The following is a 55,590-nucleotide window of genomic DNA, read 5'->3' on the forward strand; positions in this document are numbered from 1 at the left end:
CGCCAAGGCAAAAGTGGGAGCGATTTCAATCGCGATGGGGCTGCGTCAAGGCAAATTATCTATCGCCTATACACGATTTGGAGATGACTCATGACCCAGACACCGGCTACCGAGCACGTGGCCTCCTACTATGCCGCCACGGCCACTGCCGGCGACGCTCGGCCGAGCCTCAGCGGTGAAGTGAACTGCGATGTGTGCGTGGTTGGCGCCGGGTTTACCGGCATCTCGTCGGCGCTGCATCTCGCCGAGCGAGGCTACAAGGTGGTGGTGCTGGAGGCGGCGCGGGTCGGGTTCGGTGCCTCGGGGCGTAACGGCGGCCAGATCGTCAATAGCTACAGCCGTGACATGGACGTGATCGAGGACAAGTACGGCCTCGACACCGCCCGTGCCCTGGGCGATATGGCTTTCGAGGGCAACCGCATCATCCGCTCGCGGATCAAGCAGTACGCCATCGACTGCGACCTCAAGGATGGCAACCTGTTCGCCGCCTGCAATGCCAAGCAGCTCGAGGGGCTGCGCGAGCATCAGGCGCTGTGGCAGCGCTACGGCAATCGCGAACTGGAGATGCTCGAAGGCGAGGCGCTCAAACGCGAAGTGACCAGCGAGCGCTACGTCGGGGCGCTGGTCGATCATTCCGGCGGCCACCTGCACCCGCTCAACCTGGTGCTCGGCCAAGCGGCGGCCTTCGAGGCGTTGGGCGGGATCATTTATGAACAGTCGCCGCTGCTCGAGCTCACCCACGGCGAGCCGGCGCGGCTGCGAACGCCCGGCGGCACGCTGGTGGCCGAGCGCGTGGTGCTGGCCGGCAACGCCTACCTGCAAGGGGTGATACCGGAGCTCGAGGGCAAGTCGATGCCCTGTGGTACCCAGATCGTTACCACCGAGCCGCTCGGTGAGCGCGGTCGTGCGCTGCTGCCCAACGACATGGCGGTGGAGGACTGCAACTACCTGCTCGACTACTACCGCCTGACGGGGGATGGCCGGCTGCTGTATGGGGGCGGGGTCAGCTACGGTGGCCAGGATCCCACCAGCATCGAGGCGGTGATCCGTCCCAAGCTACTCAAGACCTTTCCCGCCCTTGCCGACGTCAAGATCGATTACGCCTGGAGCGGCAATTTCCTGATGACGCTGAACCGCCTGCCGCAGTTTGGCCGGCTCAACGCCAATGTGTATTACGCCCAGGGCTACTCCGGTCACGGCGTGACCTGCAGCCACCTGGCCGGGCGGCTGATCGCCGAGGTCATCGAGGGCGAGAGCGAGCGCTTCGACGCCTTCGCCGGTTTGCCGCACCTGCCGTTCCCTGGCGGTCGGCTGCTGCGGGTGCCGCTGTCGGCGCTGGGGGCGTGGTATTACGCCACCCGTGACCGACTCGGCGTTTAGTGGCAGGTAGAGGCACTCAGAACAGCCCGCTGATCTCGCCGTGTTCATCGATGTCGATATGCGCGGCGGCGGGGTCAGCGCCGAGCCCCGGCAGGGTGCGAATATCGCCGCACAGCGCATAGACGAAGCCCGCGCCGGCCGAGAGGCGCACCTCGCGCACCGGCAGCGTCCAGCCCTCGGGGGCGCCTAGCCGTGTTGGATCGGCGGAGAGCGACAGATGGCTCTTGGCGATGCACACAGGGAAGTGGCCGTATCCCTGCTGCTGGTAGTGCTCCAATTGACGGCGCGCGGTGGTCGAGAAGGCGACATCGTCGGCGCCATAGAGGCGGGTGGCGATGCGTGCGATCTTGGCCTCGAGCGGCAGTTCGTCGGGATAGAGGTACTGGAAGTCGGCGCCGGCCGCGGCGCTCTCGGCCACCGCTTCGGCCAGCGCCAGGGCACCATCGCCGCCATCGCGCACGTGGCTGGAGACCACCGCCTTGACGCCCACCGCCGCGGCCAGGTCGATTATCGCACTGTGCTCGCTGGGGTGGTCCGACGGGAAGGCGTTGATCGCCACGACCGGGGTGATGCCGTGGGCGCGGATATTGTCGATCTGCTTGAGCAGGTTGGTGCCGCCTTCTTGCACTTGCTGCGGGTTCTCGGCCAGCAGCGAGTCGGGCAGTGGCTTGCCTGGCACGACCCGGTGCCGGCCGCTGTGATACTTCAGGGCACGCACCGTGGCCACCAGCACCGCGGCATCCGGCGTCAGCCCCGAGACGCGGCACTTGATGTTGAAGAAGCGCTCGGCGCCCATGTCGGCACCGAACCCCGCCTCGGTGATCAGGAAGTCACTGCCGTGCAGGCCGATGCGATCGGCGACGATCGACGAGTTGCCGTGGGCGATATTGCCGAAGGGGCCGGCATGGATCAGTGCCGGAGCGTGCTCCAAGGTCTGCAGCAGATTGGGCTTGAGGGCTTCCTTGAGCAGCGCGGCCATGGCCCCGGCGGCGTGTATCTGTTCGGCCGTGACCGCCTGGCCGTCGCGATCGTAGCCGATCACGATGCGGCCCAGGCGCTGGCGCAGGTCGGCCAGTGAATCGGCCAGGGCGAGGATTGCCATGACCTCGGAGGCCGCGGTGATCTCGAAGCTACCTTGACGCGGTACCCCGTCGACCGGCTCGCCGAGGCCCAGCACGATGTGGCGCAGCGCGCGGTCGTTGATGTCGATGGCACGCTGCCAGCGAATCTGCTGTGGATCGAGCTGGGGTTCGAGCCGATGGTGAAGGTGATTGTCGACCATCGCCGCGAGCAGGTTGTGGGCGGCAGCGACCGCGTGCAGGTCGCCGGTGAGGTGCAGGTTGATACGCTCCATGGGCACTACCTGGCTGTGCCCGCCGCCGGCGGCTCCTCCCTTGATGCCCAGGGTCGGTCCCATGGAGGGCTGGCGAAGCGCGACGCTGGCGCGATGGCCGAGTCGCTGGAGCCCCTGGGTCAGGCCGATGGCGGTGGTGGTCTTGCCTTCGCCTAGCGGCGTGGGGGTGATCGCCGACACCACCACATAGCGACCTCGGGGCTGGCCAACCTGTGCACCGATGGCGCTGAGGTCGAGTTTGGCGATGCCGCGACCATAGGGTTCCACGGCCTCACCGGGAACCCCCAGGCGGTGGGCGATCTCCTCGATGGGCCATAGCCTGGCCGTGCGTGCGATACGCAGATTGTCGTTGACTGCCGAAGCGTGCCGCTCGGCTGCGGGAGATTGGCCGCTCATCGCCTTGCCTCCTGACTCGCCGTTGATGGGGAGTGCTGCCCACAGTATTCATGCCATGGCGGCGATGAATTGTCTCGCCGACGTCAGCGGTGTTGGTCGCAGCGACAGTTGCTTGCATCCGTTGTCAATACATTACACTGGGATCATGATAATGGCGTGCGACCGAGCATTCGGCTGAGCGCTTGAGGAGGTGGCATGCAAGGTCATGGAAAACCGCCCAACGGCCGCTACGATGTCGGCTTCCTGATGGTGCCAGGATTCTCCCAACTGGCCTTCTCCTCTACGCTCGAGCCGTTGCGCATGGCCAATCATCTCGCCGATCGGGAGCTCTATCGCTGGCACCTGATCAGTCGCGATGGTGCACCGGTGACGGCCAGCAGCGGCCTGACCAGTAACGTCGATCACGGCCTTGAGCGCGCGCCGACGCCGGACCTGCTGCTGGTGTGCGCCGGCGTCGATGTGCAGCGGCACTGCGATCGCGCCACCCTGACCTGGCTCAAGCGGCTGGCGGCGCGGCGCATCCCGCTGGGGGCGGTATGTACCGGCGGCTACATGCTGGCCCAGGCCGGTCTGCTGGATGGCTATCGCTGCACCCTGCACTGGGAGCATATCTCGAGCATCCATGAGGCCCGGATGTTTCCCGCCGTGACCTTCTCCTCGCAGCTGTTCGTCATGGACCGCGACCGCTATACCTGCTCTGGTGGCATTGCGCCGCTGGATATGATGCTCAACCTGATCGGGCGTCAGCAGGGGTTGGAGCTGGCCGAGGCGATCGCCGAGGAGTTCATTCACGAGCGCATCCGTGGTGTCGGCGATCGGCAGCGCACCCCGCTGCGGGTGCGCCTGGGGCATAGCCACCCCAAGCTGGAGGAGGTCGCCACGCTGATGGAGGCCAACCTCCAGGAGCCACTGTCGCTGGATGAGTTGGCCAGTTATGCCGATCTGTCGCGTCGCCAGCTGGAGCGCCTGTTCCAGCGCTACGTCGACTGCCCGCCGTTGAAATATTATCTGGAGCTGCGGCTGGTGCGAGCCAGGCTGCTGCTGCGCCAGACCCATATGCCGATCACTGACGTTGCCCACGCCTGCGGTTTCATCTCGCCACCGCATTTCACCAAGTGCTACCACGACCGTTTCGGCCACTCGCCGAGCCGCGAGCGCAAGCGGCGCAGTGACCGCCAGGCCGAGGCCGAAGCCCTGCAGGTGGCCTCGCTGGCGGTACGCTCGGCCCCCGACGAGGTCTGATCAACTCCGCGGCCGCTGATTGTCCGGGTCGTATAGCGCCCGATAGCCCACCGCGGCGACGCGCATCGGATAGTGGGCGCCGAAGTACTCCAGCAATAGCGTCTGCCCCTCGGTGGCGTAAGCGTTGGGCAGGTAGCCGAGTGCGATATTGCATCCCAGCGAGGGGCCGTAGGCGATGCTGGTGACATAGGCGCGGCGACCCAGCTCGTCCACCGGCACCTCGCCGCTGCGGGGATCGAGCAGCGGCGCCTGACCCACCGGGAAGCGAGGTGTGCCGCTGGCGTCGAGAGGGTCCTCCATCACCAGGGTGCAGAGATAGGAGGGCTGGCGCTGACGTTGGCGCTGCTCGAGGTGAGCGGCCTTGCCGTAAAAGTCGGCGGCCTTGACCTTGGGGCGTGCCAGACCCGCTTCGACGAGGTTGTAGTCGGTCAGCAGATCGACGTTCTGCAGCCGCAGGCTCTTCTCCAGGCGGCGGCTGTTGGCGTAGGTCTCGATGCCCACCGGCATCACCCCGGCGTCGAACAGCCGATCCCAGAGGGCCAGGGCGTAGCTGAAGGGCACATAGAGTTCCCAGCCCTGTTCGCCCACATAGGAGATGCGGAAAGCCCACACCGGGATGCCCTGAAGGCGCAGTTCACGAGCGCTGGCAAATGGGAAGTTCGCGTCATCGAGAGCGTCGGGGGTGTCGGCCAGGGTCTGCAGGGTGCGCCGGGCATTGGGGCCCCACAGGCCCAGGGTGGCCAGACCGTCGCTGCGATCCTCGAGGTGCCAGTGGGTCAGGCTCAGGTCCTCGGCGCGGCGGGTGATCCACACCAGGTCACGATGGCCGGTGTCACCGCCACATACTACCCGCCAGGCGTCCGTGGCCAGGCGCACGATGGTCAGGTCCGAGTGAACGCCGCCGGCGGTATCCAAGAAGTGGGTATAGACGCCCTTGCCGAGCGGGGTGTCGCCGCCGATCTTGGCCACCGAGAGCGTCTCCAGCAGTGCCTCGGCATCGCGTCCCGAGATATCGTAGATGGCGAAGTGGGAGAGATTGATCATCCCCACGTCGTCGCTGAGCGCCAGGTGCTCGGCATTGGAGACACGCCAGAAGTGTCGCTGGTCCCACTCCGCCGGGCGCGCCGGGACGCGTTCCAGATAGTCGGCGAGGCGCGTCTCGTTGGCGGCATAGCCGTGGGCGCGCTCCCAGCCCGCGGCCTCCATGAAATAGCCGCCTAGCTCCTGTTCGCGATGCCAGAAGGGGCTGCGGCGCAGGTTGCGGCCGTTGTCGAAGGGCTCGCGGGGGTGCACCGGCGGATCGTAGATCTTGCGCGCGATCTCCAGGCAGCGGCCATGCACGTGGTGCGGGGTCTTCTGCACCGGATAGAAACGCGCGATGTCGATGCTGCAGGGATCCAGCGTCGGGCGACCGTGGGTTAGCCACTCGGCGGTCAGCTTGCCCATGCCCGGTCCATCCTTGACCCACACCGCTTCGCAGAACCACAGGCCGCGGGTCTCCGGCGACTCGCCGACCAGCGAGCCGCCGTCCACGGTGACCGAGAGAAGGCCATTGAACGAGTGTTTGTCATCCCAGCCCAGCTCGCCTAGCAGCGGGGTGAGGTCCACGGCGCGCTCGAAGGCGTCGGCGATCTGGTCGGCCTCGAGATCGCGCATCGAGGGCGATAGGCGGGCCTGATCGCGTTCGAGGATATCGCGGGGGTGCACCAGGCGCGGCTCGCGGGCCTCGTAGTAGCCCCACTCGAGTTGGCCACCCTCGGTGGATTTGGGATCGCCGGTATCGCGCAGATAGGCGGAATTGCCTTGGTCGCGTAGCAGCGGGTAGCCGATCTCCTGGCCGGTGCCGGCAAAGGCGTCGAAGGGACCGAAGAACATCAGCGGGTGCTCTACCGGCATCAGCGGTAGCGTGGCGCCACCCATGGCGGCGGGAATCGGCCCCCAGATGCCGGCACATACCAGCACCAGCGGCGTTTCGATATAGCCTTTGGCGGTCTCCACGCCGCATACCCGGCCGGCCTGCACGTCGATATTCAGCGCCGGCGTATCGGCGAAGACGCTGAGATGGCCGCTTTCGACCCCGCGTTCGATCAGTTCGCCGGCAACGCGCTGGGAACGCGGCACCACCAGGCCGGCATCGGGATCCCACATGGCCCCCAGCACCCGGTCGCGCTCGAGCAGCGGGAAGCGCTCGACCGCTTCGTCGGCATCGATCATGCGCACGCGGGTACCGAATGCCTTGCCCGAGGCGACCTTGCGCTGTAACTCCGCCAGGCGTGCCTCGTCGCCGACCCGGGCGATCTCCAGGCCGCCGATGCGTTGATAGCGTCCCATCGACTCATAGAAGCGCTGGCTGTAGGTCGTGGTGTAGCACGACAGCTTGTCATGGGCGGTCATGAAGCAGAAATCGGAGGCGTGGGAGGTCGACCCGATGTCCGAGGGGATGGCGGACTTGTCGAGGCCAACCAGCCGGGTCCAGCCCAGTTCGATCAGGTGGTGGGCCAGCGAGGCACCGACGATGCCGCCCTGACCGATGATCACCGCGTCCGCGTGCTGAGGGAGTGTCGCCATGGCAGCCTCCTGTAAGCCGGTGACGGGATGCCTGGGATCAGGATAATCCAGTCCGCACCGCTGCGCTGTCCTGCGGCGACGCTGTCTTTGGTAGCGACGACAGCGACGCAGAGCGATGTCGCCGCCACCAAAATAGCCGGCGTCGTGGGTGACGTGCGCTACCGCGTGGCGCGCTAGCTTCGCTAGTCAGAAGCGGCGCTGACGGCCGTTACGCCGCGCTGGCACGAGAGGAGGCAGGTCATGTCCCACGTCATCGAAAGCGTCGAGCATACTCAGGCTGCACCCGAGATTCTGCTCTATCCGCGGATCCGCAAGTCGCCATTCTTCTACGCGTCACGGCGCCATGGGGTGCGCAAGTACAGCGTCTACAACCACCACTATCACCCGCGCCTCTACACCGATCCGGTGGATGAGTACTGGGCGCTGGTGCAGGGCGTCACCCTGTGGGACGTCGGTGTCGAGCGCCAGATCGAGATCAGCGGTCCGGACGCCTTCGCCTTCGTGCAGCGGCTGGTGCCCCGCGACATGCGCCAGTGCCAGGCGGGGCAGTGCAAGTATGTCTTCGTCACTGCGCCGGACGGCGGCATCATCAACGACCCGGTGCTGCTGCGCGTCGAGGAGGACCGTTTCTGGCTGTCGCTGGCCGATAGCGACGTGCTGCTCTGGTGTCAGGGACTGGCCTACGGCGCCGCCCTGGATGTCACCATCCGCGAAGTGGATGTGGCGCCGGTGCAGGTACAGGGGCCTAAGGCCAAGGCGGTCATGGTCGACCTGTTCGGCGAGGCGGTGTTGGCGATGCCCTATTACCACCTGATGGAGGCCACGCTCGACGGGATGTCGGTGGTGATCTCGCGCACCGGCTACTCCGGGGAGATCGGCTACGAGATTTACCTGCGCGAGGCCAGCCGCCATGGTGAGGCGCTTTGGCAGCGGGTCTTCGAGGCCGGTCGGCCGCATGGCATGCAGGTCATCGGTCCCTGTCACATTCGTCGCATCGAGGGCGGCATCCTCGCCTTTGGCTGTGACATCTGGTATGACACCAATCCCTTCGAAGTGGGCATGGGCTACGACTGGATGGTCGACCTGCGCGGCGACGATGACTTCATCGGTCGCGCCGCGCTGGAGCGGATCAAGGCCGAGGGCGTATCACGCCAGCTGGTGGGGGTGGAGATCGACGGCCCCAGTGTCGGCCACTTCACCGATGGTGCCATGATCGATATGTTCCCGGTGCTCGACGATCGCGGCACGCGTATCGGCCAGGTCACCTCGGCCACCCGCTCGCCGCGTCAGCAGCGCAATATCGGCTATGCCATGGTACCGATCGAGTACGCCGAGCTGGGCACGCCGCTGCGCATCGACGCCAATACCGGGATGCAGGCGGCGCGGGTGGTACCCAAGCCCTTCCATGATCCGAGCAAGGCTATTCCCAAGGGCTGATTCATGAACGATCTGTTGCGCCTGACCCCGCTGCCGAGCGATGAACGCGCCTGTGAGGCGCTGGCGTCGCCGCGCTATGAGCTGCTGCCCCTGGCCGATCTGCAGCAGGCCGCCGATGCGCTACCCGCCGGTGCCGTGGTGACGGTGACCTGCTCGCCGCGCCACGGTCTGGCGCGTACCCTGACGGCCAGCGAGACGCTGGCAGCAGCGGGGTTCCGGGTGGTGCCGCATCTCGCTGCCCGCTTGGTGCGTGATCGTGGCCACCTCGCCGAGGCGGTGGCGCGGATGACGGCCCTGGGCATCGACGAGTGTTTCGTGGTGGGAGGAGATGCCGAAGCGGCGGAGGGTGACTTCGCGACCGGCCTGGCACTACTCGAGGCGCTCGCCGAGCTGCCGACGCGACCGTCCCGCATTGGGATTCCCGCCTACCCGGAGGGGCATCCCCATATCTCCGTGGGAGACTTGCAACGGGACCTCGAGGCCAAGGCGCGGTTCGCCGATTACGCCGTCACCCAGCTCTGCTTCGAGGCCGCCCCCCTGCTGGCCTGGCGTGAGCAGCAGCGGCAACGTGGCATGTCGTTGCCGGTCCACGCCGGCCTGCCCGGGGTATTGCCACGCAAGCGGCTATTGGGGCTGGCGACGCGGCTCGGGCTGGGGCCCTCGACCCGGGTGCTGGGGCGTCAGAAGGGATTGATCGCACGCCTGCTGCGGCCCGCCCGGTATCGACCCGATACCCTGCTGGAGGCGCTCTGGCCGCACCTCGGCGATGCCACCCAGGGCTTCGCAGGGGTGCATCTGTACACCTTCAATCAGGCCGCCGACACGCGCGCCTGGTGTGAGGCGCAGTGTCGCCGGCAGTGCGCCTGGAAGACCTCGGATTCACTCTCTGTCACCCCATGAATGTCGCCATCGGGCGACGCCGGCTGGGGATTATGAAAGCAATGTTGAACGCCGCCGAGATAGGTGTCGAACGCTGTTCACGAACTATACTCTGACTATCGCATTGCGCCGGCTGGCGACAAGTCGAGAGACATCAGGAGGCAGAGATGAACAAGTCAATCGTGATCGGGTCGACGTTGGCGGTGCTGGGCCTGGGTGGCCTGGCGGTAGGTGCCTATCAGGTGCAGACCTTCGAGCGTGCACCGACCTATGCCGACATCTTGAGCGTCGACGCGGTAACCCGCAGCGTCGAGACCCCCCGCGAAGTCTGCGAGGACGTAGTGGTACATCAGCAAGCGCCGAGCCGCGATCCGAACCGCCTGTTAGGCACTGCCGCGGGGGCCGTGGTAGGCGGTGTATTGGGTAATCAGGTCGGCGGTGGCAGTGGCAAGAAGCTCGCCACCGTGGCTGGCGCGGTGGGTGGCGGTCTGGCCGGCCGCGAAGTACAGGGCCGGGTCGAGGCCAACCAGGGGCGGACAACGACCCAGCGGCAGTGCAACACCGTGGTCGACACCCACCAGGAGCACGAGGGCTACGACGTCGAGTACCGCTTCGAGGATCGCGTCTACAGCGTGCGCCTCGAGGATGCACCTCAAGGGAATCAGGTGCTGATGGAGGATGGGGTGCCGCAGTGGAATGTCCGCGAAGGCTGATTGCTAGCCGCGCCACTCATGACGACGCCCACGCCGATTGGTGTGGGCGTCGTCGTGTGCGGCAGCCACTGTTCGGACGCGTCTAGACCTGGCGCAGGTACCAGTCGTATTCAAGCTGGCTAACCGCCTGCATCGCTTGGTCGCGCTCGGCCTGGCGGTTGGCCAGGTAGACGTGCAGGAACTGCTCGCCGAGGGCCTCGGTCAGCACCTCGTCGTCGGCCAGTAGCGCCAGCGCCCGCTGCCAGCTGTTAGTCAGGCTCGGCTCGCACTGGTCGTAGGCGTTGCCCTCGATCGGCGGCGGCGGCGCCAGTTGCTGGCGCAAGCCGTGGTCGATGGAGGCCAGCAGCGTCGCCAGCAGAAGATAGGGATTGACGTCGGCGCCGGCCACGCGATGCTCGATCCGTTTTGCGGCCTTGGGACCTGAGGGGATGCGCACCGCTACCGAGCGGTTGTCGTAGCCCCAGGTTGGCGACATGGGTACATAGAGCCCGGGCTGGAAGCGTCGAAACGAGTTGATGTTGGGCGCGAAGATCGCCATCGATGCCGGCATCAGCGCCAGCAGCCCGGCGACGGCATGACCCAGCGCCGGGGTACCCAGCGGACTGTCATCCTCGGCGGCGAAGACATTGTGACCTTGTGCGTCGAGCAGGCTGATGTGTACGTGGGTACCGTTGCCGGCCTCGTCGCCGTACGGCTTGGCCATGAAGGTGGCCTCGAAGCCATGCTGGATGGCGACGCCCTTGATCAGGCGCTTGAGCAGCACCGAGCTGTCGCAGGCCTTGAGCACGTCGTCACAGTGGGTCAGGTTGATCTCGAACTGCCCCGGCGCGCACTCTTTGAGGGCGGTATCCAGCGGTAGCTGCTGAGCGGCGGCGGCGGCCTGGATGTCCTCGAGGAAGTCGGCGTACTCGTCGAGCTCGTTGATCGAGTAGAGCTGGCTCTGGGAGGCGCGCTCGCCGGTGGCCGGCGAGCAGGGGGGCTGGGCGTAGCCCTGTGCATCGCGGCTGCGATCGACCAGGTAGAATTCCAGCTCCACGGCCACCACCGGGGTCAGGCCGGCATCGGCGAAGCGGCGCAGCACGCGCTGCAGCACCTGGCGTGGGTCAGCGAAGAAGCCGCTGCCGTCGGCCTCGAACATGGTCATCAGTAGCTGCCCTTGGCGGCCCTTGCGCAGCCAGGGGCAGGGCATCAGGGTACCCTCCACCGGTCGGCAGATACGGTCGCCGTCGCCGCTGGACAGCCCCAGGCCGGTCTCCTCAATGGTATTGCCGTTGATATCGAGGGCAAACAGCGAGGCGGGCAGATTGATGCCGGCACTAAATGCCTTGACCAGGTTGTCGCGAGGGATACGCTTGCCGCGCATCACGCCGTTGAGGTCGCTGATCAGCAGGTCGACACTGTCGATATCGGGGTGGCGCTCGAGAAAGGCCTCGGCCTCAGCAGTCGCGGTCACCGACATGGGGAGTACCTTATCGTTGGAGTCATGGGTTCCATCTTTTCCGACTGACACGGATGTTGTCAAATTATTTACGCCTGTATGCATCGCCCAGCTCCCCCGGTGAATTGCGTGGTGCCCTTTTTGCCGGGTTTTATCACGTAATGCCTCAGGTGGTGGCGTTACCCTTGCGAGGGTTGGCAGCAGGCTTGATGGCATGTAATGTTGAGCAAAGCATAACAGTCCTGCCCTTTGTCGAGCCGTTACGAGCAAGGAGTCATGTATGTCCAGTCGACCGCTGGTCGGGGTCATTGCCTGCCGCCGCGAGGTGGAGGGTCACCCTGCGCACATGGTGACCGATAAATACCTGCAGGCGCTGCGCGACTATGGGCTAGCGCCGCTGGTGTTGCCGGTGTGGGAGGAGGGCGGCGGCCTGGAGGCGAGCCTGCTGGGCGAGCTGGATGGCCTGCTGCTGACCGGCAGCTATACCAATGTGGCGCCGGCGCGCTACGGCGCCGAGCGTGCGCCGCAGAACACCCGTGACGACCTGCATCGCGATGCCGCGGCGCTGGCCTGGATTCCCGCCGCGCTGGACCTGGGGCTGCCGCTGTTCGGTATCTGCCGCGGCTTCCAGGAGATCAACGTGGCCTTCGGCGGCACCCTGCATCAGGCGCTCCAGGAGGTGCCGGGGCTGCTCGATCATCGCGAACCGCAGGGTGACAAGGCGGCGCAGTATGCCCCCAGCCACGATTTGTCCATTCTGCCTGGTGGCGCATTGTCGGCGCTACATGCAGCGCCGGCCAGTCGCGTCAATTCGCTGCATCAGCAGGGCGTGGCCGAACTTGGCCTGGGGCTGCGCGCCGAGGCGCTGGCACCCGATGGCGTGGTCGAAGCACTATCGGTGGAGGGGGCGCGACGCTTTGCCCTGGCGGTGCAGTGGCACCCCGAGTGGCAGCCCGCCCAGCATCCGCTGTATGACGCCTTGTTTCGCGGCTTCGCCGCAGCCTGCGCCGAGCGTACCGCGGAGCGCCGCGGCCTCACCACACTGATCGACGCCTGATACGCTGAGGAAATCGCTCCATGTCCCATGATATCCAGGCGCTAGATCGCGCCCACTATCTGCACCCCTTCAGCGACTTCAAGGCGCTCGGCGAAGAGGGCTGTCGCGTCATCGTCGGCGCCGAGGGCGTCTATATCATCGACGACCAGGGCAACCGTATCCTCGACGGCATGGCCGGGCTGTGGTGCGTCAACCTCGGCTACGGTCGTGAGGAACTGGTCGACGCCGCCACCCGGCAGATGCATGAGCTGCCCTACTACAATAGCTTCTTCAAGACCACGCACCTGCCGGCGGTGAAGCTGGCGGAGACGCTCTGCCGCCTGGCGCCGGCACATATCAACCGGGTCTTCTTCACCGGTTCTGGCTCGGAGGCCAACGACACCGTGCTACGCATGGTGCGCCGCTACTGGGCGCTCAAGGGAAGGCCCGACAAGCAGGTGGTCATCGCGCGTGAGAATGCCTACCACGGTTCCACCGTGGCCGGCATGAGCCTCGGCGGCATGGCGCCGATGCACGCCCAGGGCGGACCGCTGGTGCCGGGCATCTGTCATATTCGCCAGCCCTACTGGTTCGACGAGTCGAGCGGTCAGAATCCTGAGGCCTTCGGCCGCGACTGCGCGGCGGCCCTGGAAGAGAAAATTTTAGCCCTCGGCGAAGACAAGGTGGCGGCCTTTATCGCCGAGCCGGTACAGGGCGCGGGTGGGGCGATCATCCCCCCCGACAGCTACTGGCCGGCGGTCAAGGCGGTACTCGACAAGTACGATATCCTGCTGGTGGTCGATGAGGTGATCTGTGGCTTCGGACGTCTTGGCGAGTGGTTCGGCAGTGTCCACTATGGCCTCGAGCCTGACCTGATGCCGATCGCCAAGGGGCTGTCGTCGGGCTATCTGCCGATCGGCGGGGTGCTGGTCGGCGATCGGGTCGCCGAGACGCTGATCGAGGAGGGCGGCGAGTTCTTTCACGGCTTCACCTACTCGGGGCATCCTACCTGTGCCGCGGTGGCGCTCAAGAACCTCGAACTGATGGAGGCCGAGGGCGTGGTCGAGCGGGTGCGCGACGACCTCGGCCCCTACCTGGCCCAGCGCTGGGCCGAGCTCGCCGAGCATCCGCTGGTCGGCGAGGCGCGCTCGCTGGGCCTGATCGGCGCCCTGGAACTGATCGACCCGGCCACCGGTGAGCGCTTCGACAAGTCCCTCGGTGTGGGCAACCTGTGCCGCGATATCTGTTTCGCCAGCGGGCTGGTGATGCGCTCGGTAGGCGATACCATGATTATTTCGCCGCCGTTGGTGATCCAGCATGGCGAAATAGACGAACTGGTGACCAAGGCGCGCGCGGCCCTCGATGAGACGGCGCGGCGCCTGGCCGACACCACGACATCCCCGTTACAGGAGTCCCTGGCATGAGCACGCATCCCTCTACCCTGGCCGAGTGGCAGGCGCTGGCCGCCTCGCTGACCTTCGAGACCCGCGCCTTCGTCGACGACCAGTTCGTCGACGCGGTGAGCGGCGAGACCTTCAGCAGCATCAACCCGGCCACCGGCGAGACCCTGGCCGAGGTGGCCAGCTGCGATGCCGCCGACGCCGAGCTGGCGGTGGGGCATGCGCGCGCCGCCTTCGAGCGCGGCGAGTGGTCGCGGCTGGCGCCGGGCAAGCGCAAGGCGGTGCTGCTCAAGCTCGCCGACCTGATGACGGCGCACAAGCACGAGCTGGCGCTGCTGGATACCCTCGACATGGGCAAGCCGGTGACAAGCTCGCTGGGCGATATGGCTGGTGCCATCGGCTGCCTGCGCCACCAGGCTGAGTCCATCGACAAGCTCTACGGCGAGGTAGCGCCCACCGGTGAGGAGAGCCTGGGCATGGTGCTGCGCGAGCCGCTCGGCGTGGTGGCGTCGATCGTGCCGTGGAATTTCCCGCTGATGATGACCGCCTGGAAGATCGCCCCGGCGTTGGCCGCCGGCAACAGCGTGATCCTCAAGCCGTCGGAGAAGTCGCCGCTGTCGGCGCTGCGTCTGGCCCAGCTGGCCAAAGAGGCGGGCCTGCCGCGGGGCGTGTTCCAGGTGCTGCCAGGCTTCGGCCACACCGTGGGCAAGGCCCTGGCGCTCTCCATGGACGTCGACTGTCTGGCCTTTACCGGCTCGACCCAGGTCGGCAAACAGCTGATGCAGTACGCCGGCGAATCCAACCTCAAGCGCGTCTACCTCGAGTGCGGCGGCAAGAGCCCCAACCTGGTGTTTGCCGACTGCAAGCATCTCGATGCGGTGGCCAAGCATGCGGCTGCGGCGATCTTCCATAACCAGGGTGAGGTGTGCATTGCCGGCTCCCGCCTGCTGGTGGAGAACGCGATCCGCGAGCAGTTCGTCGACAAGGTGCTGGCCGCCGCCGAGCGCATGCAGCCCGGCGATCCGCTGGATCCGTCGAGCTTCATGGGCGCCATCGTCGACGAGACCCAGCATCGCCGCATCCTCGATTACATTCGCCAGGGCGTCGAGGAGGGCGCCCAGTTGCGCAGCGGCGGCCAGGCGCTGGAGCGTCCTGGCTACTTCATTTCGCCCACGGTGTTCGACGGCGTGACCCCGCAGATGACCATCGGCCGCGAAGAGATCTTCGGTCCGGTGCTGGCGGTGTTTGGCTTTGACAGCGAAGAGCAGGCCATCGCCATGGCCAACGACAGCGACTATGGCCTGGCGGCCGGGCTGTGGAGCCAGGATATCGATCGCATCATGCGCGTAACCCGCCGCCTGCAGTCAGGGCAGGTGTTCGTCAACAACTGGGCCGGCGGCGACCAGAGCATGCCTTTCGGTGGGGTCAAGCAGTCGGGCAACGGCCGCGACAAGTCGCACCACTCGCTGGCGGAATACTCCTCGCTGAAGAGCGTATGGATCTCGCTAGAGGGCTGATGATTTAACCAGTGTTGGGCGCTGGTGCGTGCTACCATGAGCTCGGCCCCGGCCGTTCACGACGACTAGTCGTGGCTGGCTGGGGCCGAGTGCGTGTTATTCACCTGCTGGCGGAGTGGTGTCGTGACCCTTACCCCCGAACAGATGGCGGCGCTGGCTGCCGTGATGGCGTTTATCATCGCCTATGCGTTGGCCGCTGCCCTGGGCGCGCGCCGCCGCGATGCCGAACGCCGCGAGGCGACGGTTCAGCGCCAGCGGCTCGAGGCGCGGCTTGCTGAGCGCGAGGCGCAGTGGCAGGAGGCCGAGCTGGAGCGCACCCGCCTGGCCACCACCCTCGACCAGCAGCGCGAGCACTTCGAGCAGCAGCTGGCGCTGCTGCGCGATAGCCGCGAGCAGCTCAAGCAGGAGTTCGAGAACCTAGCCAATGAGATCCTCGAGCGCAAAGGGCGCAGTTTCTCGGAGCTCTCCCAGCGCAATATCCACGGCTTGCTGCAGCCGCTGCAGGCGGAGATGAAGGGCTTTCGCGACAAGGTCGAGGCGATCCACCGTTTCGATACCGAACAGCGCGCCAGCCTGCGCACCGAGCTGCAGCATCTGCAGGCCCTCAACCGCGAGATCACCGACCAGGCCAGCCGCCTCACCGAGGCGCTGCAGGGGCAGAAGAAGCTGCAGGGCAACTGGGGCGAGCTGATGCTTGAGAACGTGCTGGAGGGGGCCGGCCTGCGGCCCGGCAAGGATTACCAGCGCGAAGTCAGCTTTGCCACCGAGGCGGGGCGGCGGCGCCCCGACGCGCTGGTCTACCTGCCCCAGGGCAAGCACCTGGTCATCGACGCCAAGACCTCGCTTGCCGCCTATGTGCGCTACGTCAACGCCGACGACGAGCCCACCCGCCGCGAGGCGCTGGCGGCCCACGCCAGGGCAGTGGGGGAGCGCATCAATGAGCTTGCCGACAAGCACTACTACGACCTGCCGGGGCTCAACTCGCCGGACGTGGTGGTGATGTTCATTCCGGTGGAGTCGGCCTACGTCGAGGCGCTCAAGCACGATGAGTCGCTGTTCCAGCGCGCCCTGGAGCGCAACGTGCTGGTGGCGACGCCGACCACCCTGCTGACCAGCCTCAATATCGTGCGCCAGCTGTGGCGCTTCGAGGACCAGAGCCGACACAGCGCCGAGCTGGCCAGCCGCGCCGAGAAGTTTCACGCCAAGCTGCGCACGTTTCTTACCAGCATGGAGGAGGTCGGCGGCAAGCTCGACGGTGCCCGGGAGAGCTATGACACCGCCATTGGCCAGCTGGTCAACGGCCGCGGCAACCTGATCAAGCAGGCCGACGAGTTTCGTGAACTGGGCGTGGCGGTCAAGCGGGAGCTCCCCGAGGCGCTGGTGGAGCGGGCGCGGCTGGAGCTGGATCCAGGTCAGACGCGTTCCGAATGACGCTGATGTACAGTATTGGTATCGCTTTTGTATAGCTATTGGCGTAGTCTGGTCGTTCATCCAGCACCGGAGAGACGCCATGGGACTGTTCAGCCGCGATCCGAGCAAGAAGCTGCAGAAGGAGTACGAGCGCAAGCTGGAGCAGGCGATGCAGGCGGCGCGCAACGGCGATATGCGCGCCAACGCCTCGCTCACTGAGGAGGCGGAGAAGCTGCGCGAGGAGATCGAAGCGCTCAAGCAGCGCTGAGTAACGCTTGGAAGAGTTTAATATGGTTCGCCGCTGAGATTGTAGGGTAGCGCCCTAGGTGATCGCCGCCGCGATTTTGACAAGGTGCCAACTCCGACATTAGTAGGGATACCTTGTTAAGCGGTGGCTCCTACAAGATAGGATTGGTGCATCTCTCGCTGTGCCGCGACCGTCAAGGGCCTTACCGCAATGTCATGCCCTCCTCGCCAAGGTATTTCATCTCAGGTATGGCATGACAACGTTTTACTTCGGATACCTGCAGCTGGCTTATTGCTGATCGGACCATGGGAGATAAGCGGGCGGGTCATGTCTGACGACCCACTCAGCAGCAGCGCTGTTATTTTTGAGCACATCCCTTTGGTTTCGCCGAATTGGATGTCCGCGTAACTGTGGTCCAGCTCAATGCCTGTTTGGCGCGCCTGCTAGATTGATGGGTAGAAATCATTCAGCGCCTTCCTGTGAGCAATACTCGCTTAGTAGAAGCTCTCCACTACGACCTGGTTGCGTCCGGACTGCTTACCAAGATACAGGGAATCATCGGCGCGCTTGAGGATACTGTATTCCGATGCATCATCCTCGGCGAATCCGGCAAGGCCACAGGTGACGGATACCCGGAACGTTTCGTCGACATTCGCGTGGAATTCCATCCCTGCTAGCGCCCCTCTGATTTCTTCCGCCACTCCGGCGGCATCCTCTAGGCAGCTGTCAACCAACAATACTGCGAACTCTTCGCCTCCCAAGCGTCCAACCACATCGGTCTGCCTGAACCTTTCCTTGAACAGATCCGCGAGACGCATCAAGACCTGATCACCCATGGCATGACCATAGGTATCATTGACCGCCTTGAAGTGGTCGATATCCAGCAGCATGACAACAGCCTGTTGGCCATTTCGCTGGTAAAGGGCGAAGGTTTGTGTGAGGCGCTTCATGAAATAGCGCCGGTTGAATAGCCCCGTAAGATGGTCGGTGATGGTCTGCTTTCGCAGTTTCAGCTCAAGTTCTTTGAATACAGTGATGTCTCTAACCGTACCCACTAGAGTGTCTGGATCGTCGGGAGCGGTATTGTCGGCGATTTCATGTAGCCAGCGAATATCGCCGCTCGGGAGGGTGATTCGATAAGTGATCTCGTAATACCCGTTATCGCGCAGTTGCGCGAGTTTTTTCTCTACCTTGGCCCGATCCTGCGGATAAACCATTCTAAGGAAGGCCGTACAGCTAGGAGTAAAGGCCGCCCTATCGACACCAAAGATGTCATACACCACATCGGACCAGTAGACGACGCCTGTTGACATGGTCAGTTTCCAATACCCGAGCCTGCCGACCCTTTGTACTCTCTGCAGGGTGCATGCAAGAGCCTGCCATTCTTCCAGAGTGGCAGGAGCGTTAGAGATCCCGGCCACCTCGGCGCTATCGTTTAGGGATCTTGAGTTTGACGGCGTATGAGGCATGCTGTTACCAAGCTCCTTCGCGTCCAGGCCAGGACTCGATGAAAGCTAACGCCTTTTCGGCAACGACGGGGCGGCTGAACAGGTAGCCCTGCAGGGCATCACAGCCCAGTTCTTGAAGCAGGCGGTGTTGTGCCTCCGACTCCACGCCTTCGCCGATGACTCTCATGCCAAGGCCGCGGGCAATGCCGATGATGCCCTTGACCAAATCGACGGCCTTGCGATCATTGGGAAGTTCATCGATGAAACTCTTGTCGATCTTGAGTGCGTCAATGGGGAGGCGCTTGAGATAGTTCAAGGAGGAATAACCGGTGCCAAAATCATCCAGGGCGATGGCAATGTTTTGATCCCTCAGCCTACTCATGGTTTGCACCGCCTGGTCGATATCGGTGAGCAGGCTTTCCTCGGTCAGTTCTAGTGCCAATCGTTCCGGCGCTAGATTGTACTCCTTCAGTATCTGGAGAATATGGTCGACAAAACTCGCCTGATAAAACTGATTGGCGGGAATATTGATCGCCATTCGCATCGGAGGATCGCCTGTCTTGAGGGGCCACTTCATCGCTTTCTCGCAGACTACCCTGAGCGACCAGTCCGTCAGTAGCTGAGACAGTCGCGGATTCTTTTCGGCTATTGGCACGAATTCGCCGGGGCTTACGTTGCCCAGCTTCTCGTCCTGCCAGCGCGCCAGGGCTTCAAAACCGAGCACGCCACTGCCGTCGGCGAGCATGATGGGCTGGTAGTGTTGGATTAGCATGCCGTTGTGCAGGGCCGGTTCCAGGCGTTGCTCAATCCAGTGTCGACGTACGGCACTGGCTTCGGTTTCCTGGGTGAAGACATGCATGCCTTCAGGGGTTCGGGGGCCCTTTAGGGCTGTTCTGGCGCGCTCCAGGAGTTCATCAGGGCTGGTGCCGTCAGCAGGGGAGACACTGATGCCGACATCGATGTCCGGCAGTAACGTATGGCCCTCCAGTTCGATGGCCATGGTCAACCTGTTCGCGATGGGCACTATCATGCTGAACATATCGCGCACGGAAAAAATTGAAATCACCGCACCGAATCGATCTCGGTCCAAGTGGCCCGCCGCCAGTATATTGATGTCGGGTGCTGTCAAACGATCTGCCAGGCATTTCAGTACGGCATCCCGGTTGCTACGACCGTGAATGCGACTGATTTCGTCGAGATTGTTCACGCGTATGATGTAGGACCGCCAGATGGCAGGTTTCCGTGTCGGCAAGGCGAATCAGGTTATCCAGGGTGTCCCCGAATAGGAACTCGTCGGGGAGCCCTGTTCGAGTGTCGCGCTGCGTCACACGGCTCACCTGGCGACGGGCCTTGACCAATTCGGCCTGGAGATGGATCTGTTCCTCGACGACCTTGCCGAAGGTCATGAGCCAGGATCGCTCCACAGGGGTGATCTCGCGAGGTTTAGTATCGCTGATGCATAGGGTACCGATAGCCTGGCCGTTTGGGCCGTGCAGGACGACGCCAGCGTAGAAGCGGACATAGGGGGCTGACACCACCGCCTGGTGGGTACGGAAGAAATCGTCCTCCAAGGCGTCGGGAATTTCCAGATAGTCCTGTTCAATGGCGTGTACGCAGAATGAGAGCTCGCGTGACGTTTCACAGGTATCCACGCCCACTGATGACTTGAACCACTGTCTATTCTCATCGACCAAGGAAATCAATGTGATAGGAGTATTGAATATCTGTGACACCAGGCGGGTGTAGCGGTCAAAGCGTTCTTCCGGCGGGGTGTCCAGGATGTCGAGGGCGCGGAGTTCAGTAAGCCGTGCGTGCTCGTTGGTGCGGCGAGTACTGCCAGGCTGCATGTCATCCATGGGATTCTCCTGCAGTAAAATAGTGGAGTGTGACTGGGTTGTCATTCAACAATTTAGCAGGTGCTAATATTGTAAAGTGTTGATATAAAGGGTGTTTCTAGAGAAGTGGAGGCGCTGGAGGCTGGCGTGTACGGATTGTGATCGATTAGGGAAGCGTCCATGGAGTCCGGGGTCGTGGATAAAGGTAATTCTGCGTATTATTGCTGATGCTTTATACCTTGCGTCCGTGTTTTTATGTAGTCAAGGCCCACCGTGATGGTCATGACTAGCGTGGTAATAGCTTCGGTGCGCGTCACCGTGAAGCTGGTAGCGATAGCCGTCTGTCCGGCATCGACCGGCGGTGCTCGAGTTCGGCAGGACGCGACACAGTTATCAGCGTAGGAGCGTGGGAAATGACGCCATATAAGCGTTCCGAGACATCGATCAGGGTCTTGGTTGTCAATCACAGTGGCATCATCCGCGAGGGGCTCTGCCTGATGCTCGAGCGCTTCACGGGTATCGAGGTGGTCGCCAGTATCGGGCATCTGCACGGCTTGGGGGAGATCGCTCGGCAAGAGCGCGTCGATGTCGCCTTGATCGATGCGCTCTTGCCTGGAGAGGCATGTTTCGACGTACACCGGCGCTTGCAGGAAGGTGGCGCAACCACGCGCGTTGTGATCCTGTCAGTTAGTCGTGGGGTTGGCGATGTAAGGCGAGCCCTGGAATCGGGTGCCAGTGGCTTTCTGTTGCAGGACGCAGGTGCTGCTGAGCTCGAGATAGCCCTGCATGCCGCTGCAACGGGACAGACGTTTCTTTGTCCAACGATTATCAAGCAGCTGGGCTTGGGGCTCTCCCCCAAGCATGTATCGACGCGAACGACGCTGGATGTCGGCCCTTCACAGGGTCCCGATCAGATAGAAGCCATCATCGATTCCGCTTTGCGACAGGGCATATTGAGAGAGGGGGCATGATCAGGGTTTTTGCGTATACTAATATTATACCTTGTGCGATACCGTACGAGGTTGATGTTGTGGGCGTTTCCGATGCACTTTCCTATTACGGTTGACCTCGCGCTGTCGCGAGGTTCCTTGCTCTTCTCGAGTCTCTCCGTGCCAAGGTATATGGCATATATTGATGAAATATCCAACCGACAATATCCGGGTTCTGCTCGTCGATGAGCACCGGCTGGTGCGATCCGCGATCCGCTACCTCATCGAGACCTTCGACAACATGGCGGTGGTTGCCGAGGCAAGTTCGGCGCATGAGCTCCTCGCCGTCCTCGCATGTCAGGAGGCCGATGTGGCGCTGGTGGATGCGACGGTTGCCTCGAGCCAGGAGCTCGAATCTCTGACTCGACTTGGGGAGGTTCACCCTGGACTCCAGGTGGTGGTGCTCTCCGCCTATTCCAGTGATACTTATATTCGTCGCCTCCTGCGGGAGGGTGTCTGTGGTTTCCTGCATAAAAATGCGGATGTCCATGATCTGGAAACGGCCATCCATAAAGCCGTACAGGGAGATCGCTTCGTGCTCACGGCCATGGAGCCGGAGCAATTCATCAATGCCGCCTCGGTGGTCGGCGAGGGCTCCCGGCAGGAAACCCCCTTGACGCCACGACAAAGCGAGGTGCTAAGGCTGGTAGCAACGGGCTTTCGCAACAAGGCAATTGCCGAGCAGCTCAATGTGAGTGTCAAGACCATCGAGACGCACCGCGCCGATATCATGCGGCGCCTTGGGGTCGGGCATACGGCCGGCTTGGTTCATGAAGCCATCAGGCTTGGCTTGATTTCGCAGCCGCAAACTACCGATCTTCCCTGATAGGTAAGGCTGGGCGCAGGATCAGAACGTCTTGGCCGGGGTGCAGCAGCTGACCAGCTTGCAGGCCACGTCGCCGGGGTTGCGAAAACGGTGGGGTACGTTGGTATCGAAATAGTAGGCCTCGCCGACACCCAGCACGCGGCTCTCGCCGCCCACGGTGATCTCGATCTCGCCCTCCAGTACCACCCCGGCTTCTTCACCCTGGTGGGCAATCATCTCGCGCCCGGTATCGCTGCCGGCCGGGTAAGTCTCGATCATGAACGACAGCGCACGGCTGGCACGGTTGGCGCCGACCAGCTTGAAGATCACCTCGCCGCTGCCCATGTCGGTAAGTTCGTCCGCCGAGTAGAACACCTGGTCGCGGTTTTCGAGATCCATGGTGAAGAAGTCGCCGACGCTGATCGGAATGGCGTCGAGGACCTTCTTCAGCGAGCTGACCGAGGGGCTGACCTTGCCCTGTTCGATCAGCGACAGGCTCGAGTGGGTCACGCCGCAGCGCTTGGCGAGCTCGCGCTGGGATATGCCGCGCAGGGTGCGCAGTGCGCGCAGGCGCCCTCCGACGTCGTCCGACATGGCAATCTCCTGATCAGGCGGCCGGCGTGGCGCCGGCCGCGAATGGATCACGCCTGATCCAGTTTTTCTTTGAGTAGGGCGTTGACCTGCTGGGGGTTGGCGGTGCCCCGCGAGGCCTTCATTACCTGGCCAACGAAGTAGCCGATCATCTTGCCGCGCTTGTCGGGCTCGGCGTCACGATACTGGGCGACCTGCACCGGGCTGTCGGCGATCACCTGGTCGATCATCGCCTCGATGGCGCCGCTGTCGGTGACCTGCTTGAGGCCCTTGGCGTCGATGATGGCGTCGGCGCTGTCGCCCTCGCCGTTCCATAGCGCCTGGAAGACCTGCTTGGCAGCCTTGCCGTTGATGGTGTCGTCGAGCACTCGTGTGATCAGTTCGCCGAGCTGCTTGGCCGACACCGGGCTCTGCTCGATGCTCAGGCTCTCGCGGTTGAGCGCGCCGGAGAGTTCGCCCTGCACCCAGTTGGCGGCCTGCTTGGCATCGCCGCAGGCGTCCTTGACCGCTTCGAAATACTCGGCCATGGCGCGGCTGGAAGCCAGCACGCTGGCATCGTAGGCGGAGAGTCCCAGTTCGCCCTCGAAGCGTGCGCGTTTTTCGGCAGGCAGTTCCGGCAGAGTGCTGCGCAGGTGATCGACGTAGGCACGGTCGAGCACCACCGGCAGCAGGTCGGGGCAGGGGAAGTAACGGTAGTCGTTGGCCTCCTCCTTGGTACGCATGCTGCGCGTCTCGTCGGCCTCGGGGTCGAACAGGCGGGTCTCCTGGACCACCGTGCCGCCGTCTTCGATCAGTTCGATCTGGCGCTCCACTTCATAGGCGATGGCACGCTCGACGAAGCGGAAGGAGTTGACGTTCTTGACCTCGGCGCGGGTGCCGAACGCTTCCTGGCCCTTGGGGCGCACCGAGACGTTGACGTCGCAGCGCATCGAGCCCTCGGCCATGTTGCCGTCGGAGATGCCGAGGTAGGTGACGATGGCATGAATCGCCTTGAGGTAGGCCGCGGCCTCCTTGGCCGAGCGCATGTCGGGCTCGGAGACGATCTCCAGCAGCGGCGTGCCGGCGCGGTTGAGGTCGATGCCGGTCATGCCGTGATAATCCTCGTGGAGCGACTTGCCGGCGTCCTCCTCGAGATGGGCATGGTGCACGCGGATGCGCTTGGTAGCGCCGTCGTCGAGGCTGATTTCGACCTCCCCGGCGCCGACGATGGGGTGGTACATCTGGCTGGTCTGGTAGCCCTTGGGGAGGTCCGGGTAGAAGTAGTTCTTACGGTCGAACACCGATACCTCGGGGATCTCGGCGTTGATGCCGAGGCCGAACTTGACCGCCATGGCCACCGCGGCCTCGTTGAGTACCGGCAGCACGCCGGGCAGGCCGAGGTCGACGGCGCAGGCCTGGCTGTTGGGCTCGGCGCCGAAGGCGGTGGAGGCGCCGGAAAAGATCTTCGACTTGGTGGCGAGCTGGACGTGGACTTCCAGCCCGATCACGGTTTCCCATTGCATCATGCACTCTCCTCGGCAAGGGCGGGACGGCGCTGGTGCCAGTCGGTGGCCTGCTGGAACTGGTGGGCGACGTTGAGCAGCTGCGACTCGGCGAAGTGCGGGCCAAGGATCTGCAAGCCGATCGGGCGCTGGCCGGCAAAGCCAGCGGGAACGCTGATGCCGGGGATGCCGGCCAGGTTGACGGCGATGGTGTAGATGTCCTGCAAGTACATCGACACCGGGTCCTTGTTAGCGCCGAGATCGAAGGCCGGGGTAGGCGAGGCCGGCCCCATCAGCACGTCGACCTCCTCGAAGGCGTCGATGAAGTCCTGGCGAATCAGCCGGCGGACCTGCTGCGCTTTGGTGTAGTAGGCGTCGAAGAAGCCCTCCGAGAGGGTGTGGGTGCCGATCAGAATGCGCCGTTTGACTTCCTCGCCGAAGCCTTCGTCCCGGGAGCGCTTGTAGAGGTCGATCAGGTCGCTGGGCGCGTCACAGCGGTGGCCGAAGCGCACGCCGTCGTAGCGCGACAGGTTCGAGGAGGCTTCGGCCGGGGCGATCACGTAGTAGGCCGGGATCGCATAGTGGGTATGCGGCAGGCTGACCTCGTGGACGCTGGCGCCCAGTGATTCGTAGACCTTGATTGCCTCACGTACCGCCTGCTCAACCTCGGGGGCCAGGCCGTCGCCGAAATACTCCTTGGGCAGGCCGATCTTGAGGCCCGACAGCGATTCGCCGAGCTCGGCGGTATAGTCGGGTACGCCGCGCGCCACGCTGGTGGAGTCGCGCAGGTCGTGGCCGGCGATGGTGCCGAGCAGCAGCGCGCAGTCCTCGGCGCTGCGCGCCATCGGCCCGGCCTGGTCGAGGCTAGAGGCGTAGGCGATGATGCCGTAGCGCGAGACGCGACCGTAGGTCGGTTTGAGCCCGGTGATGCCGCAGAAGGCCGCCGGCTGGCGTATCGAGCCGCCGGTATCGGTGCCCATGGCTGCCGGCACCAGGCCGGCGGCTACCGCCGCCGCGCTGCCCCCGGAAGAACCACCGGGTACGGCGTTGAGATCCCAGGGATTCTTCACCGGTCCGTAGTGGCTGTTCTCGTTCGACGAGCCCATGGCGAACTCGTCCATATTGGTCTTGCCCAGGCTCACCGTGCCGGCGGCGTTGAGCTTCTCGACGACCGTGGCGTCGTAGGGGGCAATGAAATTGTCGAGCATCTTCGAGCCGCAGCTGGTCTTGACGCCGTTGGTGCAGAAGATGTCCTTGAGCGCCAGCGGCAGGCCGGTGAGCGGGCCGGCCTGGCCCTTGGCGCGCAGCGCATCGGCGGCATCGGCGGCGGCCAGCGCCTGCTCGTGGGTGACACTGATGAAGCTGTTGAGGCGGCCGTCGAGGCGGTCAATGCGCCCCAGCAATGTTTCGGTCAGCTCGCGGCTGGACGTCTCGCCGTCGGCCAGGGCCCGGGCGAGCTGGGTCAAAGTCTTGTCGTGCATGGCAGGATCCTGAAGCGGGTTCATTCGACGACGCGGGGCACCAGATAGAGACCGTTCTCGACGGCCGGGGCGACGCGCTGGAAGTGATCGCGCTGGTCGCGTTCGGTGACCTCGTCGGCGCGCAGTCGCTGGGTGGTGTCGAGGGGGTGAGCGAGCGGCGCTACGCCGTCGGTGTCGACTTCCTGCAGCTGATCGACCATGGCCAGAATACGGCCGAGATCGTCTACGTAGCCGGTGGCGTCGGCATCGTTCATGGCCAGCCGCGCCAGATGAGCCGCGCGCTGTACGTCGGAGGGTTCAAGCGCCATGGTGAAAACGTCCCCTGAGCATGATATCGATGGGGCGTCGGACGTCGGCGGCCGACATCCGCGCTGAAATAGCCGCAAACCGTACCACATCTTGGCGCGTCTGGCAGGCACTTCAGCTTGCTGCATATCGGCCGTGGTGATACCGTTTGCATCCGCACAGGGTTCCGGTCTGCACTAGGTGAAAGACTTTCATGTTTAAACGTTTACGGGGGCTGTTCTCGAGCGATCTGTCGATCGACCTTGGGACCGCCAACACACTGATCTACGTTCGCGGTCGGGGCATCGTGCTCGACGAGCCATCCGTCGTGGCCATCCGCCAGTCCGGCAATATGCGCAGCGTTGCCGCCGTTGGCGTCGATGCCAAGCGCATGCTGGGCCGTACGCCGGGCAATATTACCGCCATCCGCCCGATGAAGGACGGCGTGATCGCCGACTTCACCGTTACCGAACAGATGCTGCAGCACTTCATCCGCAAGGTGCATCAGAGCACCTTCCTGACGCCGAGCCCGCGGGTGCTGGTGTGCGTGCCGTGCATGTCGACCCAGGTCGAGCGTCGCGCCATCAAGGAGTCGGCGGAAGGCGCCGGGGCCCGTGAGGTGTTCCTGATCGAGGAGCCCATGGCGGCAGCGATCGGCGCTGGCCTGCCGGTGGAAGAGGCGCAGGGCTCGATGGTCGTCGATATCGGTGGCGGTACCACCGAGATTGCCATTATCTCGCTCAACGGCGTGGTCTACTCCGAGTCGATTCGCGTCGGTGGCGACCGCTTCGATGAAGCCATTACCGCCTATGTGCGGCGCCACTACGGTAGCCTGATCGGCGAAGCTACCGCCGAACGCATCAAGGAGGAGATTGGCTGCGCTTATCCTGGCGGCGAGCTGCGCGAAATCGACGTGCGTGGCCGCAACCTGGCCGAGGGCATTCCGCGCAGCTTTACGCTCAACTCCCACGAGATTCTCGACGCCTTGCAGGAGACCCTGGCATCGATCGTCACTGCGGTGAAGAGCGCTCTCGAGCAGTCTCCGCCGGAGCTCGCCTCGGATATCGCCGAGCGCGGTCTGGTGCTGACCGGCGGTGGTGCCCTGTTGCGCGACCTCGACAAGCTGATTGCCGAGGAGACCGGCCTGCCGGTGATCGTCGCCGAGGACCCGTTGACCTGCGTGGCGCGTGGCGGCGGCAAGGCTCTGGAGATGATCGACCAGCATACCTTCGAGCTGCTCTCGAGCGACTAACGCCCGGTCACGGCTGGGCTGATGCCTTCGGGGGGATTGCTTATCAAACCGCTGTTCTCGCACGGGCCGGTGCCGGGTTATCGCATGCTGCTGTGTGCGATCTTGGCATTTGCGCTGATGTTCGCAGAACACCGCTTTTCACGCATGGAAGATCTGCGCGCCCAGATGACCACCGTGGTGGCGCCGATCCAGTGGGCGGTGAGCGTGCCCAGCGATTTGCTCACCTGGGGGTCGCTGGCGCTGTCGGACCAGCGCGCGCTGGTCGATGAGAATCGCCGCCTGCGCGAACAGCTGCTGACCCTGTCGCATCGCGTGCAGCGCATGGCCAGTCTGACCGCCGAGAACGTGCGCCTGCGCGAGCTGCTCAATGCGGCGGGCCAGGCCGATATGCCCTATGTGACCGCCGAACTGCTCTCGCTGGACTCTGATCCTTTTACTCATCAGATGGTCATCGATCGTGGACGCCGTGATGGCGCCTACGTCGGTCAGCCGGTGATGGACGCGTCCGGGCTGGTGGGGCAGGTCACGGCGGTCTCGGCCTATTCGAGTCGCGTGCTGATGCTGGCCGATGCCAATCATGCCATGCCGGTGCAGGTCAACCGCAACGGTCTGCGCTTCATCGTCCAGGGCTCGGGCCGCTACGATACCCTCAACGTCATGCACGTGCCGGACACCGCCGATATTCGCGAAGGTGACCTACTGATCACCTCGGGGCTGGCCGGGCGCTTTCCCGCCGGTTACCCGGTGGCGCGGGTCAGTGAGGTGGTTCATGATCCCGGCCAGCCCTTCGCCCGGGTCACCGCGGCGCCGGTGGCTCAACTGCAGCGCTCGCGCCACTTCCTGCTGCTGTTCCCGCCGCCGACCGTCGAGCCCGAGCCGGGTGACCGGCTGTGGGACGAGACCTTCTCGCTCATCGAACCGCCCATGGAGTTGATGCAGTAATGGTTGCCATAGGCCTGCGCGGAACCCTGCTGATCTGGCTGAGCCTGCTGCTGGCGCTGTGCCTGCAGGTGATGCCGCTGGCCGATGTGTGGCTGATGTGGCGGCCCGACTGGCTGGGCCTGATGTTGATCTACTGGTGCGTGGTGATGCCGCAGCGGGTCGGGGTGCTGCACGGCTTTGTCCTGGGGCTGCTGCTTGACCTGATAGAGGGCTCGCCGCTGGGCCAGAACGCGCTCACCCTGTCGCTGCTGGCCTTTCTGTGCGCGCTGCTCTATCAGCGCCTGCGGGCCTACTCCCTGCTGCAGCAGGCGATCCTTATCTTCATGCTGCTGGGCCTCGTGCAGTTGATCGAACAGTGGTTGCGGACCATCGTCGGGCCCTTTTCGATCCACTTGGCGTTTCTGCTGCCCTCGCTGATTGGCGCGCTGCTGTGGCCATGGCTGTTCACCATGTTCCAGATGCTGCGCCGGCGACTGGGCATTTTCTGAGGCATTGATCGGAGTCTTCATGACCGCGACCCTGCGCCTGGCCTCCGCCTCGCCGCGCCGCCGTGACCTGCTGGCCTCGATCGGCGTTAGCGTTGAGGTCCATCCAGTAGATATCGACGAGACGCCGTGGCCCGAGGAGGCGCCACGCAACTACGTGCAGCGTCTGGCCCGGGATAAGACGCTGGCCGGTGCCGTGGGCAGCCGGCTGCCGACCCTCGGCTCGGACACCGCGGTGGTGCTGAACGGCGAGATATTCGGCAAGCCCCGCGACCAGGCCCACGCCGCCGAGATGCTTGAGGCACTGGCCGGCAACACCCATCAGGTGCTCACCGCGATCGCGGTGAGCGGGCCTGCCGGCTTGCTCGAGTGCTGCGTGACCAGCCGGGTGACGCTGCGTCACATCAGCGCCGCCGAGATCGACGCCTACTGGGCCACCGGCGAGCCCGCCGACAAGGCCGGCGGCTACGCCATTCAGGGGCTGGCGGCGGTGTTCGTTGCCGAGATGCAGGGTAGCCACTCGGCGGTGGTGGGGCTGCCGCTCTTCGAGACGGCTGCGCTGCTCTCCCGCCAGGGAGTGCCGTTGTGGTCGGGGGCCGGGGTGGCTGTGCCATAATGCCGAGATGATCACTGGATAAGGAAGCCTGCATGAGCGGTGAAGTACTCATCAACCTGACGCCGATGGAAACTCGCGTGGCAGTGGTCGAGAACGGCGTCCTGCAGGAAGCCTTTATCGAGCGCAGCCGGCGTCGCGGTATCGTCGGCAATATCTACAAGGGCAAGGTGGTGCGGGTGCTGCCCGGCATGCAGGCCGCCTTCATCGATATCGGCCTCGACCGGGCCGCTTTCATTCATGCCCATGACGTGATGCCAGCCAATACCCCCAGTGATGAGCAGGTGTCGATCGGCCACCTGCTGCATGAGGGGCAGGCGCTGGTGGTACAGGTCACCAAGGACCCCATCGGCTCCAAGGGGGCACGCCTCACCACTCACCTGTCGGTGCCGTCGCGGTTTCTGGTCTACATGCCTGATTCGCCGCACAACGGCGTGTCCCAGCGCATCGAGGACGACACCGAGCGCGAGCGACTGCGTCAGCTGACCGAACAGTGTCAGGGCGAGCAGGAGCTCGAGATCAGCGGCGGGTTCATCATTCGCACCGCCGCCGAGGGGGTGGGCCATGAGGAGCTCTACGCTGACATGCACTTCCTGCTGCGGCTGTGGCGCAAGGTCAGCGAGCGCAAGATCACAGCACCGGCGCCCAGCGTGATCTACGATGATCTGCCGCTGTTCATCCGCACCCTGCGCGACGTGATGCGCGACGAGATCGAGAAGGTTCGCATCGACTCCCGCGAGAACTACCTCAAGCTGGTCGAGTTCGCCAGCGAGTTCATGCCCGGGACCGAGACGCGTATCGAGTACTATCCCGGGGAGCGGCCGATCTTCGACCTCTACAGCGTCGAAGACGAGATCCAGAAGGCGCTGGGGCGCAAGGTGCAGCTCAAGTCCGGCGGCTATCTGGTCATCGATCCCACCGAGGCGATGACCACCATCGACGTCAACACCGGCGGCTATGTGGGGCATCGCAACCTCGAGGAAACCATCTTCAAGACCAACCTCGAGGCGGCCACGGCGATTGCTCGTCAGCTCAGGCTGCGTAACCTGGGCGGCATCATCATCATCGATTTCATCGACATGGAAGAATCCGAGCACCAGCGCCAGGTGCTGCGGGTGCTCGAGAAATCGCTGGAGCGCGACCACGCCAAGACCAAGTGCACCGGGGTCACCGAGCTGGGGTTGGTGCAACTGACCCGCAAGCGCACGCGCGAAAGCCTTGAACAGACGCTGTGCGAACCCTGTCCTACCTGTAGTGGGCGCGGCACGCTGAAGACGCCGGAAACCGTGTGCTACGAGATTTTCCGCGAAATCCTGCGTGAAGAGCGCGCCTACAGCCCGGAAACCTACATGGTGTTGGCCTCCCAGGCGGTAGTGGATCGGCTGCTCGACGAGGAGTCCTCGGCGGTGGCCGACCTCGAGACCTTCATCGACAAGACGATTCGTTTCCAGGTCGAGTCACACTATTCCCAGGAGCAGTACGATATCGTGCTGATGTAAGCCATGAGCCCACTCCGCCTGACGCTGCGCTGGGCGCTCACCCTGGCCGCGATCTGCCTGGCGCTGCTGGCGATACTGGTCGTGGCGCTACGCCTGGCGCTGGGCCAGGTCGATGTGCTGCGTGACAATCTCGAGACGCTGCTCTCGGCGCGCTTCAATGCCGAGGTCAGCGTGGCCGAGCTGAGCGCCGGGGTGAATCGCCTCGACCCCAGCGCCGAGCTGCACCACCTGCGCATCGCCTCGCGTGATGGACGCGATCTGCCGCTGCTGGAGGTCGAGCACGCACGGCTGCGACTGGCCAGCGGTGCCTCACTGCGTGACCGGGTGCCGGTGGTCGAAGATGCTCGCCTTCGTCAGGTGACGGTGCATCTCTACCAGACCCCGGAGCGCACCTGGCACTGGCCGGAGCCGGCCGAGCTGCCCCCGGAATTTCAACCCGATACCCGCTTCGATCTCGAGCGCCTGGATTTCTGGGTCGGTGCGCTGCTGCGTCAGCGTGTCGAAGCCGAACAGGTGCGGCTGGTGCTGCACGGCCTCGATCGTGACGTCGTGCTCGAGGCACCGAGCCTGCTGATGACCGGTGATCAGCGACGTACCCATATCGAGGGGTGGTTGCACGTCGAGGGCCAAGAGAGCATTGCCCTGGAGGCGGCGCTGGAGGTTCAGCCGGGGCAGCGTGGGCTGGCCGATTTCAGCGCCGCGCTGCAGGCGCGCATGGACGTTGCCAGCCTGGTCGAGCTGGCCGAGGTGCTGAGCCGCAACGACCCGGTGCGGCTCGATGACGCCGAGGGCAAGGCCGAGCTCTGGGGGCGCTGGCAGCAGGGGGCGCTGGAGGATGTCCGGCTCGACCTGGAGGTGCCCCGTATCGTCGTCAGCAACGCCAATTCGACGCTGGCGCTGGATGATATTCGCGCCCGCGGCCAGTGGCTGCGCGATGGCCGCAACGGCTGGCAGGCCTGGTTGAGTCGTGAGCCGCTGGCTGACGACGACGCCACCCACGGGCCGGCAATCCCCGAGCATTGGCATCTGACGGGCGAGGGCAGCGACTGGTGGCTCAACACCAGTGGCTTCGAGCTCGATGCGCTGGCCGCCTGGCGTAACCGCGTGCCCCTCCCCGAGGGGCTGGTGCGTGTGCTCGATAGTCTCGATCCCCAGGGCCGCATCAGTGGCTTCGGCGTTGGTCGTCGCAACGGCAGCTGGCAGGCGCGGGGGGCGCTGCACGAAGTGGCGGTCTCGGCGTGGCAGCATGCCCCCGGCGGCGGTCCCATCGACGCCTGGGTCGAGGCCGAGGATCTCCACGGCACGGTCACCTTCGTTGGCGATCTCGACACCACCCTCGATTTTCCGCGGCTGTTCACTGCTCCGATGCAGCTCGATGCGGCGCGCGGGGTGGTGCAGTGGGACTACCGCGGCGAGCGGGTCCACGTCGATGGCCGGGACCTCGAGGCACTGTGGCGCGGCGCCCAGGTGCAGGGAGGATTCGATCTGGCACTGGGCGGCAATGTGCCCGGCGAACTGGGCCTCGACCTGGCGTTTCGCGACATTGATGCGGTGTCCACTCCGCTGCGTGACTGGCTGCCGGTAGGGATATTCGGAGAGGGGCTCAACGAGTGGCTCGAACTGGGGGCAGCGGGACGTGTCAGCGCCGGCACCCTGAGCCTGCGCCAGCCGCTTCGGGAGGGCATCGAGCCCGACGACGTCGAGCTCGAGCTGGCCCTCGAACTGGTCGATGGTCACCTGCCGTTTGCCGAGGGGTGGCCGGCGCTAGACGACGTCAGCGGGCGCCTGGCGATGGACGGCATGCGCCTGGAGGCCTGGGTCGATCACGCCGAAAGCCTCGGTGTCGTGGCAGAGGATGGCCGGGTCAGCCTGGATGACGGCACCCTGAGCGTGCTCGGCGAGCTGGCCGGCAGCAGCGAGGCGGTGCTCGACTATCTCGCCGCGCTGCCGTTCTTCGATCTCGATAGTAGCGACTTCAGCGGCAGCGGTGCGCTGGCCGGCGACCTGGCTCTGGAGCTGCCGCTGGACGACCCCGAGGCGCTGCGCCTGGACATCGAGGCCGAGGTCGATGTGCCGACGCTGGTCTACGTGCCCCTCGACATCCGCATGCACAGCGTCAATGGCAGCCTGGCCTATCGCCACCGTGACGACCAGGGTGGGGTCGACGGGGTGCTCGGCGCGCGCGTGTTCGGTGGTCCGCTGCGTGCCGATTTCGATACCCGCGAGCAGCGTGTCGATTTCAATGGCAGGGCGCTGGCCAGCGGGCTGCTGAGCTGGGCCGGACTGGAAGCCGCGGCGCCGATTCTCGACGGCGTATTTCCGTATGCCGCACGTCTGGACCTGGCCGAGGGCGCCTCGCGATTCCGCTTTGACAGCGACTTGAACGGTCTGACGATTCGCCTGCCGGCGCCGTTCGGCAAGCCCGCAGACAGGCGCGCGCCGCTGTTCGTCGAGGCTGATCTCGAGAGTGGGACCATCGAAGGCGAATTGGCCGAGCGACTGCGCGTGCGCTGGCGCGAGTGGGGCCGCAGCGGCCAGGGGCAAGCGTGGCTGGAACAGTGGCCGGCGTCACCCAGCTGGCCCGATGGCAGTGGCTGGGAGGTTGACTGGCGCACCTCGCGAATCAATACCGACGCCTGGGCTGAGGCACTTGGCGGTCTCGGCATCGACGGCCTGGCGCTGGGCGAGGGTAGCCCCGACCAGCTGCGCGTGGTGCGTCTGGCGACCCCCTGCCTGGACGTGACGCAGCGCTGTCTGGGCTCTTTATATGCCAGCGCCTACCCGTGGAGCGGCGACGACTGGCGCGTCGACGTCGATGGCAGCCTGCTGGAGGGGCGCGTCGACTACCGCCCGGCTGCTGGCGGCGAGCTGGATGTCGCCCTGGTGAGGCTCAACCTGGATGCCCTGGTGCCCGAGGAGGGCGACGCCGAGGGGCTGCTCGACGAAGTCGCCGTGGCGCCCAGCCCGGCCGCCTTTCCCGACTGGGTCGGCGAGCTTCCGGACGGCCGCTTGCGAGTCGCCAGCCTGCTACGCGAGGGCAAGTCGTTCGGCCCGCTCACCGCCCGCTGGCGGGCCAGCCCAGGGGCGCTGCAAGTCGCGCCGCTGGGGCTGACCCTGGGGCGTGTCTCGGCGCGTGGCGAGATCGACTGGGAAGCTTCCGGCGGCGCTAGCCTGACACGCTCACGGCTGTCGCTGGACGGCGGTGACCTTGGCACGGCCTTGGAACGGCTCGACCAGCCGGTGGCGATTACCAATGCCAGTACTCGGGTACGCTCGCAGCTGGCCTGGCCTGGAGCACCCTGGCAGTTCGGGCTCGACCGTTCGCGGGGCAGCCTGGATATTGACCTGCGGGACGGTCGTTTCCGCTACCTCGATTCGCCCTCGGCGCGGCTGGTCGGGCTGCTCAATTTCGACAATCTGCTGCGTCGTCTGCGGCTGGATTTCTCGGACGTCACCGGCCAGGGCACTGCCTTCGACAGTGTCATCGGCAGCGCGACCTTGTATGGTGGCATTCTGGAAACCCGCGGCCCGGTGGTGGTCGAGGCGCCGGCCACGCGCTTCACCCTCGATGGCCAGGTAGACCTGGCACGCCGTGAACTCGACCAGCGACTCGGGGTCACGGTACCAGTGAGCCAGAATCTCCCGCTGGCGGCGGTAGCCGCCGGCGCCCCGGTGGTGGGCGGGGCACTGTTCATCGCGCATCGTCTGTTCGGTGGTGTCATCGATCGGGCGACGCAGATTCATTACCGCGTGCGGGGTCCCTGGACCTCGCCGCAGATTTCCCTGGAAGGTGCCGAATGAACCTACACTCCCGTGAACTGACGGCTCAGGACAAGCTCGATGGTGCCGTGGCGACCCTGCTGACCCCAGGGGGGTTGGACCTCGCCGGGCTGGACACCGGCCTAGGCCATGCGCTGGGCGCCGGTATCGACTACGCCGACCTCTACTTTCAGCGCAGCTGGAACGAGAGCTGGGTGCTCGAAGATGGCGAAGTCAAGGAGGGCAGCTATAGCATCGACGGCGGTGTCGGCGTGCGTGCCATGGCCGGCGACAAGACCGGCTTCGCCTACTCCAATCAGATCACCGCCGAGGCGCTGGCGGACACTGGGCGCACCGCGTCGGGCATCACGCGCAGCGGTTCCCGGCTGACGCTGGCGCCGGGGCAGCTGAGCCAGGCCGCCGATCGCTATGTCGGCCTCGACCCGCTGGCTGGCCTCTCCGCCGCCGACAAGATCGCCATGCTCAAGGAAGCCGATCGCATCGCGCGCGCCGAGAACCCCGCGGTGAGTCAGGTCAGTGCCTCACTGACCGGGCTCTATGAGGTGGTGCTGGTACGCGCCAGCGACGGCACCCTGGCCGCCGACGTGCGCCCGCTGGTGCGCTTCAACGTCAGCGTGATCGCCACCAAGAACGGCCGCCGTGAGCGCGGTAGTGCCGGCGGCGGTGGTCGCTATGCCATGGCGCGGCTGCGCGAGGAGCAGGCGCCGAGCCGCTTCGCCCGAGAGGCGGTGCGCCAGGCACTGGTCAACCTCGAGGCAGTGGATGCGCCGGCCGGTCAGATGCCGGTGGTGTTGGCGGCCGGCTGGCCCGGTATCCTGCTGCACGAGGCGGTGGGCCATGGCCTGGAGGGTGACTTCAATCGCAAGGGCAGCTCGGCTTTTGCCGGCCTCATGGGCCAGCGGGTGGCCGCTAAAGGCGTGACCGTGGTTGACGATGCCACGCTGGCGGACCGCCGCGGCTCGCTGTCGATCGATGATGAAGGCACGCCGGGCGCCTATACGCCGCTGATCGAGGACGGCATCCTCACCGGCTACATGCAGGACAAGCTCAACGCCAGGCTGATGGGCATGGCGCCCACCGGCAACGCGCGCCGTGAGTCCTACGCACACATGCCGATGCCACGCATGACCAACACCTACATGCTGGCCGGCCAGGACGACCCGGCCGATATCATTGGCAGCGTCAAGCGCGGCATTTATGCGGTGAGCTTCGGCGGTGGCCAGGTCGATATCACCTCGGGCAAGTTTGTGTTCTCGGCCAGTGAGGCTTACCTGATCGAAGACGGCAAGATCACCGCGCCGGTCAAGGGGGCGACCCTGATCGGCAACGGCCCCGAGGCGATGGCCCAGGTGTCGATGATCGGCCACGACATGGACCTGGACACCGGGATCGGGGTGTGCGGCAAGGAGGGCCAGGGCGTGCCGGTAGGCGTCGGCCAGCCGACGCTCAAGTTGGACGAGCTTACGGTGGGCGGCACGGCGTCGTGAGTTGAGGGGCCGGGCGCTATAGGCTCGCCGTATCGCGAATCAGCTTGAACAGCTTGCGCGAACTGGTCGGCGGCTTGTCCTGGGCGCGTTCGCGCTGGGCATTGCGAATCAGCTGACGCAGGGCCTGGCGGTCGACGTCGGGGTATTCGGCGATAAAGGCCTCGACGGCGTCGTCGCCCTGCTCGATCAGCCGCTCGCGCCACTTCTCAAGGCGGTGGAAGGCGTGGTCGCGCTGCAGCTTCTCCTGCTCGAATTCATCGAAGGCGGCCTGAATCGCGGCAGTATCCTCGCGGCGCATGACCTTGCCGACGTACTGCATGTGGCGGCGCCTACCTTCATGTGAGCGGATGCGCCCGGTTTCCTCGACCGCGGCCAGCATCTCGTCGGAGAGCGGCAGCCGGGCGCGCTCGGCGTCGGAGAGTGCAATGATCTTTTCGCCCAGGGCCTGCAGGGCCTGCATCTCCTGCTTGCGCTGGGTCTTGCTCTGCCAACCGTCTTGGTTGGCGGGGGTATCGAATGACATGCCATTACCATCAGCATCGGGGTGTGCGGCGAGTATACCAGTCCACCCCAGTCAAGGAGACAGAGATGACACAGGCTTTTGATGCCGCCGAGCAGCAAGCGCTGCTCGAGACCCGGGTCACCGCGGCGCTGGATCTGGCGCGCCGGCTGGGTGCCGATGCCTGCGAAGTGGGCGCCAGCGTCGATCAGGGGATCGGCGTCAGCGTGCGTCTAGGCGAGGTGGAGAGCGTCGAGCTGTCTCGCGATCAGGGCATCGCGGTGACGGTGTTCGTGGGCAGCCGTAAGGGCAGTGCATCATCGTCGGATGCCGGCGAAGCGTCGATCAGGGCTGCGGTGGAGAAGGCCATCGGCATCGCTCGCTATACCGGCGAGGATCCCTATGCCGGCCTGGCGCCGGCCGAGCTGATGGCCACCGAGCTGCCCGACCTCGAGGTGCATCATCCGTGGCGGCTGAGCACCGACGAGGCCATCGAGCTGGCGCTGTCGTGTGAATCTGCTGGACGCGCCGTGGCCGGTATCACCAACTCGGATGGCGCCAGCCTGTCGAGCGGGGAGGGCGTGCGCGTCTACGGCAATAGCCATGGGTTTCTCGGCAGCCAGTGCGGTAGCCGTCACTCGCTGTCGTGCATGCTAATCGCCGAGGACGCCAGCGGCATGCAGCGTGATTATGAGTACACCAGCGAGCGTGATCCCGCCCGGCTGGTGGCGGCCGAGACCATCGGCCGCCAGGCTGCCGATAAAGCCCTGCGTCGGCTGGGTGCCAAGCGTCCCAGCACCGGGCGCTTCCCGGTGCTGTTCGACCCCCAACTGTCAGCGGGCCTGATCGGACACCTGATGAGCGCCATCGCCGGTGGGGCGCTCTATCGCGACGCGTCTTTCCTGTGCGGGCGGCTCGGCGAGACGCTGTTCCCGAGCTGGTTCACGCTGGTCGAGAGACCGCTGGAGCTCGCTGCATCCGCCAGTGCGCCGTTTGATAACGACGGTGTCTATACCCGCGATAATGTCTTCATCGACCAGGGCCGACTTGCCAGCTACATGCTCTCCGCCTATAGCGCGCGCCGGCTCGGCATGGACACCACCGGTAATGCCGGCGGCGCGCGCAATCTGCGCATCGAGGTGCCTCTCACGCCACAGGCGTCGCTGCTCGAGCAGCTCGGCACCGGGGTGCTGGTGACCGAGCTGATGGGCCAGGGGGTCAACGGCGTAACCGGCGACTATTCGCGCGGGGCGGCCGGGTTCTGGGTCGAGAATGGCGTGATCCAGCATCCGGTGGAGGAGTTCACCATCGCTGGCAACCTCGAGCAGATGTTCAGCGGGCTGGTGGCGGTGGGCGACGATGTGGACACTCGCGGTAGTGTCCACAGCGGCAGCTGGTTGATCGACGAGATGACGATAGCGGGTAGCTGAGCGCTATTCGCCTTCCTCGAAGCGTGACTCGAACAGCGCGCTGAGGGCGTCGAGCGTTTCCTCGGCGTCCTCGCCCTCGGCGTGCACGGTAAGGGTGCTGCCGCAGGGCGCGGCAAGCATCAGCAGGGACATGATATTGGCGGCGTCGGCGTCACGCCCGGCATGGTGGATCCTGACACTGGCGCTATACGACTGGCAGCACTGCACCAGTCGCGTTGCTGCACGGGCGTGCAGGCCGCGCTTGTTGGTCAGGGTCAACTCACGGCTCGGCATCGGCTCAGGATCCTTGTGGTGGCGTGGCGTGTTCGCTGTCCTTGGCAGCGGGGCGGCTGATGGCGGTATGAATGCCCAGCTCGCGGTGACGCAAGCGTACATCGGGATAGCTAGCGGCAAACTCTTTGGCTAGCCGTTCGACCAGGTAGACCGAGCGATGCTGGCCGCCGGTGCAGCCGATCGCCACGGTGACGTAGCTGCGATGGCTGGCCTGGTAGGCCGGCAGCCAGCGTGTCAGCCAGCCGCGGATATCGTCGGCCATGGCGCCGACATCGGGGTAGCGCTCGAGAAATTCGACGATCTCGGCATCGCGGCCGTTGAACACCCTGAGTCGCGGGTCCCAGTAGGGGTTGGGCAGGCAGCGGGCGTCAAACACGGTATCGGCGTCCAGCGGGACGCCGCGCTTGAAGCCAAAAGATTCGAAGGTCAGTGTCAGTTGCTTGCCGACGTGCTGGGCCACCTGCTCGGCGATTCGGCCGCGCAGATCGTGAACCGACAGTCGCGTGGTGTCGATGGTCAGATCGGCGAGGTCGCGGATCTCGGCCAGGGCGCTCTCCTCGGAGTCGATTGCCTCGGCTAGAGTGCGGTCGCTGTCGCGGGTGAGCGGGTGGCGACGGCGGGTCGCCGAGTAGCGCTCGAGGAGGATCTTGGCATCGGCGGTGAGGTAGACGACCTGACAATCGACGCCGCGTTGGCGGACCTCGTCAAGCAGGCTAGGGAAGCGTTCCAGGGCGTCTGGGAGGTTACGTGCATCGATGCTGACCGCAATCGAGGCGCGGCGCGGCTCGCCGGCATGCAGTTCGTCCACCAGCGAACCCAGCAGCATCGCTGGCAGGTTGTCGATGGCGTAGAAGCCCAGGTCTTCGAGGGCTTGCAAGGCAATCGATTTACCCGAGCCGGAACGGCCGCTGATGATGACGAGCTGCATGCTGCTCTCCTGCGCGAAGCGAAGACGTGCCGCCGACATGCCGCGGGGCTTTAGTGTCGGCCCCGGCGAGCGCTCAGGGAGCCGGGGGGGCGGGCTGCTGGGCCTGACGGTCGATAGCTTCTATCAGGGTATCATGAAGTTCGCGCTGACTCTCACAGCGGCGCAGCCGCGTGCGGGTGTCGGCGTCGTTCATCACCCCGGCCACTTCGGCCAGCAGCGCCAGGTGAGTGTCGTCGGCCTCCTCGGGGACCAGCAGCACGAACACCAGGTCTACCGGGTCGCCGTCGATGGCATCGAAGTCCACCGCCTCGCTTAGCTTGAGAAAGCCAGCCAGCGGTGTCTTGCAGTGGGGGCTGCGGGCGTGGGGAATGGCCACGCCGTTGCCGATGCCGGTGCTGCCCAGCCGCTCGCGCCCGATCAGCCGACTGAAGACTTCCTGGCTGTCGAGACTCGGGGTGTTCTGGGCAATGAAGGTGCTGAAGAATTCCAGCACCCGTTTCTTGCTCCCCCCGGGGACGCCATACAGCGCGCGCTCGGGGGGCAGGATGGTTTGCAGAGTCATGGAGAATCAGCGGACACCGGCGCCTTGGGCGCGGGCCTGAGCTTTTTCCTTGTGTTTGACCAGTTGGCGGTCGAGCTTGTCGGCCAGGGCATCGATGGCGGCATACATGTCCACATCCTGTGCGTCGGCGTGGATGTCGGCGCCCGCGGCGTGCAGGGTACAGGCGGCCTGCTGACGTTCCTTCTCAACCGAAAGCGTGACTTGCACGGTGGTAATGTTGTCGTAATGTCGTTCGAGGCGAGCGAGCTTCTCGTCGACATAGTCGCGCAGCGATTCGGTCAGTTCAACATGGTGTCCGGTGATGTTGACTTGCATGGCACGCTCCTTTCCTGCGGGTGTCACGTCGATTGTAACCCTTTTTCCGGCGCTGCATACCCCCCGTGCCAGCGGATTTGAACAGCGCCGGTATGGCAGGATTTTTTACTTTCAGGACAGTCGCTTGCGTTCGCTCGAGGGGGGGATGCCCATGGCCTCGCGATACTTCGCCACGGTGCGCCGGGCAACCTTGATGCCGCTGTCGGAGAGCAGGTCGACCAGCTTGCTGTCGGACAGTGGCTTGCGCGGCGGCTCGTCGCCGATCAACTTCTTGAGGCGGGCGCGGATTGCCGTGCTGGAGTGGGCATCACCGTCGCCGGCGGCACCGCCCACGTGGCTGGAGAAGAAGTACTTGAGTTCGAAGACGCCGCGTGGCGTGTGAATGAACTTCTGGGTGGTAACCCGTGAGATGGTGGATTCATGCATCTCTACCGCCTGGGCGATGTCGGCCAGGATCAGCGGCTTCATGGCTTCTTCGCCCTGCTCGAGGAAGTCGATCTGGCGCGCCATGATCTCGCGACCGACCCGCAGCAAGGTGTCGTTGCGGCTCGACAGGCTCTTGATCAGCCAGCGCGCCTCCTGCAGGTGCTGCTTCATGAAGGCGTTGTCGTCGCTCTTGTCGGCGCGCTTGATCAGTGCCGCGTAGTCGGGCTGGATACGCATCCGCGGCAGCGCCTCGGGATTCAGCTCGATACGCCAACCGGCCTGGGTAAAGCGGGCAATCAGGTCGGGGATCACATAGTCATTGCCGCTGTCGCTGAAGGCCTGGCCTGGGCGCGGGTCGAGGGTGCGCACCAGGGCAATGACCTGATCGAGCTGATCATCATCGAGACGCAGGCGGCGCTTGAGCAGCTTGCGGTCGTCGCCGGCGAGGGCCTCAAGAAACTGGCGAACCAGGCGCTTGGCCTGGGGCAGCAGCGGTGTGTCGTCGGGCAGCACCCCGAGCTGCAGCATCAGACACTCGCGCAGGTCGCGGGCACACACGCCGGTAGGCTCGAACTGCTGCAGTCGCAGCAGCACCTGCTCGACCTCGCTGGCCTTCAGGCCGGCCAGACCCTGGTCGCGCAGTCCGCCGCTGAGTTCATCGAGGCTTGCCGCCAGGTAGCCGTTGTCGTCGACGGCGTCGATCAGGCTCTCGGCGATGGTGCGTTCACGCTCGGCCAGGTCGGTCATCGCCAGCTGCCAGGCCAGATGGTCGTGCAGGCTTTCGCCGCTGGCGTTGCGCTCGAAGTCCGGTGCCTCGCCGCTGCCGCTGGGTGCCATGTCCTGGTAGGTGTCAGACCAGTCACTGTCGACCGCCAGCTCGTCGGGGATCTCGCTCGACCAGTCGTCCTCCTTGGCGTCGGCCACCTCCTGCTCGCCGAAGGCATCATCGAGCTCGAGCATGGGGTTGGACTCCAGCGCTTGCTGGATCTCTTGGCGCAGGTCGAGGGTCGAGAGCTGCAGCAGGGCGATCGCCTGCTGCAGCTGAGGGGTCATCGTCAGGTGGGTACCGACGCGCAGTTGCAACGAGGGTTTCATGGCCATGAGAGAGACGGCTTCGCTGACAAGTGAGCGATCACGTTAGCTCGCGTCGCGACCCCATGCAAGCGGATTGACATGAATTCTTTGCAATAAGCATGCCATACGCAATTCGTGTGCCAGCTGTCAATAGTCGCACGTATTTTCATGAGCTTGAGACTGAGTATTCTTAGAGTCGGAAGTCTTCGCCGAGATAGACGTCGCGCACTCGCTGGTTGGCCAGGACGTCGGCGGCGCTGCCTTCGGCGATGATTTGACCGTCGCCGACGATATAGGCGCGGTCGCAGATATCCAGGGTCTCGCGAACATTATGGTCGGTAATCAGCACGCCGATATTGCGTGCCTTGAGCTGGCGAATGATGCCCTTGATCTCGCCCACCGAGATCGGGTCGACCCCCGCGAAGGGTTCATCCAGCAGGATGAAAGTCGGTTCGGTGGCCAAGGCTCGGGCAATCTCGACCCGTCGCCGTTCGCCGCCGGACAGGCTCATGCCCAGGTTGTCACGGATATGGGTGACGTGGAACTCCTCGAGTAGCTGCTCGAGGCGAGCGTGGCGGCCGTTGCGGTCAAGGTCCTTGCGGGTTTCGAGGATCGCCATGATGTTGTCTGCCACCGACAGCTTGCGAAACACCGAGGCTTCCTGAGGCAGATAGCCGAGACCGGCCTGGGCGCGTTCGTGCATGGCGGCCCGCGACAGGTCGCGCTCGTCGATGAAGACCTCGCCAGCGTCAGCCTTGACCAGCCCTACGATCATGTAGAACGAGGTGGTCTTGCCCGCGCCGTTGGGGCCGAGCAGGCCGACGATACTGCCCTGATCGATGGCCAGGCTAATGTCGTGTACTACCCGGCGGCGTTTATAGCTCTTGGCCAGGTGGTTGGCGCGAAGGGTCGTCATGCGCATGCCTTGTGTGAAAATACAGAGTGTGGAGACGCGTCGTCGCGTGGTGAATCAGTTCTGCTCGGGGTTGAGGGTCATGCGCACGCGTTGACGTTCGCTGCCCTCGACCTCAGAGCGGGCCTGGACCACGCGGCGGTCGAGAAAGTACTCGACGTAGCCGCCGTCGAAGGTGTCGCGGGCCTGGTGCAGTTCGGCACGATCAATCAACTCCACGCGACGCTCGGCGACGTGGTAGATGATGGTGCGGCCCCAGCCACGCATCAATTCATCCTCGGGTTGGGGGCGTTGTTCCACGTAGGCACGTTCACCGGTAGCGGTGATCCGCGAGACCTCGCCGGCATCGTTGCGGCGTATCTCGACGCGGTCGCCGGTGACCTGTAGCGTGCCCTGGCGTATATCCACATCGCCGGTATAGACCGCGGTACCGGCGCGATCGTCGAGATCGAGCTGGTCGGCGGTGACATCGATCGGTTGGCTGGCATCCTGGCTTTGAGCAAGGGCAGGAGCGCTACTCAGCAGCAGCCAGGCGGCCAGTACGAGTGTCAGGTGTGATCGCCTCATGATGCGGGTTCCTCGGAGACTGCGGGGGGGTGGTGGCCGCGCACGTTGTCGGTCAGACGCATGCGGTCTTCGTCGAACCAGGCGTCGAAGCGCTCGCCGCGGGTCCACTGTGGCGGTTGGAACAAGGTAGCAGTGGTTTCGCTGAAGGCGTGGCCGATATCGAGGTCGACGTGCAGCACGTCGGTCTCCAGTCGCCAGCCTTCGTCGGGGGCTTCCAACCAGGCATTACCGGACAGCGTCAGCCGTTCGCTGCCGGGGCCCAGGGTGCCGATGTCGCCGTAGCCGAACCAGGTGCGGTCCTCGCGGTCGAGCAGCCGACTGACCGGCGTCTGGGTGCGGGTCACGTCGTCATGGGGGGTGTGCACCAGGCGCGGCGTTTCGAGGCGCTGATGGGGGCGGCCCTGGGTGTCGAAGCGGGTCATGGTAGCGTCTTCGAGGTAGTAGTCGGGCTCACCGGCCTCGTCGCGGGGCACTGGGCCGGGACCAAAGCTGTCGCGCTGCTCGAGCAGCGCCAGCACGCCGCCCAGCAGCAGCAAAACCAGCAGCAGCCCCAGCTTGTAAGAAGGGCGAGGCAGGCGGATGACCATGGCTCAGCGTTTCCCGTGCAGGAAGGTGTCGACCACCGCTCCCCAGTGGCCCTGGGCCTGCAGCAGCGCGTCACACACCTCGCGCACCGCACCGTGTCCACCGTGGCGCTGGGTGACCCAGTCGGCGTGGGCGCGAATGTAGTCTGGCGCATTGGGCACGCTGATGCCGAGCCCGGCGCGCTTGATGGCGGCAAGGTCGGGGAGATCATCGCCGCCGTAGGCGGCTTGCTCGAGTTCCAGGCCGAGGCGTTGGCAGAGTTCGCGCAGTGCGGCGAGCTTGTCCTCCCGGCCCTGCAGGACGTGGTCGATGCCTAGCGCCGCGGCGCGCTGGCTTACCATCGGCGAGTCGCGGCCGGTGATCAGGGCGACCTCCAGGCCAGCCTGGCGCAGCAGCTTGATACCGTGTCCATCCTGGGTATGAAATGCCTTGATCTCGATGCCGTCGGCCTGAAAGTAGAGGCGACCATCGGTAAACACGCCATCGACGTCCAGTGCCAGCAGGCGGATGTGACGTGCCTGGTCGATCAGTGCCGGGGGTAGGGCCGGGGTGTCGGGACTCATTCAGCCTCCTAGATGACGCCGCTAGTGAGCAGGTCGTGCATGTGCAGGGCGCCTACCGGTCGGCCCTGGTCGTCGACCACCGCCAAGGCGGTGATGCGGTTGTCTTCCATCACGCGTACCGCCTCGGCGGCCAGCACCTCGGCGCCGATACGTTTGCCGGGCCGGGTCATGACATCGTCGACGCTAAGGGGGCGCAGGTCGGCATATTGATCGAGCGTACGCCGCAGGTCGCCGTCGGTATAGACCCCGGCCAGCAGACCCTGTTCATCCACCACGCAGGTAAAGCCGAGGCCCTGGCGGGTGATCTCGAGCAGTGCGTCGCGCAGTGGGCTGCCGAGCGGCACCTGGGGCAGGCGGCTGCCCTGGTGCATCAGGTCGCCGACCTTGAGCAGCAGGCGTCGGCCGAGGCTGCCGCCGGGGTGCGACAGGGCGAACTCCTCGGCGGTGAAGCCGCGTGCCTCGAGCAGCGCCACCGCCAGCGCATCGCCCAGCGCCAGTGCGGCGGTGGTCGAGGATGTGGGCGCCAGATCGAGGGGGCAGGCCTCGCGGGCCACGGTGGCATTGAGGTGTGCCTCGGCATGCCGCGCCAGGGTCGAGCCGGGACGCCCGGTCATGCTGATCAGCGGGGTGCCCATGCGTTTGAGCAGCGGCAGCAGGGCGGTGACTTCGCTGGTCTCGCCGGAGTTGGACAGCGCCAGTACCACGTCGCCGCGGGTGATCATGCCCAGATCGCCGTGGCTGGCCTCGCCGGGGTGGACGAAGAACGCCGGCGTACCGGTGCTGGCCAGGGTGGCGGCGATCTTGCCGGCGATATGCCCCGACTTGCCCATGCCGGTCACTACCACCCGGCCTCGACAATCGAGCATCAGCTGACAGGCACGGTCGAAGTCGGCGTCCAGTTGGGCGCTGAGGGCTGCGATGGCCTGCTGCTCCAGGTCCAGGGTGCGGCAGGCGCTGGTACGAAACGCGGAAGCGTGGGTGTCGGTCATGGCGATGATTGTTGCCGGTTGTGGCGCGGGGCTCAAGTCGGGCGCCGCACGAGTGTTGGAGAAGCGCTCAGTGAGACAGCGCAAGCCAGCCGAGATAGCCGACATATAGCAGCGTCAGCGCGCCGCCGGGCAGACGGCCGATGGCCCCGTGGCGCTGCCATAGTAGCAGGGCGCCGAGCAGCAGCGTCAGTGTCAGCATGGTTGGGAAATCGCGACTGGCAGCCGCCGGGTCGATGGGGCCGGGGGCCAGCATGCCGGGAATCGGCAGCACGGCGAGCATGTTGAACAGATTGGAGCCAATGACGTTACCGATGGCGATATCGTGATGGCGCTTGAGCGCACTCGAGACGCAGGCGGCCAGCTCCGGCAGGCTGGTGCCAATCGCCACGATGGTCAGGCCGATCACCAGCTCGCTGATGCCGAATCCGCGGGCGAGTTCGCTGGCTCCCCACACCAGCAGGCGCGAACTGACCACCAGTAGTGCCAGGGTCAGGGTCAGCCAGGCCAGCGCCTTGGCCAGGGTCATGTCGGGCACCTGCTCCGGGGCTGCCTCGTCGGGAGTATCGGCGCGAAACAGCCACCACAGGCTAAATATCAGTAGGGCGAGAAGGAACAGCGCATCGAAACGGCCGAGAATGCCGTTGGCCAACGCATAGCCGGCCAGTCCCGTGGCGCCGAGCAGTAGCGGTAGTTCGCGGCGTACGATGGAGAAACGTACTGGGATCGGCGCTACCAGCGCGGTGACTCCCAGTACCAGGCCGATGTTAGCGATATTGGAACCCAGCGCGTTGCCGGTGGCGAGGTTAGGGATCCCGTCCAGCGCGGCCATGATCGAGACCAGAATCTCCGGCGCCGAGGTGCCCAGTGCGACGATGGTCATGCCGATCAGCAGGGTGCTCATGCCGGCGCGGTGGGCGGTGGCGGCAGCCGCGCCGACGAAACGGTCGGCGCTCCACAGCAGGCCGATCAGGCCAACCAGAATAGTGATCAGGGGTAGCAGCATGATGACAGCAGGCGGTCCGGCGCGTGATAAATGAGAAGGCGCCAATTAAACGCCGCTTGGATCGGGGGTGCAAGGTTGCGATGGGGCGCGAATGATGCGATGCCGCAACTCTCGCTGGCGAGGGCTGTCGCAGTTAGGATACGATGTTCGATAATTTTTCGACGAGACGGCATGCGATGAGTGATTCGCCCTTCGTGGTGATCGATGGTCTGCATTTCTCTCGCGGTGACAAGGATATCTTCCGTGGCGTGTCGCTGACCATTCCACGTGGCAAGATCACTGCGATCATGGGGCCCAGCGGCACCGGCAAGACCACACTGTTGAAGCTGATCGGCGGTCAGTTGACCCCGGAGGCTGGACGCGTGTGCATCGATGGTCAAGAGGTGCATGCGCTGTCGCGCAAGGCGCTGTTCCGGCTACGTCGGCGCATGGGGATGCTGTTCCAGAGCGGCGCCCTGTTCTCTGATCTGAGCGTGTTCGAGAACGTTGCCTTCCCGCTACGGGTGCATACCGACCTGCCCGAGTCGATGGTTCGCGATCTGGTGCTGATGAAACTCGAGGCGGTTGGCCTGCGCGGCGCCAGATCGCTGATGCCCTCCGAGCTGTCGGGCGGCATGACCCGCCGGGTGGCATTGGCCCGGGCGCTGGCCCTGGACCCCGAGTTGATCCTCTATGACGAGCCATTCGTTGGCCAGGACCCGATCTCGATGGGGGTGCTGGTGCAGCTGATCAAGCGCGTCAACGAGGCGCTGGGACTGACCGCGGTGGTGGTCTCCCACGATATCAAGGAGACGCTGTCGATTGCCGACTACGTGTATGTGATTGCCGACGGCCAGGTCATGGCCCACGGCACGCCGGCGACCCTCGATGTCGATCAGGATCCGCGGGTCAGTCAGTTCGTGCACGGCGAGCCCGACGGGCCGGTGCCGTTCCACTACCCGGCCCCGGATTTTCGTCACGACATGCTGGATGCAGGGGGCGTGCGATGATCCGCCAACTCACGGCGCTGGGCCGGCGCGGCTGCGAGGTCCTCGAGGCGCTGGGGCGGGCCGGGATGTTCCTGGCTCAGTCGTCGCTGGGGGTGCCGTCCCGCGAAGGGGTCTATCTGTGGCTGCGCCAGATGCATTTCGTTGGCGTGCTGTCGCTGGCCATCGTGCTGGTGTCGGGGCTGTTCATCGGCATGGTGCTGGCGTTGCAGGGCTACACCATTCTGGTCGATTTCGGCGCCGAGCAGGCGCTGGGACAGATGGTGGCGCTGTCGCTGCTGCGCGAGCTCTCGCCGGTGGTGGCGGCGCTACTGTTCGCCGGTCGTGCTGGCTCGGCGCTGACCGCTGAGATCGGTCTGATGAAGGCCACCGAGCAGCTCACCAGCATGGAGATGATCGGCGTCGATCCGCTGCGGCGGATCGTAGCGCCGCGGCTGTGGGCGGGTTTCGTGGCGCTGCCGCTGCTCACCATCGGTTTCAGCGTGGTCGGCATCTACGGCGGCTACCTGGTGGGCGTCGAGTGGCTCGGCGTCTTCGACGGCTCCTACTGGGGCAACATGCAGTCCAGCGTCGATTTCATCGCTGACGTTGGCAACGGCATGGTCAAGAGCCTGGTATTCGCCCTGGTGGTGACCTGGATTGCGGTGTTCCAGGGCTATGACCTGATCCCTACCTCCGAGGGCATTTCACGGGCCACCACGCGCACCGTGGTCTACTCCTCGCTGGCCGTATTGGGGCTGGATTTCGTATTGACCGCGGTAATGTTCGGCGGGCTGTCATGATCAGCGGAGACAAGGCATGAAGCGCAGCAAGATGATGGAACTCGGTGTCGGGCTGTTCATGCTCGCAGGGATCCTGGGGCTGGTATTTCTCGGCCTGCGGGTCAGCGGGCTGACGTTCACGCCACCCGGCGACACCTTCACTCTGGAGGCCAATTTCTCGAATATCGGCGGTCTCAAGCCGCGCGCTCGGGTAACCATGGCCGGTGTCAATGTCGGGCGGGTCTCGGCCATCGAACTGGACACCGACTGGTACGACGCGCGGGTGGTGATGGAGTTGGATGGTGAGCTCGAAGGCCGTCTGTCGCGAGACACCACGGCGGCGATTCTGACCTCAGGCCTGCTCGGCGAACAGTATGTCGGTCTATCGGTGGGCGGCGACCCGGAAACGCTGGCGGATGGCGACAGCATCCGCGATACCCAATCGGCACTGGTGCTGGAAGAACTCATCCAGCAATTCGTGTCCAACATGGTCAGTGACTGATGACGTTAGTTCATGGAGGTGTTATGCGCGCGGCGTACAGGCATTACTTGTCTGCTGTGGTGGCCCTGTTGGCTGCCTTGGCAATGTCGATGGTCGGGCCGGCCCAGGCCCAGCAGCCCAGCCAGACCCCGGAGGAGCTGATTCGTACCAGCATCGATGAGCTGATGGGCGAGATCGAGGGGCGTCGGGACTACTTTGCCGACAACCTCGATGAACTCGAGGCGTTGGTCGACGACAACTTGGATAGTATCGCCGACTTCCGCTATATCGGGGCCAGCGTGATGGGGCGCTACTTCCAGAACGCCACCCCCGAACAGCGCAGCCGTTTCGCCAGGACCTTTCGCCAGACGCTGATCGATACCTATACCAAGGGCCTGGTGACCTTCGACTATCGCGAGCTGCGGGTGCTCGACAATCAGCGCGAGTCGCGTCACGAGGATCAGGCCAGCGTGGCCATGGAGGTGGTGGCCACCAGCGGTCAGGTCTATCCGGTCAGCTACTCGCTGCGGCTCAGCGACGGCGAGTGGAAAGTGGTCAATGTGATCGTCAACGGTATCAATCTGGGGCTGACCTTCCGCAATCAGTTCGATCAGGCGATGCGCGATCATGGTCGCGACTACGACGCGGTGATCGACGGATGGGCACCCGAGGTGGGGTCGACGAACTCGAGGAGGGCGGCTCGGCATGAGTTGCCTGCTGGAGGAGGGCGGCGTGCGCCTTGACGCCGAAGGCGCGCGCCTGGCGGTCAGCGGGGACGTTGATTTCGAGGTCGCCGCCGCGCTCGCCGCAAGCGGTAACGATTGGCTCGCCGAGCAGTCATCGGCAACCCGTCTGGTGCTCGACCTGAGTGGCGTCGAGCGGGTCAGCAGCGCGGCGCTGAGTGTGCTGCTCGAATGGACCCGCTGCGCCGAGGCCACTGGCCTGGTGATCGACCGCGTAACCCTATCGGCGCCGCTGGCGCGCCTGACACGCATGGCGGGCCTCGACGCTCTACTCCCCGAGGCCGCCGCGGCCTGAAGCCTATCCTTGCCAGGCTCTCCTTGGCTGTTCCTAGAGGCTGGCGCCGTTGCTGTTAGCGAGGGACGCCGGGGGCAGGTCGAAGAGGGGGTTCTGCGCCATGGATGGCGCAGGTAGCGCCCAGGGACGGTTTACAGCGCCCCCTCGTAGGCCTGCCGACGGATCAGTCTCGAGCGATGCTGCTATTTGCACTTACCGCGTTAATCGCCCCCTTGGCATCGCCAAGCGGGGCGCTTTTGATTACCATTGGAACCCATTTGCGCCCCGCGTGCTCGCTGCACGCCGATGACGGCGCCGATTCGCATTATTCAGAGGAGACCTCCGCGCATGCAACCCAGCGACGTCAAAGCGCTACTCGAGGCCCGTATCGAAGGCTGTGACTTTCATATCCAGGGTGAAGGCTGCAATTTCCAGGTGACCGCCGTGGGCGAGGTGTTCGGCGATCTGTCGCCGGTCAAGCGCCAGCAGCTGATCTATTCGGCGCTGTCCGAAGAAATCGCCAGCGGTGCCCTGCACGCCGTGAGCATCAAGACCTATACCCCCAGCCAGTGGCAGAATGCCGCCGGCCGTGCCTGACCAAACGGATCTCCATGGACAAACTGATCATTACCGGCAATGGACCCGTCGACGGTGAGGTGTGGGCCAGTGGCGCCAAGAACTCGGCGCTGCCGATTCTTTGCGCCACCCTGCTCTCTGACGGGCCGGTGACCATCGGCAATCTGCCACACCTGCAGGACATCACCACCACCCTCGAGCTGCTGGGGCGCATGGGCGTCGAGCCGGTGATGGGCGAGCGCATGACCATTCAGCTCGACGGCGCCCAGGTCAAGGATTGCCACGCGCCCTACGAGCTGGTCAAGAAGATGCGCGCCTCTATCCTGGTGCTGGGACCGCTGCTGGCCCACTTCGGACATGCCGATGTGTCGCTGCCCGGCGGCTGCGCGATCGGTTCGCGACCGGTCGACCTGCATATCCGCGGCCTCGAAGCCATGGGCGCCGAGATCCGTGTCGAAGGCGGCTATATCCGCGCGCGCAGCAACGGCCGCCTCAAGGGCGCGACGATCTTCTTCGACACCGTGACCGTGACCGGCACCGAGAACCTGCTGATGGCGGCGACCCTGGCCGAGGGCACGACGATTCTCGAGAACGCTGCCCGCGAGCCTGAGATCGTCGATCTCGCCGAGTGCCTGATCGCCATGGGGGCCAACATCCGCGGTCACGGCAGCGATACCATCACCATCGAGGGGGTCGAGCGGCTTCACGGCTGCCATCACGAGGTGATGCCCGACCGCATCGAGACCGGCACCTTTCTGGTCGCCGCAGCGCTCAGCGGCGGTCGGGTGAGGGTGCGGCGCACCCGCGCCGACATCCTCGAGGCGGTGCTGGCCAAGCTCGAGGAGGCCGGCGCCACCATTACCACCGGTGCCGACTGGATCGAGCTCGACATGCACGGCAAGCGGCCGCAGGCAGTCAATATCCGTACTGCGCCCTATCCGGCCTTTCCCACCGACATGCAGGCCCAATTCGTGGCCCTGAATGCGGTGGCCGAGGGGACCTCACGGGTGGTGGAAACGATCTTCGAAAATCGCTTCATGCACGTGCAGGAACTCAATCGCATGGGTGCCAAGATTGCGCTGGAAGGCAATACGGCGGTGATCACCGGCGTCGAACGGCTGTCCGGTGCGCCGGTGATGGCAACCGACCTGCGTGCCTCGGCCTCGTTGGTGATTGTCGCGATGATGGCCGACGGTGAGACCTGCGTCGATCGCATCTACCACATCGATCGCGGCTACGAATGCATCGAAGAGAAGCTGCAGCTGCTGGGTGCCAAGATTCGCCGTGTACCCGGTTAAATGACCGACGTGAGTTAGCTGATGAACAAGCAACTGATCGTGGCCCTGTCGAAGGGCCGCATTCTCGATGAAACCCTGCCGCTGCTGGCGGATGCCGGGATCGAACCTGCCGAAGACCTCGGCAAGAGCCGTAAGCTACTGTTCGATACCAATCTGCCCGACGTCAAGCTGGTGGTGATCCGTGCCACCGACGTGCCGACCTACGTGCAGCTGGGCGCTGCCGACCTCGGTGTGGCCGGCAAGGACGTGCTGCTCGAGCACGGTGCCGAGGGGCTCTATGAGCCGCTCGACCTGGAGATCGCGGGTTGCAAGCTGATGACCGCCGGCGTGCAGGGGGCCGAGCCTGGTCTGGCCCGACGCCGGGTGGCCACCAAGTTCGTCAATGTGGCGCGGCGCTACTATGCCGAGCAGGGCATCCAGGCCGACGTGATCAAGCTCTACGGGGCGATGGAGCTGGCGCCGCTGATGAACCTCGCCGACGAGATCGTCGATATCGTCGACACCGGCAATACCCTGCGTGCCAACGGCATGGAGCCGCGCGAGCTGATCGCCACCATTAGCACCCGACTGGTGGTCAACAAGGCGGCCATGACCATGAAGCATGAGCGGCTCAAGCCGCTGATTGAACGGCTGCGTGCGGCGGTGGCCGAACGCCACGATAGCTCGTCGCTGTCAGCCTGAATCATCCCGTCATTTTCCGTTCACCCTGTCGCTTCGTGAAAGAGGGGCCCCATGACCGACAATGCCCGCGTGGTTGATGCTATCACCCGGCTGTCCACTGCAGACGCCGACTTCGATGCCCGTCTTGAGGCGCTGCTGGCCTGGGAGGGTGTGTCCAGTGCCGAGGTACAGCAGCGTGTCGATGACATCATCGCCAGCGTGCGTAGCCGCGGCGACGCTGCGCTGGTCGAACTGTCCAACCGGCTCGACCGCCTGGCAGTAAGCTCGATGGCCGAACTGACCATCGGACCCGCCCGCCTGCGTCAAGCCTATGATGGTCTGCCCGTCGAACAGCGCGAGGCGCTGGCTGCGGCGGCCGAGCGTATTCGCCTCTATCACGAACATCAGAAGCCGGGTTCCTGGCAGTACACCGAGGCCGATGGCACGGTGCTTGGCCAGCAGGTCACGCCGCTGGATCGTGCCGGGATCTACGTGCCTGGTGGCAAGGCCGCCTATCCCTCCTCGGTACTGATGAACGCGATTCCCGCGCATGTCGCCGGGGTGCGTGAAATCGTCATGGTGGTGCCGACCCCGGATGGGGTGCTCAATGAGCTGGTGCTGGCGGCGGCACACCTGGCCGGCGTCGACCATGTCTTCACCCTGGGCGGGGCCCAGGCGGTGGCGGCGCTCGCCTACGGCACCGAGACGGTGCCGCGGGTCGACAAGATCGTCGGTCCCGGCAATATCTACGTCGCCACGGCCAAGCGCGCGGTATTCGGTCAGGTGGGTATCGACATGATCGCCGGTCCCTCGGAAATCCTGGTGGTCTCCGATGGCGGTACCGATCCCGACTGGCTGGCCATGGACCTGTTCTCCCAGGCCGAGCACGACGAAGACGCCCAGGCGATACTGGTGACCTGGGAGGGTGCCCATGCCGACGCGGTAGCGGCGTCGATCGACAAGCTGCTGCCGAGCATGGAGCGCCAGGCGATCATCGCCGAGTCGCTCGGTGCGCGTGGAGCGCTGGTCGTCTGCCGCGACCGCGCCGAGGCGGCGGCACTGGTCAATCGCATCGCCCCCGAGCACCTCGAGCTCTCGGTGGCGGATCCTGAAAGCTGGCTCGGCGAGGTGCGCCACGCCGGAGCGATCTTCATGGGCCGTTACACCGCCGAGGCGCTAGGTGACTACTGTGCCGGGCCCAATCACGTCTTGCCGACCTCGGGTACCGCGCGCTTCTCTTCGCCGCTGGGGGTCTATGACTTCCAGAAGCGCTCATCGATCATTCACTGCTCGGCCGACGGTGCCTCGGCGCTGGGGCGCACCGCCTCGGTGCTGGCGCGGGGTGAGTCGCTGACCGCCCATGCGCGCTCTGCGGAGTACCGCATCAAGCCCTGAGCGCGGCTTGCGGCCACTCTGCAAGACGCCCCTGCCTATTGGCAGGGGCGTCTTGCGTTGCGGCGCGGATCAGCGTTCGGGGCGGCGGCCCTCCGGCGGTGGGCGCTCGCCGACGTCGAGCACCAGATCGATGCGCTCGCCGCTGCGAATCACCGCGATGGGCAGTTCGGCGCCGGGCTCGATGGCGGCGATATCGGACATTGCCACCCGCGCATCGAGGATCGGGCGGCCGTCGACTTCGAGCAGCACGTCACCGGGGCGCAGGCCGGCCTGCGCCGCAGGCCCATCGGGCACGATGCCGGCAATCACCACGCCGCCCGGGGTCTGCAGGCCGAACGAGGCGGCCAGCTCCTGGGTCATTTCTTGCGCTTCGATGCCCAGCCAGCCACGGATCACCCGACCCTGGGTCACCAGCTCGTCGAGGATGTTGCGTGCCAGGTTGGCGGGAATCGCGAAGCCGATCCCCTGGGAGCCGCCGGAGCGAGAGAAGATGGCGGTGTTGATGCCGACCAGGGCGCCCTCGGGATTGATCAGCGCGCCGCCGGAATTGCCGGGGTTGATGGCCGCATCGGTCTGGATGAAGTCCTCATAGGCATTGAGTCCCAGGTGGCTGCGGCCGGTGGCACTGATGATGCCCATGGTCACCGTCTGTCCTACGCCAAACGGGTTGCCGATGGCGAGGGCCACGTCGCCCACCGCTGTCTGAGTCGAATCGGTAATCGAGATCACCGGCAGCTCGTCCAGGTCGATGCGCAGCACGGCCAGGTCGCTTTCCGGGTCGGTACCGATGACCTCGGCGAGGGTGTTGCGGCCGTCGCGCAGGGCGACCTGAATCTGGTCGGCGCCACTGATCACATGGTGGTTGGTAAGCACATAGCCGTCGTCACTGACGATCACCCCGGAGCCGAGGCTGGAGAGCATGCGCTGGCGTGAGGTGGCGTCGTCGCCGGAAAACTGGCGGAAGAAGGGATCCGACATCAGCGGGTGCTCGTCGCGCTCTACCATGCGCGACGAATAGATGTTGACCACTGCGGGCGCGGCGCGGTCGACCGCCGCCGAGTAGCTGAACGGGCCCTGCTCACGAGACAGCGGGTTGGCGGTCTGCAGCTCTGGGGCCGGGCGCGATTCGCCGTCCGGCTGGGTGGCCGTCAACGTCTCGGCGGGTGGCTCGACGAGCTGGGCGGGTGCCGGGGCCTGCGGCTGGCCGCGGCCAATCAGCTGGGGAAAGGCGTTGAGCAGCACGATGGCCAGCAGTACACCGATGAGCACGGGCCACACGTAGGGCAGCAGGGTACGACGCATGCAGGGTTCCTTGTCGACGGGGCGGTCGCTGGGGGTAGCCACAGTCGCTACAATGACGGTCCATTGTAACACTGCCGCTTTTGGCCTGTCTGGGAGTAGAGCATGATTGATCGTCAGACGCTGGTGGCAGCGTGCGACACGCTGCTGCAGCCAGCGCGCTTCAAGGACTATACCGTCAACGGCCTGCAAGTGGCGGGGCGTTCACGGGTCACGCGGGTGCTGAGTGGGGTTACGGCCTGCCAGGCGCTGCTCGACGAGGCGGTGGCCTGGGAGGCCGATCTGCTGCTGGTGCACCACGGCTATTTCTGGAAGAACGAGCCGGTAGCGGTGACCGGGATGAAGCAGCGCCGCCTCAAGACATTGCTCAGCCACGATATCAACCTGCTCGCCTATCACCTGCCGCTGGATGCCCATGCGACGCTGGGCAATAACGCCCTGCTGGGCGAGCGTCTTGGCTTCAGTGCCAGCGGCTGTGCCGACGGTGAGCTGGGAGAAGGCTTGCTATGGCTGGGGGCACCGCCGCCGGGACTCGACAGTCGAGCATTGGCGGCTCACGTCGGTGAGCGGCTGGGGCGTGAACCGCTGCTGGTAGAGGGGCACCGCGGCGAGGTCGGCCGGGTGGCGTGGTGTACCGGTGGCGCCCAGGACATGCTCTCAGCCGCCGCCGAGGCTGGAGCGGAGCTGTTCATTTCCGGCGAGATATCCGAGCGCACCACCCACATTGCCCGCGAGATGGGGGTCAGTTATCTGGCGGCGGGGCATCACGCCACCGAACGCGATGGCGTCAGGGCGCTGGGTGAGTGGTTGGCCAACGAGTTCGGCATCGAGCATCGCTTCGTGGACATCGATAACCCTGCCTGAGCGGGGGAGGCCGGCGCCGGCGGCGCCGGTGTCATGTGCTAAGGTCAATAGCGGGGCGGTTGCGGCTGGGCGGCGCCAGCGGCTTCATCGTCGCGGCGCAGGCCGAAGTCTTCGGCCAGGGTGCCGTGGTCGCCGT

Annotated in this window: 53 protein-coding genes and 1 pseudogene (1 of these 54 running past the window's edge); 30 read left to right on the forward strand and 24 right to left on the reverse strand. The window is 65.1% G+C overall.

All coding sequences use genetic code 11. The features are described 5' to 3' along the window. Positions 1 to 90 precede the first annotated feature (90 nt). Complete coding sequence (locus tag BLT16_RS10455) at positions 91 to 1,380, forward strand: NAD(P)/FAD-dependent oxidoreductase (protein WP_089658466.1); 1,290 nt, start codon at positions 91 to 93, stop codon at positions 1,378 to 1,380. A gap of 16 nt (positions 1,381 to 1,396) precedes the next feature. Here the strand turns inward: BLT16_RS10455 and BLT16_RS10460 are convergent, their stop codons facing one another. Beyond that, a complete protein-coding gene (locus tag BLT16_RS10460) occupies positions 1,397 to 3,130 on the reverse strand; it encodes a formate--tetrahydrofolate ligase (protein WP_089658467.1) in 1,734 nt (577 codons plus the stop codon). Between the two features lie 195 nt (positions 3,131 to 3,325). Between BLT16_RS10460 and BLT16_RS10465 the strand changes: the two genes are divergently transcribed. Next, positions 3,326 to 4,372 carry a GlxA family transcriptional regulator gene (locus BLT16_RS10465; protein WP_089658468.1) on the forward strand — a complete coding sequence of 349 codons (1,047 nt, stop codon included), beginning with the start codon at positions 3,326 to 3,328 and terminating at the stop codon, positions 4,370 to 4,372. Here the strand turns inward: BLT16_RS10465 and BLT16_RS10470 are convergent, their stop codons facing one another. Beyond that, positions 4,373 to 6,940 carry a GcvT family protein gene (locus tag BLT16_RS10470; RefSeq protein WP_089658469.1) on the reverse strand — a complete coding sequence of 856 codons (2,568 nt, stop codon included), beginning with the start codon at positions 6,938 to 6,940 and terminating at the stop codon, positions 4,373 to 4,375. Between the two features lie 240 nt (positions 6,941 to 7,180). Between BLT16_RS10470 and BLT16_RS10475 the strand changes: the two genes are divergently transcribed. From BLT16_RS10475 to BLT16_RS10485, 3 genes are all read left to right on the forward strand, one after another. Continuing rightward, complete coding sequence (locus BLT16_RS10475) at positions 7,181 to 8,377, forward strand: glycine cleavage T C-terminal barrel domain-containing protein (RefSeq protein WP_089658470.1); 1,197 nt, start codon at positions 7,181 to 7,183, stop codon at positions 8,375 to 8,377. A gap of 3 nt (positions 8,378 to 8,380) precedes the next feature. Beyond that, a complete protein-coding gene (locus BLT16_RS10480) occupies positions 8,381 to 9,277 on the forward strand; it encodes a methylenetetrahydrofolate reductase (protein WP_089658471.1) in 897 nt (298 codons plus the stop codon). Positions 9,278 to 9,423: 146 nt separating this feature from the next. After that, the gene (locus BLT16_RS10485) at positions 9,424 to 9,969 is read left to right on the forward strand and encodes a glycine zipper 2TM domain-containing protein (RefSeq protein ID WP_089658472.1); all 546 of its coding nucleotides are present in this window, start codon (positions 9,424 to 9,426) and stop codon (positions 9,967 to 9,969) included. Between the two features lie 82 nt (positions 9,970 to 10,051). Here the strand turns inward: BLT16_RS10485 and BLT16_RS10490 are convergent, their stop codons facing one another. Next, positions 10,052 to 11,428 carry a glutamine synthetase family protein gene (locus BLT16_RS10490; protein WP_089658473.1) on the reverse strand — a complete coding sequence of 459 codons (1,377 nt, stop codon included), beginning with the start codon at positions 11,426 to 11,428 and terminating at the stop codon, positions 10,052 to 10,054. Between the two features lie 259 nt (positions 11,429 to 11,687). Here BLT16_RS10490 and BLT16_RS10495 point away from each other — a divergent pair, with 259 nt between their 5' ends. The 5 genes from BLT16_RS10495 (at position 11,688) to BLT16_RS20620 (ending at position 17,038) form a co-directional block, all read left to right on the forward strand. After that, on the forward strand, positions 11,688 to 12,464 hold the full coding sequence (locus BLT16_RS10495) for a gamma-glutamyl-gamma-aminobutyrate hydrolase family protein (protein WP_089658474.1): 777 nt from the start codon (positions 11,688 to 11,690) through the stop codon (positions 12,462 to 12,464). 20 nt (positions 12,465 to 12,484) lie between these two features. Then, entirely contained in the window at positions 12,485 to 13,867 is a 1,383-nt protein-coding gene (locus BLT16_RS10500) for an aspartate aminotransferase family protein (protein ID WP_089658475.1), read from the forward strand. Beyond that, a complete protein-coding gene (locus tag BLT16_RS10505; protein ID WP_089658476.1) occupies positions 13,864 to 15,360 on the forward strand; it encodes an aldehyde dehydrogenase in 1,497 nt (498 codons plus the stop codon). The genes BLT16_RS10500 and BLT16_RS10505 overlap by 4 nt, the downstream gene beginning before the upstream one ends. 123 nt (positions 15,361 to 15,483) lie before the next feature. Beyond that, the gene (locus BLT16_RS10510) at positions 15,484 to 16,791 is read left to right on the forward strand and encodes a DNA recombination protein RmuC (RefSeq protein ID WP_245701597.1); all 1,308 of its coding nucleotides are present in this window, start codon (positions 15,484 to 15,486) and stop codon (positions 16,789 to 16,791) included. A 79-nt stretch (positions 16,792 to 16,870) separates the two neighbouring features. Further along, positions 16,871 to 17,038, forward strand: coding sequence for a DUF6435 family protein (locus tag BLT16_RS20620; protein ID WP_143025061.1), 168 nt, complete (start codon positions 16,871 to 16,873; stop codon positions 17,036 to 17,038). Between the two features lie 473 nt (positions 17,039 to 17,511). Here BLT16_RS20620 and BLT16_RS10515 read toward each other — a convergent pair whose 3' ends face one another. The 3 genes from BLT16_RS10515 to BLT16_RS20920 all read right to left on the reverse strand — a co-directional run bounded on the left by BLT16_RS10515 (position 17,512) and on the right by BLT16_RS20920 (position 20,321). Next, positions 17,512 to 18,330, reverse strand: a complete 819-nt coding sequence (locus BLT16_RS10515; RefSeq protein ID WP_176817210.1) for a GGDEF domain-containing protein — start codon at positions 18,328 to 18,330, stop codon at positions 17,512 to 17,514. Between the two features lie 160 nt (positions 18,331 to 18,490). Beyond that, positions 18,491 to 19,672: a putative bifunctional diguanylate cyclase/phosphodiesterase gene (locus BLT16_RS20915; RefSeq protein WP_218124436.1), complete on the reverse strand. Its 1,182-nt coding sequence runs from the start codon at positions 19,670 to 19,672 to the stop codon at positions 18,491 to 18,493. Then, on the reverse strand, positions 19,632 to 20,321 hold the full coding sequence (locus BLT16_RS20920) for a GAF domain-containing protein (RefSeq protein WP_218124437.1): 690 nt from the start codon (positions 20,319 to 20,321) through the stop codon (positions 19,632 to 19,634). The genes BLT16_RS20915 and BLT16_RS20920 overlap by 41 nt, the downstream gene beginning before the upstream one ends. Positions 20,322 to 20,713: 392 nt before the next feature. On the opposite strand from BLT16_RS20920, the gene BLT16_RS10525 reads away from it, so the two are divergent. Further along, positions 20,714 to 21,271: a response regulator gene (locus BLT16_RS10525; RefSeq protein ID WP_089658478.1), complete on the forward strand. Its 558-nt coding sequence runs from the start codon at positions 20,714 to 20,716 to the stop codon at positions 21,269 to 21,271. A gap of 163 nt (positions 21,272 to 21,434) precedes the next feature. After that, positions 21,435 to 22,115 (forward strand): LuxR C-terminal-related transcriptional regulator, encoded by a 681-nt coding sequence (locus BLT16_RS10530; protein ID WP_089658479.1) that lies wholly within the window; start codon positions 21,435 to 21,437, stop codon positions 22,113 to 22,115. A gap of 21 nt (positions 22,116 to 22,136) precedes the next feature. Here the strand turns inward: BLT16_RS10530 and BLT16_RS10535 are convergent, their stop codons facing one another. The 4 genes from BLT16_RS10535 to gatC are packed head-to-tail and all read right to left on the reverse strand — an operon-like array spanning position 22,137 to position 25,955. After that, positions 22,137 to 22,688 carry a cupin domain-containing protein gene (locus tag BLT16_RS10535; RefSeq protein ID WP_089658480.1) on the reverse strand — a complete coding sequence of 184 codons (552 nt, stop codon included), beginning with the start codon at positions 22,686 to 22,688 and terminating at the stop codon, positions 22,137 to 22,139. A gap of 47 nt (positions 22,689 to 22,735) precedes the next feature. Then, positions 22,736 to 24,187, reverse strand: a complete 1,452-nt coding sequence (gene gatB / locus BLT16_RS10540; protein ID WP_089658583.1) for an Asp-tRNA(Asn)/Glu-tRNA(Gln) amidotransferase subunit GatB — start codon at positions 24,185 to 24,187, stop codon at positions 22,736 to 22,738. Continuing rightward, complete coding sequence (gatA, locus tag BLT16_RS10545) at positions 24,187 to 25,647, reverse strand: Asp-tRNA(Asn)/Glu-tRNA(Gln) amidotransferase subunit GatA (RefSeq protein WP_089658481.1); 1,461 nt, start codon at positions 25,645 to 25,647, stop codon at positions 24,187 to 24,189. Before gatA ends, gatB begins: the two co-directional genes overlap by 1 nt. A 20-nt stretch (positions 25,648 to 25,667) precedes the next feature. Further along, complete coding sequence (gatC, locus tag BLT16_RS10550) at positions 25,668 to 25,955, reverse strand: Asp-tRNA(Asn)/Glu-tRNA(Gln) amidotransferase subunit GatC (protein WP_089658482.1); 288 nt, start codon at positions 25,953 to 25,955, stop codon at positions 25,668 to 25,670. Between the two features lie 191 nt (positions 25,956 to 26,146). Here gatC and BLT16_RS10555 point away from each other — a divergent pair, with 191 nt between their 5' ends. Genes BLT16_RS10555 through tldD form a run of 7 tightly spaced genes read left to right on the forward strand, consistent with a single transcriptional unit; the run spans position 26,147 to position 35,990 of the window. After that, entirely contained in the window at positions 26,147 to 27,184 is a 1,038-nt protein-coding gene (locus BLT16_RS10555; protein ID WP_076748541.1) for a rod shape-determining protein, read from the forward strand. A 36-nt stretch (positions 27,185 to 27,220) separates the two neighbouring features. Next, positions 27,221 to 28,126: a rod shape-determining protein MreC gene (gene mreC / locus BLT16_RS10560; protein ID WP_089658584.1), complete on the forward strand. Its 906-nt coding sequence runs from the start codon at positions 27,221 to 27,223 to the stop codon at positions 28,124 to 28,126. Then, a complete protein-coding gene (mreD, locus tag BLT16_RS10565; RefSeq protein ID WP_089658483.1) occupies positions 28,126 to 28,614 on the forward strand; it encodes a rod shape-determining protein MreD in 489 nt (162 codons plus the stop codon). Before mreC ends, mreD begins: the two co-directional genes overlap by 1 nt. Before the next feature lie 19 nt (positions 28,615 to 28,633). After that, positions 28,634 to 29,227, forward strand: a complete 594-nt coding sequence (locus BLT16_RS10570; protein WP_089658484.1) for a Maf family protein — start codon at positions 28,634 to 28,636, stop codon at positions 29,225 to 29,227. Positions 29,228 to 29,259: 32 nt separating this feature from the next. Continuing rightward, on the forward strand, positions 29,260 to 30,723 hold the full coding sequence (rng, locus tag BLT16_RS10575) for a ribonuclease G (RefSeq protein WP_089658485.1): 1,464 nt from the start codon (positions 29,260 to 29,262) through the stop codon (positions 30,721 to 30,723). 3 nt (positions 30,724 to 30,726) lie between these two features. Beyond that, entirely contained in the window at positions 30,727 to 34,524 is a 3,798-nt protein-coding gene (locus tag BLT16_RS10580; RefSeq protein WP_089658486.1) for a YhdP family phospholipid transporter, read from the forward strand. After that, positions 34,521 to 35,990 (forward strand): metalloprotease TldD, encoded by a 1,470-nt coding sequence (gene tldD / locus BLT16_RS10585; protein ID WP_176817211.1) that lies wholly within the window; start codon positions 34,521 to 34,523, stop codon positions 35,988 to 35,990. The genes BLT16_RS10580 and tldD overlap by 4 nt, the downstream gene beginning before the upstream one ends. A gap of 16 nt (positions 35,991 to 36,006) precedes the next feature. On the opposite strand, the gene yjgA is transcribed toward tldD, so the two are convergent. Beyond that, positions 36,007 to 36,513, reverse strand: a complete 507-nt coding sequence (gene yjgA / locus BLT16_RS10590) for a ribosome biogenesis factor YjgA (protein ID WP_089658487.1) — start codon at positions 36,511 to 36,513, stop codon at positions 36,007 to 36,009. A gap of 65 nt (positions 36,514 to 36,578) precedes the next feature. On the opposite strand from yjgA, the gene pmbA reads away from it, so the two are divergent. Beyond that, entirely contained in the window at positions 36,579 to 37,919 is a 1,341-nt protein-coding gene (gene pmbA / locus BLT16_RS10595; RefSeq protein WP_089658488.1) for a metalloprotease PmbA, read from the forward strand. 3 nt (positions 37,920 to 37,922) lie between these two features. Here the strand turns inward: pmbA and BLT16_RS10600 are convergent, their stop codons facing one another. The 11 genes from BLT16_RS10600 to BLT16_RS10650 form a co-directional block, all read right to left on the reverse strand. Next, the gene (locus BLT16_RS10600) at positions 37,923 to 38,192 is read right to left on the reverse strand and encodes an HPr family phosphocarrier protein (RefSeq protein WP_089658489.1); all 270 of its coding nucleotides are present in this window, start codon (positions 38,190 to 38,192) and stop codon (positions 37,923 to 37,925) included. Between the two features lie 4 nt (positions 38,193 to 38,196). Beyond that, entirely contained in the window at positions 38,197 to 39,120 is a 924-nt protein-coding gene (gene rapZ, locus BLT16_RS10605) for an RNase adapter RapZ (protein WP_089658490.1), read from the reverse strand. Positions 39,121 to 39,193: 73 nt separating this feature from the next. Further along, positions 39,194 to 39,682 (reverse strand): PTS sugar transporter subunit IIA, encoded by a 489-nt coding sequence (locus tag BLT16_RS10610; RefSeq protein WP_089658491.1) that lies wholly within the window; start codon positions 39,680 to 39,682, stop codon positions 39,194 to 39,196. Between the two features lie 6 nt (positions 39,683 to 39,688). Then, on the reverse strand, positions 39,689 to 39,997 hold the full coding sequence (gene hpf, locus BLT16_RS10615; RefSeq protein ID WP_089658492.1) for a ribosome hibernation-promoting factor, HPF/YfiA family: 309 nt from the start codon (positions 39,995 to 39,997) through the stop codon (positions 39,689 to 39,691). 111 nt (positions 39,998 to 40,108) lie between these two features. After that, positions 40,109 to 41,524, reverse strand: coding sequence for an RNA polymerase factor sigma-54 (locus BLT16_RS10620; protein ID WP_089658493.1), 1,416 nt, complete (start codon positions 41,522 to 41,524; stop codon positions 40,109 to 40,111). A gap of 163 nt (positions 41,525 to 41,687) precedes the next feature. Continuing rightward, positions 41,688 to 42,413: an LPS export ABC transporter ATP-binding protein gene (lptB, locus tag BLT16_RS10625; RefSeq protein WP_089658494.1), complete on the reverse strand. Its 726-nt coding sequence runs from the start codon at positions 42,411 to 42,413 to the stop codon at positions 41,688 to 41,690. Positions 42,414 to 42,467: 54 nt separating this feature from the next. Further along, complete coding sequence (gene lptA / locus BLT16_RS10630; RefSeq protein ID WP_089658495.1) at positions 42,468 to 42,977, reverse strand: lipopolysaccharide transport periplasmic protein LptA; 510 nt, start codon at positions 42,975 to 42,977, stop codon at positions 42,468 to 42,470. Continuing rightward, positions 42,974 to 43,564: an LPS export ABC transporter periplasmic protein LptC gene (lptC, locus tag BLT16_RS10635; protein ID WP_089658496.1), complete on the reverse strand. Its 591-nt coding sequence runs from the start codon at positions 43,562 to 43,564 to the stop codon at positions 42,974 to 42,976. Before lptC ends, lptA begins: the two co-directional genes overlap by 4 nt. Before the next feature lie 3 nt (positions 43,565 to 43,567). Beyond that, on the reverse strand, positions 43,568 to 44,125 hold the full coding sequence (locus BLT16_RS10640) for a KdsC family phosphatase (RefSeq protein ID WP_089658497.1): 558 nt from the start codon (positions 44,123 to 44,125) through the stop codon (positions 43,568 to 43,570). Between the two features lie 8 nt (positions 44,126 to 44,133). After that, positions 44,134 to 45,114 (reverse strand): KpsF/GutQ family sugar-phosphate isomerase, encoded by a 981-nt coding sequence (locus BLT16_RS10645; RefSeq protein WP_089658498.1) that lies wholly within the window; start codon positions 45,112 to 45,114, stop codon positions 44,134 to 44,136. A gap of 67 nt (positions 45,115 to 45,181) precedes the next feature. Then, a complete protein-coding gene (locus tag BLT16_RS10650) occupies positions 45,182 to 46,117 on the reverse strand; it encodes a calcium/sodium antiporter (protein ID WP_089658499.1) in 936 nt (311 codons plus the stop codon). A gap of 176 nt (positions 46,118 to 46,293) precedes the next feature. On the opposite strand from BLT16_RS10650, the gene BLT16_RS10655 reads away from it, so the two are divergent. From BLT16_RS10655 to hisD, 9 genes and pseudogenes are all read left to right on the forward strand, one after another. Further along, on the forward strand, positions 46,294 to 47,106 hold the full coding sequence (locus BLT16_RS10655) for an ABC transporter ATP-binding protein (protein ID WP_089658500.1): 813 nt from the start codon (positions 46,294 to 46,296) through the stop codon (positions 47,104 to 47,106). Continuing rightward, positions 47,103 to 47,885 (forward strand): lipid asymmetry maintenance ABC transporter permease subunit MlaE, encoded by a 783-nt coding sequence (gene mlaE, locus BLT16_RS10660; RefSeq protein ID WP_089658501.1) that lies wholly within the window; start codon positions 47,103 to 47,105, stop codon positions 47,883 to 47,885. The genes BLT16_RS10655 and mlaE overlap by 4 nt, the downstream gene beginning before the upstream one ends. Positions 47,886 to 47,901: 16 nt before the next feature. After that, positions 47,902 to 48,366, forward strand: coding sequence for an outer membrane lipid asymmetry maintenance protein MlaD (gene mlaD / locus BLT16_RS10665; RefSeq protein WP_089658502.1), 465 nt, complete (start codon positions 47,902 to 47,904; stop codon positions 48,364 to 48,366). A gap of 83 nt (positions 48,367 to 48,449) precedes the next feature. Then, positions 48,450 to 49,054: pseudogene (locus BLT16_RS10670) on the forward strand (MlaC/ttg2D family ABC transporter substrate-binding protein). Further along, complete coding sequence (locus BLT16_RS10675) at positions 49,051 to 49,383, forward strand: STAS domain-containing protein (RefSeq protein WP_089658503.1); 333 nt, start codon at positions 49,051 to 49,053, stop codon at positions 49,381 to 49,383. Before BLT16_RS10670 ends, BLT16_RS10675 begins: the two are co-directional and overlap by 4 nt. A 327-nt stretch (positions 49,384 to 49,710) precedes the next feature. Further along, on the forward strand, positions 49,711 to 49,959 hold the full coding sequence (locus BLT16_RS10680) for a BolA family protein (RefSeq protein WP_089658504.1): 249 nt from the start codon (positions 49,711 to 49,713) through the stop codon (positions 49,957 to 49,959). 14 nt (positions 49,960 to 49,973) lie between these two features. Then, the gene (murA, locus tag BLT16_RS10685) at positions 49,974 to 51,236 is read left to right on the forward strand and encodes a UDP-N-acetylglucosamine 1-carboxyvinyltransferase (protein WP_089658505.1); all 1,263 of its coding nucleotides are present in this window, start codon (positions 49,974 to 49,976) and stop codon (positions 51,234 to 51,236) included. 21 nt (positions 51,237 to 51,257) lie between these two features. Beyond that, positions 51,258 to 51,917, forward strand: coding sequence for an ATP phosphoribosyltransferase (gene hisG / locus BLT16_RS10690; protein ID WP_089658506.1), 660 nt, complete (start codon positions 51,258 to 51,260; stop codon positions 51,915 to 51,917). A gap of 51 nt (positions 51,918 to 51,968) precedes the next feature. Then, positions 51,969 to 53,291 carry a histidinol dehydrogenase gene (gene hisD, locus BLT16_RS10695; RefSeq protein ID WP_089658507.1) on the forward strand — a complete coding sequence of 441 codons (1,323 nt, stop codon included), beginning with the start codon at positions 51,969 to 51,971 and terminating at the stop codon, positions 53,289 to 53,291. Positions 53,292 to 53,360: 69 nt separating this feature from the next. Here the strand turns inward: hisD and BLT16_RS10700 are convergent, their stop codons facing one another. Then, the gene (locus BLT16_RS10700) at positions 53,361 to 54,593 is read right to left on the reverse strand and encodes a trypsin-like peptidase domain-containing protein (RefSeq protein WP_089658508.1); all 1,233 of its coding nucleotides are present in this window, start codon (positions 54,591 to 54,593) and stop codon (positions 53,361 to 53,363) included. A 102-nt stretch (positions 54,594 to 54,695) separates the two neighbouring features. Between BLT16_RS10700 and BLT16_RS10705 the strand changes: the two genes are divergently transcribed. Continuing rightward, positions 54,696 to 55,454, forward strand: a complete 759-nt coding sequence (locus BLT16_RS10705) for a Nif3-like dinuclear metal center hexameric protein (RefSeq protein ID WP_089658509.1) — start codon at positions 54,696 to 54,698, stop codon at positions 55,452 to 55,454. Positions 55,455 to 55,498: 44 nt separating this feature from the next. On the opposite strand, the gene BLT16_RS10710 is transcribed toward BLT16_RS10705, so the two are convergent. Then, positions 55,499 to 55,590, reverse strand: the 3' end of a protein-coding gene (locus BLT16_RS10710) for a Z-ring associated ZapG family protein (protein ID WP_176817212.1). 361 nt of this gene lie beyond the right edge of the window; only the last 92 of its 453 coding nucleotides appear in the window; its start codon lies off the right edge, out of view; it ends in the stop codon at positions 55,499 to 55,501.

Origin of the sequence: Franzmannia pantelleriensis (assembly GCF_900102875.1) — a bacterium.
GTDB lineage: Bacteria > Pseudomonadota > Gammaproteobacteria > Pseudomonadales > Halomonadaceae > Franzmannia > Franzmannia pantelleriensis.

Bases quoted from the DNA above. Each gene is read 5' to 3' on its own strand.
- BLT16_RS10705 (WP_089658509.1), top strand. From the start codon at position 54,696: ATGATTGATCGTCAGACGCTGGTGGCAGCGTGCGACACGCTGCTGCAG.
- BLT16_RS10505 (WP_089658476.1), top strand. From the start codon at position 13,864: ATGAGCACGCATCCCTCTACCCTGGCCGAGTGGCAGGCGCTGGCCGCC.
- BLT16_RS20920 (WP_218124437.1), bottom strand. From the start codon at position 20,321: ATGGATGACATGCAGCCTGGCAGTACTCGCCGCACCAACGAGCACGCA.
- BLT16_RS20620 (WP_143025061.1), top strand. From the start codon at position 16,871: ATGGGACTGTTCAGCCGCGATCCGAGCAAGAAGCTGCAGAAGGAGTAC.
- lptB (WP_089658494.1), bottom strand. From the start codon at position 42,413: ATGACGACCCTTCGCGCCAACCACCTGGCCAAGAGCTATAAACGCCGC.
- BLT16_RS10675 (WP_089658503.1), top strand. From the start codon at position 49,051: ATGAGTTGCCTGCTGGAGGAGGGCGGCGTGCGCCTTGACGCCGAAGGC.
- BLT16_RS10580 (WP_089658486.1), top strand. From the start codon at position 30,727: ATGAGCCCACTCCGCCTGACGCTGCGCTGGGCGCTCACCCTGGCCGCG.
- mlaD (WP_089658502.1), top strand. From the start codon at position 47,902: ATGAAGCGCAGCAAGATGATGGAACTCGGTGTCGGGCTGTTCATGCTC.
- BLT16_RS10700 (WP_089658508.1), bottom strand. From the start codon at position 54,593: ATGCGTCGTACCCTGCTGCCCTACGTGTGGCCCGTGCTCATCGGTGTA.
- BLT16_RS10650 (WP_089658499.1), bottom strand. From the start codon at position 46,117: ATGCTGCTACCCCTGATCACTATTCTGGTTGGCCTGATCGGCCTGCTG.
- BLT16_RS10640 (WP_089658497.1), bottom strand. From the start codon at position 44,125: ATGAGTCCCGACACCCCGGCCCTACCCCCGGCACTGATCGACCAGGCA.
- BLT16_RS10555 (WP_076748541.1), top strand. From the start codon at position 26,147: ATGTTTAAACGTTTACGGGGGCTGTTCTCGAGCGATCTGTCGATCGAC.
- mreD (WP_089658483.1), top strand. From the start codon at position 28,126: ATGGTTGCCATAGGCCTGCGCGGAACCCTGCTGATCTGGCTGAGCCTG.
- BLT16_RS10495 (WP_089658474.1), top strand. From the start codon at position 11,688: ATGTCCAGTCGACCGCTGGTCGGGGTCATTGCCTGCCGCCGCGAGGTG.
- BLT16_RS10600 (WP_089658489.1), bottom strand. From the start codon at position 38,192: ATGCCGAGCCGTGAGTTGACCCTGACCAACAAGCGCGGCCTGCACGCC.
- rng (WP_089658485.1), top strand. From the start codon at position 29,260: ATGAGCGGTGAAGTACTCATCAACCTGACGCCGATGGAAACTCGCGTG.
- BLT16_RS10500 (WP_089658475.1), top strand. From the start codon at position 12,485: ATGTCCCATGATATCCAGGCGCTAGATCGCGCCCACTATCTGCACCCC.
- BLT16_RS10610 (WP_089658491.1), bottom strand. From the start codon at position 39,682: ATGACTCTGCAAACCATCCTGCCCCCCGAGCGCGCGCTGTATGGCGTC.
- BLT16_RS10620 (WP_089658493.1), bottom strand. From the start codon at position 41,524: ATGGCCATGAAACCCTCGTTGCAACTGCGCGTCGGTACCCACCTGACG.
- BLT16_RS10470 (WP_089658469.1), bottom strand. From the start codon at position 6,940: ATGGCGACACTCCCTCAGCACGCGGACGCGGTGATCATCGGTCAGGGC.
- BLT16_RS10680 (WP_089658504.1), top strand. From the start codon at position 49,711: ATGCAACCCAGCGACGTCAAAGCGCTACTCGAGGCCCGTATCGAAGGC.
- BLT16_RS10480 (WP_089658471.1), top strand. From the start codon at position 8,381: ATGAACGATCTGTTGCGCCTGACCCCGCTGCCGAGCGATGAACGCGCC.
- lptC (WP_089658496.1), bottom strand. From the start codon at position 43,564: ATGGTCATCCGCCTGCCTCGCCCTTCTTACAAGCTGGGGCTGCTGCTG.
- BLT16_RS10525 (WP_089658478.1), top strand. From the start codon at position 20,714: ATGACGCCATATAAGCGTTCCGAGACATCGATCAGGGTCTTGGTTGTC.
- BLT16_RS10465 (WP_089658468.1), top strand. From the start codon at position 3,326: ATGCAAGGTCATGGAAAACCGCCCAACGGCCGCTACGATGTCGGCTTC.
- gatB (WP_089658583.1), bottom strand. From the start codon at position 24,187: ATGCAATGGGAAACCGTGATCGGGCTGGAAGTCCACGTCCAGCTCGCC.
- yjgA (WP_089658487.1), bottom strand. From the start codon at position 36,513: ATGTCATTCGATACCCCCGCCAACCAAGACGGTTGGCAGAGCAAGACC.
- BLT16_RS10655 (WP_089658500.1), top strand. From the start codon at position 46,294: ATGAGTGATTCGCCCTTCGTGGTGATCGATGGTCTGCATTTCTCTCGC.
- gatC (WP_089658482.1), bottom strand. From the start codon at position 25,955: ATGGCGCTTGAACCCTCCGACGTACAGCGCGCGGCTCATCTGGCGCGG.
- tldD (WP_176817211.1), top strand. From the start codon at position 34,521: ATGAACCTACACTCCCGTGAACTGACGGCTCAGGACAAGCTCGATGGT.
- BLT16_RS10455 (WP_089658466.1), top strand. From the start codon at position 91: ATGACCCAGACACCGGCTACCGAGCACGTGGCCTCCTACTATGCCGCC.
- pmbA (WP_089658488.1), top strand. From the start codon at position 36,579: ATGACACAGGCTTTTGATGCCGCCGAGCAGCAAGCGCTGCTCGAGACC.
- BLT16_RS10485 (WP_089658472.1), top strand. From the start codon at position 9,424: ATGAACAAGTCAATCGTGATCGGGTCGACGTTGGCGGTGCTGGGCCTG.
- BLT16_RS10535 (WP_089658480.1), bottom strand. From the start codon at position 22,688: ATGTCGGACGACGTCGGAGGGCGCCTGCGCGCACTGCGCACCCTGCGC.
- BLT16_RS10530 (WP_089658479.1), top strand. From the start codon at position 21,435: ATGAAATATCCAACCGACAATATCCGGGTTCTGCTCGTCGATGAGCAC.
- rapZ (WP_089658490.1), bottom strand. From the start codon at position 39,120: ATGCAGCTCGTCATCATCAGCGGCCGTTCCGGCTCGGGTAAATCGATT.
- BLT16_RS10475 (WP_089658470.1), top strand. From the start codon at position 7,181: ATGTCCCACGTCATCGAAAGCGTCGAGCATACTCAGGCTGCACCCGAG.
- mlaE (WP_089658501.1), top strand. From the start codon at position 47,103: ATGATCCGCCAACTCACGGCGCTGGGCCGGCGCGGCTGCGAGGTCCTC.
- murA (WP_089658505.1), top strand. From the start codon at position 49,974: ATGGACAAACTGATCATTACCGGCAATGGACCCGTCGACGGTGAGGTG.
- hpf (WP_089658492.1), bottom strand. From the start codon at position 39,997: ATGCAAGTCAACATCACCGGACACCATGTTGAACTGACCGAATCGCTG.
- BLT16_RS10460 (WP_089658467.1), bottom strand. From the start codon at position 3,130: ATGAGCGGCCAATCTCCCGCAGCCGAGCGGCACGCTTCGGCAGTCAAC.
- BLT16_RS10645 (WP_089658498.1), bottom strand. From the start codon at position 45,114: ATGACCGACACCCACGCTTCCGCGTTTCGTACCAGCGCCTGCCGCACC.
- BLT16_RS10570 (WP_089658484.1), top strand. From the start codon at position 28,634: ATGACCGCGACCCTGCGCCTGGCCTCCGCCTCGCCGCGCCGCCGTGAC.
- hisD (WP_089658507.1), top strand. From the start codon at position 51,969: ATGACCGACAATGCCCGCGTGGTTGATGCTATCACCCGGCTGTCCACT.
- hisG (WP_089658506.1), top strand. From the start codon at position 51,258: ATGAACAAGCAACTGATCGTGGCCCTGTCGAAGGGCCGCATTCTCGAT.
- gatA (WP_089658481.1), bottom strand. From the start codon at position 25,647: ATGCACGACAAGACTTTGACCCAGCTCGCCCGGGCCCTGGCCGACGGC.
- lptA (WP_089658495.1), bottom strand. From the start codon at position 42,977: ATGAGGCGATCACACCTGACACTCGTACTGGCCGCCTGGCTGCTGCTG.
- BLT16_RS10490 (WP_089658473.1), bottom strand. From the start codon at position 11,428: ATGTCGGTGACCGCGACTGCTGAGGCCGAGGCCTTTCTCGAGCGCCAC.
- BLT16_RS10515 (WP_176817210.1), bottom strand. From the start codon at position 18,330: ATGTCAACAGGCGTCGTCTACTGGTCCGATGTGGTGTATGACATCTTT.